The organism is Opitutus sp. sgz309028, assembly GCF_059821195.1.
Genome location: NZ_JCAMRR010000002.1, coordinates 688624 through 745281 on the forward strand (window position 1 = coordinate 688624; position 56658 = coordinate 745281).

At 65.2% G+C, this 56658-nt stretch carries 48 protein-coding genes (2 of these 48 cut by a window edge); 26 read left to right on the top strand and 22 right to left on the bottom strand.

Annotated features, from left to right (window positions below; translation table 11 throughout):
- Both AC6RV7_RS08650 and AC6RV7_RS08655 read left to right on the top strand, forming a co-directional pair.
- A protein-coding gene (locus AC6RV7_RS08650) for a spinster family MFS transporter (RefSeq protein WP_500093570.1) crosses the window boundary here: on the top strand, positions 1 to 834 show its 3' portion. Its footprint begins 405 nt before the window's first position; the window shows 834 of its 1239 coding nt (coding positions 406-1239); its start codon lies off the left edge, out of view; its stop codon occupies positions 832 to 834.
- A 48-nt stretch (positions 835 to 882) separates the two neighbouring features.
- A complete protein-coding gene (locus AC6RV7_RS08655) occupies positions 883 to 2706 on the top strand; it encodes a response regulator (protein WP_500093571.1) in 1824 nt (607 codons plus the stop codon).
- A 36-nt stretch (positions 2707 to 2742) separates the two neighbouring features.
- On the opposite strand, the gene alaS is transcribed toward AC6RV7_RS08655, so the two are convergent.
- Complete coding sequence (gene alaS / locus AC6RV7_RS08660; protein WP_500093572.1) at positions 2743 to 5472, bottom strand: alanine--tRNA ligase; 2730 nt, start codon at positions 5470 to 5472, stop codon at positions 2743 to 2745.
- Between the two features lie 306 nt (positions 5473 to 5778).
- Here alaS and AC6RV7_RS08665 point away from each other — a divergent pair, with 306 nt between their 5' ends.
- The gene (locus tag AC6RV7_RS08665; RefSeq protein WP_500093573.1) at positions 5779 to 7893 is read left to right on the top strand and encodes a hybrid sensor histidine kinase/response regulator; all 2115 of its coding nucleotides are present in this window, start codon (positions 5779 to 5781) and stop codon (positions 7891 to 7893) included.
- 49 nt (positions 7894 to 7942) lie between these two features.
- Here AC6RV7_RS08665 and leuB read toward each other — a convergent pair whose 3' ends face one another.
- Positions 7943 to 9043: a 3-isopropylmalate dehydrogenase gene (gene leuB, locus AC6RV7_RS08670; protein WP_500093574.1), complete on the bottom strand. Its 1101-nt coding sequence runs from the start codon at positions 9041 to 9043 to the stop codon at positions 7943 to 7945.
- A 229-nt stretch (positions 9044 to 9272) separates the two neighbouring features.
- On the opposite strand from leuB, the gene AC6RV7_RS08675 reads away from it, so the two are divergent.
- The 4 genes from AC6RV7_RS08675 (at position 9273) to rdgB (ending at position 12228) form a co-directional block, all read left to right on the top strand.
- Positions 9273 to 9674 (top strand): hypothetical protein, encoded by a 402-nt coding sequence (locus tag AC6RV7_RS08675; protein ID WP_500093575.1) that lies wholly within the window; start codon positions 9273 to 9275, stop codon positions 9672 to 9674.
- 51 nt (positions 9675 to 9725) lie between these two features.
- Complete coding sequence (locus tag AC6RV7_RS08680) at positions 9726 to 10361, top strand: MBL fold metallo-hydrolase (protein ID WP_500093576.1); 636 nt, start codon at positions 9726 to 9728, stop codon at positions 10359 to 10361.
- Positions 10362 to 10437: 76 nt separating this feature from the next.
- On the top strand, positions 10438 to 11601 hold the full coding sequence (ribD, locus tag AC6RV7_RS08685) for a bifunctional diaminohydroxyphosphoribosylaminopyrimidine deaminase/5-amino-6-(5-phosphoribosylamino)uracil reductase RibD (RefSeq protein WP_500093577.1): 1164 nt from the start codon (positions 10438 to 10440) through the stop codon (positions 11599 to 11601).
- Positions 11602 to 11622: 21 nt separating this feature from the next.
- Complete coding sequence (gene rdgB, locus AC6RV7_RS08690) at positions 11623 to 12228, top strand: RdgB/HAM1 family non-canonical purine NTP pyrophosphatase (protein WP_500093578.1); 606 nt, start codon at positions 11623 to 11625, stop codon at positions 12226 to 12228.
- 102 nt (positions 12229 to 12330) lie between these two features.
- On the opposite strand, the gene ispH is transcribed toward rdgB, so the two are convergent.
- Both ispH and AC6RV7_RS08700 read right to left on the bottom strand, forming a co-directional pair.
- Entirely contained in the window at positions 12331 to 13200 is an 870-nt protein-coding gene (gene ispH, locus AC6RV7_RS08695; protein ID WP_500093579.1) for a 4-hydroxy-3-methylbut-2-enyl diphosphate reductase, read from the bottom strand.
- A gap of 93 nt (positions 13201 to 13293) precedes the next feature.
- Positions 13294 to 14337, bottom strand: a complete 1044-nt coding sequence (locus tag AC6RV7_RS08700) for a sensor histidine kinase (protein WP_500093580.1) — start codon at positions 14335 to 14337, stop codon at positions 13294 to 13296.
- A 109-nt stretch (positions 14338 to 14446) separates the two neighbouring features.
- On the opposite strand from AC6RV7_RS08700, the gene metG reads away from it, so the two are divergent.
- The 4 genes from metG (at position 14447) to menD (ending at position 20082) form a co-directional block, all read left to right on the top strand.
- The gene (metG, locus tag AC6RV7_RS08705) at positions 14447 to 15982 is read left to right on the top strand and encodes a methionine--tRNA ligase (RefSeq protein ID WP_500093581.1); all 1536 of its coding nucleotides are present in this window, start codon (positions 14447 to 14449) and stop codon (positions 15980 to 15982) included.
- An 86-nt stretch (positions 15983 to 16068) separates the two neighbouring features.
- On the top strand, positions 16069 to 17514 hold the full coding sequence (locus tag AC6RV7_RS08710) for an isochorismate synthase (RefSeq protein ID WP_500093582.1): 1446 nt from the start codon (positions 16069 to 16071) through the stop codon (positions 17512 to 17514).
- Complete coding sequence (locus AC6RV7_RS08715; protein ID WP_500093583.1) at positions 17511 to 18266, top strand: DUF1573 domain-containing protein; 756 nt, start codon at positions 17511 to 17513, stop codon at positions 18264 to 18266. The genes AC6RV7_RS08710 and AC6RV7_RS08715 overlap by 4 nt, the downstream gene beginning before the upstream one ends.
- Before the next feature lie 70 nt (positions 18267 to 18336).
- A complete protein-coding gene (gene menD / locus AC6RV7_RS08720) occupies positions 18337 to 20082 on the top strand; it encodes a 2-succinyl-5-enolpyruvyl-6-hydroxy-3-cyclohexene-1-carboxylic-acid synthase (protein WP_500093584.1) in 1746 nt (581 codons plus the stop codon).
- 65 nt (positions 20083 to 20147) lie between these two features.
- On the opposite strand, the gene AC6RV7_RS08725 is transcribed toward menD, so the two are convergent.
- From AC6RV7_RS08725 to coaD, 4 genes are all read right to left on the bottom strand, one after another.
- Positions 20148 to 21356, bottom strand: coding sequence for an ABC transporter permease (locus AC6RV7_RS08725; RefSeq protein ID WP_500093585.1), 1209 nt, complete (start codon positions 21354 to 21356; stop codon positions 20148 to 20150).
- Between the two features lie 102 nt (positions 21357 to 21458).
- Positions 21459 to 22229 carry an ABC transporter ATP-binding protein gene (locus AC6RV7_RS08730; RefSeq protein ID WP_500093586.1) on the bottom strand — a complete coding sequence of 257 codons (771 nt, stop codon included), beginning with the start codon at positions 22227 to 22229 and terminating at the stop codon, positions 21459 to 21461.
- 19 nt (positions 22230 to 22248) lie between these two features.
- The gene (locus AC6RV7_RS08735) at positions 22249 to 23622 is read right to left on the bottom strand and encodes an efflux RND transporter periplasmic adaptor subunit (RefSeq protein ID WP_500093587.1); all 1374 of its coding nucleotides are present in this window, start codon (positions 23620 to 23622) and stop codon (positions 22249 to 22251) included.
- 129 nt (positions 23623 to 23751) lie between these two features.
- Positions 23752 to 24231, bottom strand: coding sequence for a pantetheine-phosphate adenylyltransferase (gene coaD, locus AC6RV7_RS08740; protein WP_500093588.1), 480 nt, complete (start codon positions 24229 to 24231; stop codon positions 23752 to 23754).
- Positions 24232 to 24379: 148 nt separating this feature from the next.
- On the opposite strand from coaD, the gene pgsA reads away from it, so the two are divergent.
- Both pgsA and AC6RV7_RS08750 read left to right on the top strand, forming a co-directional pair.
- Positions 24380 to 24976, top strand: a complete 597-nt coding sequence (gene pgsA / locus AC6RV7_RS08745) for a CDP-diacylglycerol--glycerol-3-phosphate 3-phosphatidyltransferase (RefSeq protein WP_500093589.1) — start codon at positions 24380 to 24382, stop codon at positions 24974 to 24976.
- A 3-nt stretch (positions 24977 to 24979) separates the two neighbouring features.
- A complete protein-coding gene (locus AC6RV7_RS08750) occupies positions 24980 to 25495 on the top strand; it encodes a phosphatidylglycerophosphatase A family protein (RefSeq protein WP_500093590.1) in 516 nt (171 codons plus the stop codon).
- Between the two features lie 39 nt (positions 25496 to 25534).
- Here AC6RV7_RS08750 and AC6RV7_RS08755 read toward each other — a convergent pair whose 3' ends face one another.
- The 7 genes from AC6RV7_RS08755 to AC6RV7_RS08785 all read right to left on the bottom strand — a co-directional run bounded on the left by AC6RV7_RS08755 (position 25535) and on the right by AC6RV7_RS08785 (position 31099).
- A complete protein-coding gene (locus tag AC6RV7_RS08755; RefSeq protein WP_500093591.1) occupies positions 25535 to 26464 on the bottom strand; it encodes a hypothetical protein in 930 nt (309 codons plus the stop codon).
- Between the two features lie 4 nt (positions 26465 to 26468).
- Complete coding sequence (gene nusG, locus AC6RV7_RS08760) at positions 26469 to 27011, bottom strand: transcription termination/antitermination protein NusG (RefSeq protein ID WP_500093592.1); 543 nt, start codon at positions 27009 to 27011, stop codon at positions 26469 to 26471.
- Entirely contained in the window at positions 27011 to 27439 is a 429-nt protein-coding gene (aroQ, locus tag AC6RV7_RS08765) for a type II 3-dehydroquinate dehydratase (protein WP_500093593.1), read from the bottom strand. Before aroQ ends, nusG begins: the two co-directional genes overlap by 1 nt.
- A gap of 80 nt (positions 27440 to 27519) precedes the next feature.
- Positions 27520 to 28275, bottom strand: coding sequence for a Nif3-like dinuclear metal center hexameric protein (locus AC6RV7_RS08770; RefSeq protein WP_500093594.1), 756 nt, complete (start codon positions 28273 to 28275; stop codon positions 27520 to 27522).
- Between the two features lie 59 nt (positions 28276 to 28334).
- The gene (locus AC6RV7_RS08775; protein WP_500093595.1) at positions 28335 to 29369 is read right to left on the bottom strand and encodes a type III polyketide synthase; all 1035 of its coding nucleotides are present in this window, start codon (positions 29367 to 29369) and stop codon (positions 28335 to 28337) included.
- Between the two features lie 66 nt (positions 29370 to 29435).
- Positions 29436 to 30458, bottom strand: coding sequence for an NAD(P)/FAD-dependent oxidoreductase (locus AC6RV7_RS08780; protein ID WP_500093596.1), 1023 nt, complete (start codon positions 30456 to 30458; stop codon positions 29436 to 29438).
- Positions 30455 to 31099, bottom strand: coding sequence for a class I SAM-dependent methyltransferase (locus AC6RV7_RS08785; RefSeq protein WP_500093597.1), 645 nt, complete (start codon positions 31097 to 31099; stop codon positions 30455 to 30457). The genes AC6RV7_RS08780 and AC6RV7_RS08785 overlap by 4 nt, the downstream gene beginning before the upstream one ends.
- Positions 31100 to 31154: 55 nt before the next feature.
- Here AC6RV7_RS08785 and AC6RV7_RS08790 point away from each other — a divergent pair, with 55 nt between their 5' ends.
- From AC6RV7_RS08790 to AC6RV7_RS08820, 7 genes are all read left to right on the top strand, one after another.
- Positions 31155 to 31628 (top strand): deoxycytidylate deaminase, encoded by a 474-nt coding sequence (locus AC6RV7_RS08790; RefSeq protein ID WP_500093598.1) that lies wholly within the window; start codon positions 31155 to 31157, stop codon positions 31626 to 31628.
- Between the two features lie 45 nt (positions 31629 to 31673).
- The gene (locus AC6RV7_RS08795; protein WP_500093599.1) at positions 31674 to 32228 is read left to right on the top strand and encodes a YqgE/AlgH family protein; all 555 of its coding nucleotides are present in this window, start codon (positions 31674 to 31676) and stop codon (positions 32226 to 32228) included.
- Between the two features lie 71 nt (positions 32229 to 32299).
- Positions 32300 to 32425, top strand: coding sequence for a type B 50S ribosomal protein L36 (ykgO, locus tag AC6RV7_RS08800; RefSeq protein WP_012376436.1), 126 nt, complete (start codon positions 32300 to 32302; stop codon positions 32423 to 32425).
- 20 nt (positions 32426 to 32445) lie between these two features.
- Positions 32446 to 32694, top strand: coding sequence for a type B 50S ribosomal protein L31 (locus AC6RV7_RS08805; protein ID WP_500093600.1), 249 nt, complete (start codon positions 32446 to 32448; stop codon positions 32692 to 32694).
- A 139-nt stretch (positions 32695 to 32833) separates the two neighbouring features.
- Positions 32834 to 34048 carry a DUF1015 domain-containing protein gene (locus AC6RV7_RS08810; protein ID WP_500093601.1) on the top strand — a complete coding sequence of 405 codons (1215 nt, stop codon included), beginning with the start codon at positions 32834 to 32836 and terminating at the stop codon, positions 34046 to 34048.
- Between the two features lie 135 nt (positions 34049 to 34183).
- Positions 34184 to 35722, top strand: coding sequence for a putative Na+/H+ antiporter (locus AC6RV7_RS08815; protein ID WP_500093602.1), 1539 nt, complete (start codon positions 34184 to 34186; stop codon positions 35720 to 35722).
- A gap of 178 nt (positions 35723 to 35900) precedes the next feature.
- Positions 35901 to 37232, top strand: a complete 1332-nt coding sequence (locus tag AC6RV7_RS08820) for a sodium:proton antiporter (protein WP_500093603.1) — start codon at positions 35901 to 35903, stop codon at positions 37230 to 37232.
- 123 nt (positions 37233 to 37355) lie between these two features.
- Here the strand turns inward: AC6RV7_RS08820 and AC6RV7_RS08825 are convergent, their stop codons facing one another.
- From AC6RV7_RS08825 to AC6RV7_RS08850, 6 genes are all read right to left on the bottom strand, one after another.
- A complete protein-coding gene (locus AC6RV7_RS08825; RefSeq protein ID WP_500093604.1) occupies positions 37356 to 38504 on the bottom strand; it encodes a glycoside hydrolase family 1 protein in 1149 nt (382 codons plus the stop codon).
- Between the two features lie 5 nt (positions 38505 to 38509).
- Entirely contained in the window at positions 38510 to 39805 is a 1296-nt protein-coding gene (locus tag AC6RV7_RS08830) for a family 1 glycosylhydrolase (RefSeq protein ID WP_500093605.1), read from the bottom strand.
- 68 nt (positions 39806 to 39873) lie between these two features.
- Complete coding sequence (locus tag AC6RV7_RS08835) at positions 39874 to 42708, bottom strand: glycoside hydrolase family 2 protein (RefSeq protein ID WP_500093606.1); 2835 nt, start codon at positions 42706 to 42708, stop codon at positions 39874 to 39876.
- A 123-nt stretch (positions 42709 to 42831) separates the two neighbouring features.
- A complete protein-coding gene (glf, locus tag AC6RV7_RS08840) occupies positions 42832 to 43950 on the bottom strand; it encodes a UDP-galactopyranose mutase (RefSeq protein ID WP_500093607.1) in 1119 nt (372 codons plus the stop codon).
- A complete protein-coding gene (locus tag AC6RV7_RS08845; protein ID WP_500093608.1) occupies positions 43943 to 45259 on the bottom strand; it encodes a glycosyltransferase in 1317 nt (438 codons plus the stop codon). Before AC6RV7_RS08845 ends, glf begins: the two co-directional genes overlap by 8 nt.
- Before the next feature lie 318 nt (positions 45260 to 45577).
- A complete protein-coding gene (locus AC6RV7_RS08850; RefSeq protein WP_500093609.1) occupies positions 45578 to 46852 on the bottom strand; it encodes a Glu/Leu/Phe/Val family dehydrogenase in 1275 nt (424 codons plus the stop codon).
- A gap of 93 nt (positions 46853 to 46945) precedes the next feature.
- On the opposite strand from AC6RV7_RS08850, the gene AC6RV7_RS08855 reads away from it, so the two are divergent.
- The 3 genes from AC6RV7_RS08855 (at position 46946) to AC6RV7_RS08865 (ending at position 50149) form a co-directional block, all read left to right on the top strand.
- Positions 46946 to 47575: a hypothetical protein gene (locus AC6RV7_RS08855; protein ID WP_500093610.1), complete on the top strand. Its 630-nt coding sequence runs from the start codon at positions 46946 to 46948 to the stop codon at positions 47573 to 47575.
- A 60-nt stretch (positions 47576 to 47635) separates the two neighbouring features.
- On the top strand, positions 47636 to 49666 hold the full coding sequence (uvrB, locus tag AC6RV7_RS08860) for an excinuclease ABC subunit UvrB (RefSeq protein ID WP_500093611.1): 2031 nt from the start codon (positions 47636 to 47638) through the stop codon (positions 49664 to 49666).
- Between the two features lie 99 nt (positions 49667 to 49765).
- On the top strand, positions 49766 to 50149 hold the full coding sequence (locus AC6RV7_RS08865) for a group III truncated hemoglobin (RefSeq protein ID WP_500093612.1): 384 nt from the start codon (positions 49766 to 49768) through the stop codon (positions 50147 to 50149).
- A 21-nt stretch (positions 50150 to 50170) separates the two neighbouring features.
- Here the strand turns inward: AC6RV7_RS08865 and hpt are convergent, their stop codons facing one another.
- Positions 50171 to 50755, bottom strand: a complete 585-nt coding sequence (hpt, locus tag AC6RV7_RS08870) for a hypoxanthine phosphoribosyltransferase (RefSeq protein WP_500093613.1) — start codon at positions 50753 to 50755, stop codon at positions 50171 to 50173.
- Between the two features lie 119 nt (positions 50756 to 50874).
- Between hpt and AC6RV7_RS08875 the strand changes: the two genes are divergently transcribed.
- The 3 genes from AC6RV7_RS08875 to lacZ form a co-directional block, all read left to right on the top strand.
- On the top strand, positions 50875 to 51945 hold the full coding sequence (locus AC6RV7_RS08875; protein WP_500093614.1) for an ABC transporter ATP-binding protein: 1071 nt from the start codon (positions 50875 to 50877) through the stop codon (positions 51943 to 51945).
- A gap of 26 nt (positions 51946 to 51971) precedes the next feature.
- Entirely contained in the window at positions 51972 to 53570 is a 1599-nt protein-coding gene (locus AC6RV7_RS08880; RefSeq protein ID WP_500093615.1) for an ABC transporter substrate-binding protein, read from the top strand.
- 152 nt (positions 53571 to 53722) lie between these two features.
- Positions 53723 to 56658, top strand: partial view of a beta-galactosidase, LacZ type gene (lacZ, locus tag AC6RV7_RS08885; protein WP_500093616.1) — the 5' portion only. It continues 286 nt past the right edge of the window; the window shows 2936 of its 3222 coding nt (coding positions 1-2936); its start codon is at positions 53723 to 53725; its stop codon lies off the right edge, out of view.

A 56658-nucleotide genomic window follows, 5' to 3' on the forward strand; every position in this document is an offset into this window, starting at 1 on the left:
GCGATCTCGATCTTCTATCTCGCGATTCCGGTCGGCTCCGCGCTCGGTTATATCGTCGGCAGCGCGCTCGCGGCGCGCTACGGCTGGCGGGCGGCGTTTTTGTGGGCGGGTTATCCCGGACTGCTGCTCGCGTTCGTGCTGTTCTGGTTGAAGGAGCCGCCGCGCGAGAAATCGGAGTCGGCGGAGGCTGTGGGCGACCAGGGCGAGGGCTGGCGCTCCTATCTGAAGCTGTTCCGCTCGCGGGCCTACGTGCTGGTCGTCGCCGGCTACATCGCGCAGACCTTCGCGATGGGCGGATTCGCGCAATGGGCGCCGACGTTCCTGTATCGCGTGCATGGCATGAACCTCGAGCAGGCGGGGCGCTTTTTTGGACTTTCGCTGGTGGTGACGGGGCTCGCGGCGACGCTGGGCGGCGGATTGGTCGCGACTGCCTGGCGGCGGCGGAGCGAGGCCGGTTATGCGTCGATGATGGCGCTGAGCTCGAGTCTCGCGGTGCCGGTCGCGTTCACGGCGTTCCTGTGGCCCGATCCGGCCATCGCACGGATGGCGCTGGCGGCGGCGATGTTTTTCTTGTTTCTGCCCACGGGGCCGATCAACACGCTCATTCTCGAAACGGTGCCGGCCCACCTGCGCGCGCGGGCCATGGCGGGATCGATTTTTCTGATTCATGCGCTCGGCGACCTCTGGTCTCCCTGGCTGGTCGGGCACTTCTCCGATCGTTGGGGCAGCCTGCAATCCGCGGTGTTGATCCTGCCGGGGGCGCTCGCGCTCGCCGCGGGTTGCTGGTTCTCGCTGGTCCTGTTCCAGCGGCGCGGCGGCGCCGCGATGCGCTGAGGAATGAACATCCCTTGCGTTTGAGGCTCCGTCCATTAGGACCGGGCTGTGCAGCCTCATTCCCCGCGGCGTCTGGTTCAGCAGACGGCGATGGTCGGCGCGACGTCGGTCGCGCCCGTCGCCAGCTTCGGCGCATCGCGTGAGCTTGGGCCGGTGTCGTGGTCCGGCACGGTCGAGGCGGACGTGTGGTGGTGGGTGGGGGCGCTCGGCGCCGTGGCGGCCGCGAGCCTCTGGCTGCTCTGGTGGCAGCGTCGCACGCTCGCCCGCGAACGCGACCGCCTGAATCAGGCGCAGGAACTCGAACGCCAGCGGCTCGCCGCCGAGCAGGCGCGGCAGGCGAAGGAGGCCGCCGATGCGGCGAATCGCGCGAAGGGCGAATTTCTCGCCACAATGAGCCACGAGATTCGGACGCCGCTCAACGGCGTCATCGGCTCGGCCGAGCTGATGCTGGAGACGCCGCTCACGGCACAACAACGTGAATACATGGCCACGGTGCGGACCTCGGCGGAAGCCTTGCTGGCCATCGTCAACGACATCCTCGATTTCTCGAAGATCGAGGAGGGCAGGCTCACGATCGAACAGGCAGTGTTCGATCTGCGGCAGCCGGTCGCCGACGTGGTGAAGATCGCGACGGCGCGCATCGAGGAACGCGACTTGGAACTCGTTCTCGATGTGGCGGCGGACGTGCCGGCGCGGGTCTATGGCGACGCGCCACGCGTCCGGCAGGTGCTGCTCAATCTCGTTTCCAACGCCATCAAGTTCACGCCCAAGGGGCATGTGCTCGTGCGCGTGTCGCGCGTGCCGGAGAAGTCCGGGGCCGGGCAGGCGTGGATCCGGTTTTCCGTGGTCGACACCGGCATCGGCATTCCGGCGGAGACGCGCGTGCGACTGTTTGAGAAATTCACGCAGGCGGATGCGTCCACCACGCGGCGTTTCGGCGGCACCGGTCTGGGTTTGGCGATCAGCAAGCGGCTCGTCGGGCTGATGGGCGGCGAGATCGGGCTGGAAAGCGATCCCGGTCACGGGTCGCTCTTCTGGTTCTCGCTGCCGTTGCAGATCGACGAATTGCAGCCGCCTCAGCCAACGGCGCCGGTGCAGCGCGTCTTGGTCGCCGACGATCTCCCCGCGGCAGCGGAAGCGATCGCGGGAATGTTGCGCGGTGTCGGCATGACCTGTGCGATCGCCGCCTCGGCGGATGAGACACTCGCCAAGATTCACGACGCGGTCGCGCAGGAGCATCCGTTCGAGGCGGTGCTGGTGGACGAATCGCTCGCGCGGGCGCAGGGCGGTCGGCTCGCGCGCGAATTGCAGGCATTGCCCGATTTGCAGGGCGTGCCGCTGGTTTTGCTGGCCGGTTCCAGGCCGCGCCCCGCGGAGGAGACCGCGACGTTTGCTATCTCGCTCAACAAGCCGGTCGTGCACCTCGACCAGCTGCTCGAGGTGCTGCACACGAACCGTCCGGATCACGCGGGCGCCGAAACCAGGTCCGACGCCGGCGTGCGCCTCAGCCGCGCGGGACTGCAGATGCTCGTGGCCGAGGACAACCCCGTGAATCGCGCGGTCATCGGCTCGATGCTGCGGAAACTGGGCTGCACGGTGGAGTTTGCGGAAAACGGCGCCGAAGCGGTCGCGAAGATGCGACTCGGCCGGTTCGATCTCATCTTCATGGATTGCCTCATGCCGGAGATGGACGGGTGGACGGCGACGCTCGAAATCCGCCGGATCGACGCGCGCACGCCCATCATCGCCACGACTGCAAATGCGACGAACGAAGATCGCAGCCGTTGCCTGAAGGTCGGAATGAACGACTACCTCAGCAAACCGCTGCGCCTGACCGATGTCGTGCGCGTGATCGAGCGGTGGCTCGGTTGACGAAGCCGGCGCGGTCGAACGGCGCCGGCCCGACCCTCACGGTTTCAGCACCTCGGCGAGTTTCGCCGGCTCCTTGCCGCCGCCCATCGCGAAGTCGGGTTTGCCGCCGCCCTTGCCGCCGACCTTCGCCGAAAGTTCGCCCACGATCTTGCCGGCCTGATGACCGGCCTTGATCGCGGCGGGGGAGCAGTAGACGACGAGACTTGCGCGATCGCCGAGCGCAGCACCGAGCGTCACGACGCCCTCGCCGAGCTTGTGCAGCACCTGCGAACCGAGCGAACGGAGCGATTCCTGGTCGGAAACCTCGACGACCGCGGTGACGAACTTGAGGTTGTCGCGCGGGGTGGCCTTGTCGGCGAGTTCGGCCGCGAGATGTGCGGCGGCGCGCTGCTCGTGGGCTTTCAGCTTCTTCTCTGTTTCCTTTTGGTGGGCGAGCAGGGATTCGAGTTTGGAAACGACGTCCTGCGCGCCGGCGTTGAGGTGAGCGCTGACAGCGCGAAGCGCGGCTTCGCGCGCTTCGATGAAATCGAGCGCGGCCTGGCCGGCGACGGCTTCGATGCGGCGCGTGCCGGCGGCAATCGCCATTTCCGCGACGATCTTCACGACGCCGATTTCGCCGGTGGTGGCAACGTGCGTGCCGCCGCAGAGCTCGCGGCTGTAGCCGCCGATGTCGACGACACGGACGATGCGCCCATATTTGTCGCCGAAGAATGCGAGCGTGCCTTCCGGTTTCTTGTCGAACTCGGTCTCGTAGGCGGAGACCGGCGCGTTATCGAGGACCTTCTCGTTGACCAGCCGCTCGACCTCGTGGAGTTGCGCGGCGGTCATCGCCTCGAAATGGGAGAAGTCGAAGCGCATCCGCTCCGGCGTCTTCGATGTGCCGGCCTGCCGGACGTGCGTGCCGAGGACCTTGCGCAGCGCCCAGTGGATCAAGTGCGCGGCGGAGTGGTGGCGCGAAATCGCGCGCCGGCGCAGGGCGTCGACCGCGAGCTCGGCGTTCGTGCCGACGGCGGATTTAAGATTTGAAATTTGAGATTTGAGATCCGCGTCGCTCGCGACGCGATGCAGGTGGCGGCCGGCCTTGTCCTTCACCGTATCCACAATCTGGATGAGGTGGCCGCCGATCAGCGCGGTGCCGGTGTCGCCGGCCTGTCCGCCCATTTCGGCGTAGAACGGCGTCTGGTCGAAAACGAGGAACGTGTCCTTGTCCGCGGTCACGACCTCGAGGAGCGTCGCCGGGCCGGCGGTGGTCGTGCGCGTCAGCGTGTAGCCGAGGAATGTCGTCGGCTTCAGGTCGGCGCCGGTTTCGCCCTCGGTGGCGGCCACGACGATCTCCTTCTTCTGGGCGGCGCGGGCGCGCTCGCGCTGCTGGTCCATCAGCTTTTCGAACTCCGCTGTGTCGACGCTGAGGCCGCGCTCGGTCGCGAGCAGCTGCGTCATGTCGAGCGGGAAACCGTAGGTGTCGTAGAGCTCGAACGCGGTGGCGCCGCTGACCTGGTTGGCGGCGGCGGCTTTGTTGAAGATCTGCAGGCCCTTTTCGAGCGTGCGGCCGAAGGACTCCTCCTCGCTGCGGATCACGCGGCGGATGATGTCCTGACGTTCCTTCAACTCGGGGAAGACGGCGCCGAGCGATTCGACCACGGGCGCGACGAGCTGCTCGAAGAAACCTGTGCCGAGGCTGAGTTTTTTTCCGTAGAGGATGCCGCGGCGGAGGATGCGGCGGATGACGTAATTGCGGCCTTCGTTGCCGGGGAGAATGTTGTCTGCGATCGCGGTCGAGACGCAGCGCGCGTGGTCGGCGAGCACGCGGAACGCGATGTCGATCTGCTCCTGTTCGCCGAGGTTTTCGCGGCTGCGCGGGACGGTGCCGTTGTAGGTTTTCTTCGAGAGCTCCGCGATCTTCGTGAAGAGCGGCGCGAAGACGTCGGCGTTGTAGTTCGACGGCTCACGGCTGAAGTCGGTGAACCCTTTCGATGTCGCGTAAATGCCGGCGACGCGTTCGAAGCCCATGCCAGTGTCGACGTGCTTGGCAGCGAGCGGCGAGAAGGTGCCGTCGGCGTTGGCGTTGAACTGGATGAAGACGTGATTCCAGATCTCGATGCAGCGCGGGCTGGACGCGTTGACGAGTTTGCGGCCCTCGGACTCGTCGTCGGACGGGAGCAGGTTGAAATGGATTTCCGAGCACGGGCCGCAGGGGCCGGTGTCGCCCATCATCCAAAAATTGTCCTTCTTGTTGCCGTTGACGATGTGGACGGCGGGATCGAGGCCTTCCTTCTTAAAGATGCCGGCCCAGATGTCGTAAGCTTCCTGATCGAAGTCGGACGGGTCGCCCTTGGACTTGTCGGGCGAATAGACGGTCGCGAACAGGCGCTTCGGCGGGATGCCCCAGATCTTGGTGATCAACTCCCAGCCCCAGGTGATCGACTCCTTCTTGAAGTAGTCGCCGAAGGACCAGTTGCCCAGCATCTCGAACATCGTGTGGTGGTAGGTATCGAAACCCACGTCCTCGAGGTCGTTGTGCTTGCCGCCGGCGCGGATGCATTTCTGCGTGTCCGCGGCGCGGGTGTCCTTCGCCGGCCGGACTCCGGCCCATTTCGAAACGTCGGGCGCGCGGTCGCCGAGGAAGATCGGCACGAACTGGTTCATGCCGGCGTTGGTGAAGAGCAGCCCGGGAGAATCGGGCAGGAGCGACGATGACGGGACGATCGTGTGGCCCTGCCGGGCGAAGAAATCGAGGAAGCTCTGGCGGATCTCGGCGGAGGTCATGGAAACAGATGCGAGCGGTCAGCAAAAGCGACGCGAGGTGCGCCGGAAAGGTTTTTATTGGCGGGTCGGCGGCGGATTCTGGCGGAGGGGAGCGCGCATTCCTTGTTGCGAGGCGGCTGCAGCTAAAGGTCAAAAAATGCGCAGAAGAGGACCAGCAATGGTTAGCTGCGCCGGCGGGCGGCAGATTACGGTTCAGGGCATCTTTTTTCAGATGGAACCCTCGTTCTCATTCTCGCGTATCGATCCGCAACGTCCGGCCCAGCCGGGCCGGCCGCGCATGCGGGCCTGAGGACGGGCGGAAGCATCATGCGCGAAGGCTCGGTCAACCGTTCCGCCTGGCGCATGGCGTCGGTGTATGTGGTGGTTGCGGGGGCGTGGGTCGCCCTGTCCGACGGGCTGCTGGCGATCGCGGTGAAGGACCCGGTGTGGCGGGAGTGGTGCTCGGTGGCGAAAGGGTGGGGCTTCGTCGCCGTGACCGGCGTCGTGCTCTACGCGATGCTCCGGCGCGCCGGGCGGCGGGCGGAGCGGGAGGCGGCGGAGCGGAAGCGGTGGGCGGACGCGTTCGAACATTGCACTCATGGCATCGCGCTCGGTTCGCCCGGCGACCAGCACATCGTCGTGTGCAATCCTGCCTACGCGCGCATGCATGGCTACGCCGCGGAGGAGGTGACGGGGCGCGCGGTGATGACGTTCTACGCCGAGGAGGAGCGACCGCGCGTGGCGGAGCTGCTCGCGGCCGCGAAGCGTCGCCGCGCCCCGCGCCTGCGCTACGAAGCACGACGTTGTCGCAAGGACGGCACGAGTTTCCCGGCCGAGATCGACGTCGTCACCGTGCGCGATGCCGCGGGGGCGGCGCTCTACAGCGTCGCCACGATTCAGGACATCGCCGATCGCGCCGCGGCGCAGGCGGCGCTGCGCGAAAGCGAGGAACGGTTCCGGGCGCTGGTCGAGTCGATCCGCGAGATCTTCTGGATGGTCGAGGTCGGACCGCCGCGCCGATTGCTGTATGTGAGTCCCAACTACGATTCCATCTGGGGCCAGCCGCGGAGCGAACTGGAGCGGGATCCGATGCACTGGCTCGGCGCCGTGCACGCGGAAGATCGGGACCGCGTCGAAGCTGCAGTGCGGGAAAAGCAGGGCCGCGGCGGGTATGATGAGGAGTATCGCATCGTCCATGGCGACGGCTCCATCCGCTGGATCCGCGAACAGAGCTTTCTGGTTCAGGGCGGCAGTGACGCTCCCGCGCGCATCGTCGGTGTGGCGGAGGACATCACGGACAGAAAATCGCTCGAGGCGCAGTTTCTGCGCGCGCAGCGGATGGAGGCGATCGGCACGCTCGCGGGCGGGATCGCCCACGACCTGAACAACATCCTCGCGCCGATGTTGATGGCCGCGGGCCTGTTGAAGGAAAACGTCACGGCCGCGCGCGACCGCGAGATGCTGGGGATGATGGAAGCGAGCGCGCGGCGCGGGGCCGAGATCATCCGCCAATTGCTGACCTTCAGTCGCGGACTTGGAGGCGAGCGCGGTCCGATCGACCTGCGCCATGTCCTGAAAGAGATGGGGGCGATGATCCGGGAGACGTTTCCGCGCGAGATCCAGCTCGTCGATCGCTTGGCGGAGCCGTTGCCCGTTGTCGGGGATGCGACCCAGCTCCACCAGGTCTTCGTCAATTTGTGTGTCAATGCCCGCGATGCGATGCCGGCGGGCGGCGTGCTCACGCTCTCGGCCCGGCAGATCGAAGTCACGGAGCAGATCCATCCGTCGGCGCAAAACGGACCGTATGTGATCGTGACGGTCGCGGACACCGGCAGCGGGATGTCGCCTGCCGTGATGGAGCGGATCTTCGATCCGTTTTTCACGACCAAGGAAGTGGGCAAGGGCACTGGCCTTGGTTTGTCCACGACGCTCGGCATCGTGCGGAGCCATGGCGGCTTTCTGCGCGTCGAGAGCACGCCCGGGAAAGGGAGTTCGTTTCACGTCTATCTGCCGGCGTCGGGCGCGCAAAAGCCAACCGGACACGTCGGCCTGAGCGCGATCTCAACACCGGGCAATGGCGAAACGATCCTCGTGGTCGATGACGAGGCGAGCATTCGCGACGCCTGCCGTCAGGTCCTGGAAAAACAAGGTTACCGCGTGCTGACCGCAAGCGACGGCCGCGAAGCCGTTACTCGTTTTCTCAAGGATCGAAAGGAGATCAAAGTTGTGCTCACCGACATGATGATGCCGGAAATGGGCGGCGCCGCGCTGGTGCGGGCGCTGCGTCTGATCGATCCAAATGTCCGGATCGTCGCGACCAGCGGGCTCGACCCCGATGGAAATCGCGACGAACTCGCGGTGCTGGGCGTCACGGAAGTACTGTCGAAGCCGTGCGGACCGAAGGATCTGATCGATGCGATCGGGCGCGCCTTGACGGCATGAAAAAGGCGGGCCCGGGAGAGGGCCCGCCAAAGAGCGAAAGCGTTTTCGCTTACAGGTTCGCGATGATGGCGTCGGCCATCGCGCGCGTGCCGACGGACGGGCGGCCGAAGGCGATGTCGCCGGTGCGGACACCGGAGGTGACGGTCTTGCGCACCGCCGCCTCGAGGCGATTGGCGACGTCGTTGAGGCCGAAGCTGTGGCGCAGCATGAGCGCGGCGGAGAGGATCTGCGCGCACGGATTGGCGATGCCCTTGCCCGCGATATCCGGAGCGGTGCCGCCCGCGGGCTCGTAGAGACCGAAGGGCAGGCCGAGGGAGTTCTTGCCGGTGCCGAGCGAGGCGGATGACAGCATGCCGAGCGAACCGCAGATCACGGCCATCTCGTCGGAAAGGATGTCGCCGAACATGTTTTCCGTCACGAACACGTCGAACTGGTTCGGGTTGCGCGCGAGCTGCATCGCGGCGTTGTCGACATACATGTGGGAAAGCTCGATGTCGGGCGCGTGCTTCGCGCAATACTCGGTGACGGTTTTGCGCCACAGCACGGAAGTCTCGAGGACGTTGGCCTTGTCGACGGAGCAAAGGCGGCGCTTGCGGGCGCGGGCCGTCGTGATCGCCGTCTGGAGGATGCGTTCGATCTCGCTCTTCCGGTAAACCATCGTGTCGACCGCCTGCACGTCGCCATCGGGCAGCGTGGTGGTTTCCTTCGGTTTCCCGAAATAGAGGCCGCCGGTGAGCTCGCGGATGCAGACGATGTCGATGCCTTCGGGGATGCGCTCCGTCTTGAGCGGCGAGGCGTCGGTGAGTTCCGGATACAGGAGGCCCGGCCGGATGTTCGCGAAGAGCGTGAAATGCTTGCGCAGCGGGAGGAGCGAGGCGCGCTCGGGCTGTTGCGCGGGCGGGAGCTTTTCCCATTTCGGGCCGCCGACGGAGCCGAAGAGGATCGCGTCGCGCGTGGAGCAGACGTCGAGCGTCGACTGCGGGAGCGCGCTGCCGTGCCGGTCGATCGCGGCGCCGCCGACGTCGGCCTCGGCATAATCGAGGCGAAGGTTTTCGCGCTGGGCGACGACCTGAAGCACGCGAAGCGCTTCGGACATGACTTCGGGGCCGATGTAGTCTCCGGCGAGGACGGCGAACTTGAGCGACTGCATAAGCGGCAATGAGTAGCGGGCGGGCCGCATCGCTGGCAAGGGAGGAGTTGCGGGGCGGCGTTTAGGCGGCGGTGGTTCGTCACCCTGCCCGGAGTGGAATTCCTCGTAGGCAGTTCCGGTGACATTCCCAATAGTCGCTCGGTTCGTAACACGATAGGTTTCGGCCGTGACCGACCTGAGCGAACGATTCCCTTTTCCTCCAGAAACCGCCGGCTCGGACTCGTTGCCGGTGCTGATCCTTCACGAGGATCGCGAAAGCTACATTCGCGCCCTCCGGATGTTGGCGAACACGTTTTACGGACAGCCAGAAGCTGCGACGCTCCGGCCGCTGCCGTGGCGGTTTGACGAGCTGACGTCCGAGTCCTGGGGGCGGCGCGCCCTCGCGGATGCGGAGCGCGCCCAAATCGTGATCGTGGCAGCCAGCGCGACGGGACCGCTGTCGGAAGACACGCGCCGCTGGATCGCTGAAGCGCTCGCGCTCCGTCGCGGCCAATCGACCGCGGTGGTGGCACTGGGCGAAGGCGATGACGCGGCGGACACTCCGTGCCGCTCGCATGTCCGCCAGATCGCGATCGCCGCCGGGTTGGATTTCATCGAGGGCGATTGGCCACTGCTGACCACGGGGCGTTGACCGGCGCAGTTTCGCGTTGCCCGGCGGAAGGAACGCCCTCCTGTGGGAAGCGTGAAACTTCATGTGCTGCCGGCCGGCCCGATCCAGACCAACGCCTACCTGCTCACCGCCGCCGCGCGGGGTGAGGCCGTGTTGATCGACGCACCCGGCGGCGTGTGGGCGGAGGTCGAACCGATCCTGCGCGCGGAAGGTTGCCGTCTGACGGAGCTCTGGCTCACCCACGGACATTGGGATCACATGCAGGGCGCCGCGGAGGTCGTGCGGGCCACGGGTGCGAGCGTGCTCGCGCATCGGGACGATCGGGCATTGATCGAGACGCCCGAGGTGATGGAGCGCTTCATGGGCGAGCGGCTGGGACTGGAGCCTGTGAAGGTGGATCGCTGGATCGGGGAGGGCGATCGCCTCCACGCGCTGGGCGCGGAGGTCGAGGTGCGGCACGTGCCGGGACACTGCCCGGGCAACGTGCTCTTTTATTTCCCGGCGGCGCACGCCGCGTTTGTCGGTGACGCGCTGTTTGCCAGCAGCATCGGCCGCACCGATCTGCCCGGCGGCGACTTCGACGTCCTGGAAAAGTCGATTCGCACCCGGATCTACACGCTGCCCGAGGAGACGGTCGTGTATCCAGGACATGGAGCCGACACGACGGTCGGTGCGGAAAAATCGACGAATCCTTATGTGAGCGGTTAAGTTTTCGTCATTCCGGTCGACCAGCAGAATGCAGTTGGACTCAGCGGCTCATTCGCGCTGAATTCGACGCACCAGCATGACGAACTCCGGTCAGCACGAAGTGTTTATGCGCCGGGCCCTCGAGCTCGCGCGCGGGGTCTGGGGCACGACGCATCCCAACCCCATGGTCGGGGCCGTGATCGTCGAGGACGGTCACATCGTCGCCGAAGGCGCGACGGCGCCGGACGGCGGTCCGCACGCGGAACGGCTGGCGTTGCTGGCCCGCGGCAAACCGCCGCGACCGGGCGCGGTGCTCTACGTGACGCTCGAACCGTGCTCGACGCATGGCCGCACGGGCGCGTGCACGGACGCGATCATCGCGTCGGGCATCAAGCACGTGGTCGTGGGCGCGACGGATCCGAACCCGGAGCACGCGGGCAAAGGGTTCGAGGTGTTGCGCGCCGCCGGCATCGAAGTCGTCACCGGCGTGCTCGAGCGCGAGTGCACGGACCTCAATCTGATCTTCAACCACTGGATCATCCGCAACACCCCGCTGATTGCCTCGAAACTCGCCGTCACGCTCGACGGTCGGATGGCTTGCCGCACGGGCGAATCGAAATGGATCACGGGCGAGGCCGCGCGCGCCGACACGCATCGCTGGCGGCGGTTGTTTCCCGCCATCGCCGTCGGAGCCGGGACGGTGCTGAAGGACAATCCGCAGCTCACCGCGCGGATTCCCGGGGCGGAAGACTGGTGCCCGATCCGGTTCGTTTTCGACGGCTTGCTGCGAACCGTGGTCGATCGCTTCCTGCCGGGAGTCTACACCGACCGGCATCACGAACGCACCATCGTCGTGACGACCCCACACGGCGGCATGGGCTACGTTCGCAAGCTGCAGAGCATGGGCGTGCGCGTGTGGGTGCTGCCCTCGCCGACGCAGCGCGTGCCGCTGGCGGAGTTTCGGAAAAAATGTTTCGAGGAGCGGATCTCGGGCGTGCTGTTCGAAGGCGGTCCGCGGCTGGTGAGCCATCTCCTGCAGGACCGGCAACTCGACTACCTTTTCGTCTATCGCGCGCCGTTGATCTTCGCCGACGATCGCGCCAAGCCGATGTTCCAGGGACTGCGCACCGAGCGGATCGCAAATGCCATCCGCCTCAGCGACGTCCGCAACGAGACTTATGGCGAGGACGTGCTGACGCGCGGCCGGATCGTGTATCCGGAAAAATTGTTCACCGACGAGACGACGTTCAGCCTCGGTTGAATCGGGAGGATTGGTTCACGGATGAAGCATGTGTATCTGGCCTCGGGCAACGCGCACAAGGCGGCCGAGTTGCAGCACCTCGCGTCCGCCGCGAATCTGCCCCTGCAGGTCATCTCCGCCCGCGAGATCGGTGGCATGCCGCACGTGACGGAGGACACGGGCACGTTCATCGGCAATGCGCGGAAGAAGGCGGAGGCGCTCCGGACCAGAGTGCCGGCGGGAGCTTGGGTGCTGGCCGACGATAGCGGCGTGTGCGTCGACGCGCTCGACGGCGGGCCGGGCGTCGATTCCGCCTACTACGCGGGTCCGCAAGCCGATCCCGACGCCAATCTACGCAAGCTGATCGACGTCATGCGCGACGTGCCGGAAGAGAGTCGCGGTGCGCATTTTCTTTGCGTGCTGCTCCTGCTCACGGAAACCGGCGAGGAAGTGTTCGAAGGCGTCTGCGGCGGGCGATTGCTTCGCGAGCCGCGCGGCCGCTGGGGATTCGGCTACGATCCGATTTTCGTGCCGGACGGCCACAGCGCCAGCTACGCCGAGCTGGGCGACGAAGTGAAAAATCGGATCAGCCACCGTGCGCAGGCCTGGGCGAAATTCGCCGCTTGGGCGAGGGAAAGTCTCGCCTGATCGCGAAACCATGTAGGGCGGGGTCTCCTGACTCCGCCGTTGCTGCGAGTCGATCGATCTTCACGCGGGGTCGGGAGATCCCGCCCTACAAATCGCCGCGGCTCACCACTGCTCGAGTTTCGCGCAGACCTCGCTGATGAGGAACTCGGGCGTCGAGGCGCCAGCGGTCACGCCGACGACCTGATACTTTTTCATTTCCTCGGGAGAAAGTTCGGCAGCGGTCTCGATGTGATAGGTGGGGAGATTCTGCAGGCGGGCGAGCGAGGCGAGTTTCACCGTATTCGCGGAGTGGTGACCGCCGATCACGACGATCGCCTCGGCGCCCTGCCGCGACAGCGCGACGACATCCGTCTGGCGGTCCTTGGTCGCCTGGCAAATCGTATCAAACACGAGCACCTCGCCGAAACGCTGCTTCGCGTAGGCCGAAAGTTCGGCGAACTCATGCATGAACATCGTCGATTGCGAAACCATGCAGACGCGGTCGAGCGCGGGGAGCGCGTCGATTTCCGCCTTGCTCGTGATGCAGTAGCCGCGGCCTTCGGTGTAACCCATCAGCCCGATTGCCTCGGGATGGTTCTTGTCGCCGAAAATGATCGTCGCGTAGCCCTTCTTCGCGTGCAGCCGGATCTTGCCGGCGATGATGCCGACGTCCGGACAGGTCGCGTCCTTGAACTCCATGCCGAGGTTCTTCAGATACGTGCGCCGGTCGGGCGAAATGCCGTGCGCGCGCACGACCATCACGGGGTTTTCGCCCGGCGCGGAGGTTTCCACATCGATGTTCGCGCGGCTCTGATAATCGCCGACTTCGCGGATTCCCTCCTCCGAAAGCCGCTCCATCATCTGCCGGTTGTGAATCAGCGGACCGTCCGTGTAGACGGGATTTCGGCCATTGCGGGCGTAATCGCGGGCGATGTCGATCGCTCGTTCCACTCCCCAGCAAAAACCGGCGCTCTTCGCGCGAAGCACTTTCATGATCCTGCACAATGGGGCCGCACCCAAGCGCGTCAAATCTGGACGCGGGCCGCCGTGGATACGGTCGCCGACGGCGAATCAATCGCCGACCGGTCAGGCGCTTGCGACCGCGGCGGGGAGCGACAACGCGACGCGCGTGCCGGTGCCCGGAGCGCTGGAAAGATGCAGTTCTCCCCCCAACTGCCGCGCGCGCGCACGCATGTTGTTCAGGCCATGGCCGCCGGTGGCGGTCTGGGCGGGAGCGAACCCCCGGCCGTTATCCTGCACAATGAATTCGACGGCGCTCGCGTTCGAGACGTTTTGAAGATGGATCGCCACGTGCGTCGCTCCGCCATGACGAACCGCGTTGCTGATCGCTTCGCGCGTGACTTGCACCAGTTCGCGGCTCTGCGGTGGAGCGAGCCGGGCGGCGGCCTCGTCGTCGATCCGCAACTCGAACTGCGTGTCGCCGGCGGCTTCGAATTCGGCGATCAGGATGTCCAGCGACTGCGTGAAACTGGCCTCAGCCGCCGACGGCGCCGCGAGTTCGGTGATGTGCGCGCGGATGTCGCGGATACAGCGGTTCAGACTTTCGAGGCAGCGTGCGAGCCGCCGGTCGGCCTCGCCCGGATCCGCTTTGGCCACAGCGCGCGCCGATTCGATCGTCAGCCCCGCGGCGTAAAGCGACTGGATGATGCCGTCATGCAGATCGCGACCGAGCCGGATCTTTTCCTCGAGCGAGCGGTTGAGCAGTTGTTCCTTCAACAGCGCATCCGCTTCCGCGCGCTGGCGGACGTCGCGCTCGTGCGCGAGCGCGACCGATTGGGCGTTTGAGGTCTCCGCGAGCTTCGCGAGCGTGCCGATTTCCGAGCGCGCGGTTTGGAACGGCGGACGCGATTCGCCCAATCGCGGTCGGCGCACGGCGAGACTCGCGACCAGCGCGAGCGTCAGCGCGGCGCCCGTCAACGCGAGTCCGAGCGCGATCCGCCGCGTCGCCTCCGCCACGCGCGCGGTGGAAACGGCGGCGCGGGCCGGCGCGATGGCGTTGTCTTTCGACGCAGCGGAGGCACTGCCCGGACGCTGCACCGCGAGCAAGGCCGCCAGCGCGACGAGCACGATCAGCAGGGCCAAGGCGAGGGCGCGCGGCAGCAGGTTCATGCGACGCGCGGATCGTGCGGGTCGTGCGCAGGAGCGTCAAAGGCTTTGATGCCGCCCTGCGCGGCTCTCGACATTTCCGCGACGCCGGCTTTGGTTAACCGACTTCCGCATGAAGTCATTCTACATCACGACCGCCATCGACTACGTGAACGGTTCGCCGCACCTCGGCCATGCTTATGAAAAGGTGCTGACGGACGTCGTTGCCCGATTCCGGCGGCAGATGGGTGACAAGGTCCATTTCCTCACCGGCACCGACGAGCACGGGCAGAAAGTCCAGGCCAGCGCGCGCAAACTCGGCATCGAGCCGCAGACGTTCGCCGACAACGTCAGCGCCGAATTTCGCGCGATGCTCACGCGTCTGAATATCTCGAACGACGACTTCATCCGCACCACCGAGCCGCGGCACAAGCAGGTCGTGCGCGCCATCCTGCAGCAGCTGTTCGACAAGGGCGAAATTTACCGCGCCGAATACCGCGGCTTCTACTCCACGCGCCAGGAACAGTTTCTCCAGGAAAAGGACCGCAATCCCGACGGCACCTGGCCCGAAATCTTCGGCGAAGTCACCGAGATCGTGGAGCCGAACTACTTCTTCAAGCTTCGTTCGTATCAGGACTGGCTGATCCAGTATCTCAACGATCACCCGGACTTCATCTTCCCGCGCTACCGCCAGAAGCAGGTGCTCGAGTTTCTCAAGGAACCGCTCAACGACCTTTGCATCTCGCGCCCGAAGGAACGCCTCGAGTGGGGCATCTCGCTACCGTTCGACGAGGATTACGTGACCTACGTGTGGTTCGACGCGCTGCTGAATTATTACTCCGCCGTCGCCGACAAAGGTCTCTGGCCCGCCGATTTCAACGTCATCGGCAAGGACATCCTCGTGCCGCCGCACGCGGTATACTGGCCGATCATGCTGCACGCCGCCGGACTCCCGCCGCCGAAAGGCCTGCTCGTCCACGGTTGGTGGATGCAACGCGGCGCGAAGATGTCGAAGAGCACGGGCAACGCGCTCAACCCGCTCGATCTCGTCGACGAGTTCGGCGCCGATGCCTTTCGCTATTTCCTGATCCGCGAGATGAACGTCGGTCAGGACAGCGACTTCACGCGCGAGCAGTTCCTCGTGCGCTACAACAGCGAACTCGCGAACAATCTCGGCAATCTCGTCAACCGCACGCTGAACATGACGACGCGTTTCGCCGGCGGCGTGCTGCCGGCCGCCGATGCCGCGGCGAGCGACGAAACCGAGCAGGAGTTGCGCGCGCTGTGGGAAAAGACCCGCGCCGAGCTGATCCCGCTCAACGAAGAGTTTCAGTTTCACACCGCGCTGGAGCGCGCCATGGCCTTCGTGACGGCGACCAATGCCTACATCGAAAAGCGCGCGCCGTGGAAACTCGGCAAGTCCGCCGAAGCGAAAGATCAGGCGTTGCTGCGCACCTCGCTCGCGACGATGGCCGAGGCGCTGCGCCTTGCGGTCGCCTCGATCCAGCACGTCGTGCCCGGCGCGGCGGAAAAGATCAACGCGGTCCTCGGCTACACGCCCGGTGCCGTATGGCGCGACGAACTTGCCTGGGGCAACCGGCTCGACGGCAAAAAAGTCGCGGAAGCGCTCGTGCTGTTCCCGCGTCCCGCGCCCGAGAAAAAAGCGTAGGCGCGCGTGTCCCCGCGTTTCCTGAGTTCGACGATCGCCGAACTCAGGAAACGCGGGGACCACCGGCTCGGTCTTTTGCTCGCACCATGACGATCCTGCCTCTCGACCCGACGGCCAACGCGACGCCGGAAGCGTTGCGGGTGTTTTTGCAACAATGTCGAGACGCAGCCCGTCGCGACGGGAATCCGAAACTCGTCAGTATCTCCATCGCCGTCGACGCCCTCGATCCGCTCGCCGTGCTCGAATCGATCTTCGAGCCGGCCGAACAGCATTTCTACGCCGAGCGGCCAGCGCTCGATAGCGCGATCGCCGGCGCCGAGGCGGTGTGCGCGATCGAGGCGGAAGGCCCGGAGCGTTTCGCGACCGTGCAGCGCTTCGTCGACGAAACGCTCGCGCATACGATCGCGGTCGGCGATGTGAACGCCCCGTTTGGCGGACCGCATTTTTTCGCGGCGTTCGCGTTTCGCGACACGAGCGAGCCGGGCGACGCGTTTCCCGCCGCGCGAGTCTTCGTGCCACGCTGGCAGGTCGCGCGCGCCGGCGAACGCACGACGGCGGTGGCGAATCTCGTGGTCACGCCAGACGCGCCGCTCGATCTGCTGACGGAAAAAGTCTGGCGCGCGCACGGGAAGTTTCGCGCCTTCGATTACGGCGCCGGACGCGTATCCGAATCCGCGATGCGCGCGGCCGCGGCGCGAGGCGACGACGCAACACCGTCCGATGAGGCGGCGTCGAAGACGGAGTATTGCGCGGCGGTGAACTCGGCGCTCGAGCGGATCGGACGCGGGGAGTTCAACAAGATCGTGCTCGCGCGGACCCGCACCGTGCGCGCCGGCGCGCCGTTGCATCCGCTGCAGATGCTGAACCAGCTGCGGCAGCGTTTTCCGGATTGTTATGCGTTTTCGGTGGCGAACGGGCGCGGGCAAAGCTTCATCGGCGCCACGCCGGAACGGCTCGCGCGCGCGAGCCGCGGCGTGCTGGAAACGGAAGCGCTCGCCGGCTCGGCACCACGCGGCGCCAGCGCGACCGAGGATGCGCGACTCGGCGGCGCGCTGCTGCGCAGCGAGAAGGACCGGCGCGAACACAATCTCGTTTTGGATTCGATTCGTCGCCGGCTCGCCCCGCTGGGATTGCAGCTGGAAACGCCGGTCGAGCCCACGCTGCGAAAGCTCGCGAATGTGCAGCACCTGCACACGCCGGTGCGCGCGGCGCTGCCCGAGACGGTGCGCCTGCTCGATGTGCTGGCGCGATTGCATCCTACGCCGGCGGTTGGCGGCTCGCCGCGGGAGGCGGCGGTGGCGCGGATTCGCGAGTTGGAGGGATTCTCGCGCGGGCTTTACGCCGGCGCGCTGGGCTGGCTGAACGCGCGGGGCGGTGGCGAGTTTTTTGTCGGGCTGCGCGCGGCCTTGATCGACGGTGCGAGCGCGCGGCTGTTTGCCGGTGCGGGCATCGTCGCAGGTTCCTCGCCGGAGCAGGAATTTTCGGAAACGGAATTGAAATTTCGCGCAATGGCGGACGCTTTGAAGTTATGAGGATCGCGCCCTGGATTGTTGGACTGACCGCGTGGTGCTGCAGCGTCGTTGGCTGGGCGGCGGTCGAGCCAACCAGCGGCGGGCTGGAGTGGCAGGACCTGGAGCTTTCCTACGACGCGCAGCCGGGCGAGGCGCAGACGGAGTTTGCGTTCAAATTCACGAACCGCGCCGCCGAACCAATCGAGATCAAGCAACTCTCGACCTCGTGCGGTTGCACGGCCGCCATCATGCCGCGGCAACCGTGGATCGTCGCGCCCGGCGAGTCCGACGCCGTGCGCGTGATCGTCGACCTGCGCAGCCGGCGCGGCGGTTTGAACAAGACGGTTTACGTCGACACCTCCGCGGGCGAGCAGTTGCTGCTGGTGCACGTGAAGGTGCCGCCGCCGCCCGCGGTTCAACGCGAAATGAACTTGATGCTCGCGCAGGCGGACCGGCAGGCGGTTTTTCGCGGCGATTGCGCGAAGTGCCATGTCGAGCCGACGATCGGCAAACGCGGCGGCGAGCTGTTTGAGGCTGCCTGCGTGATTTGCCACACCGATGACGTGCATCGTGCGACCATGGTGCCGGATCTGGCGAAACCGAAGATCGAGCGGACCGCGGCGTTTTGGGAGCAGTGGATCCGTCACGGCGTCGAAGGTTCGCTGATGCCCGCGTTTGCGAAAGCGCAGGGCGGTCCGCTCGACGACGAGCAGATCCGGTCGCTTGTCGAGTATGTGATGACGCATCTGCCGACGCAGCCGGTGACCCAGTGAGGCGCCGAGCTCGGCGATTCGGGCTGGCGGCGACCGAAAGGACATGATGGGTTGGCGGAGCATCCGCGTCATGGCCGAACCTGTGCTCGATTTTCGCAACACCAACGCCCTGTGGGGCAGCGTGCTCGTTGAGACGCTGGTGCGATGCGGACTGCGGCACGCGGTGGTTTCGCCGGGTTCACGTTCCACGCCGTTGACCTTCGCATTGGCGCGGCATCCGCAGATCGAGGCTACGCCGGTGCTCGACGAACGCTCTGCGGCGTTTTTCGCGCTTGGGCTCGCGAAGCGGACCCGGCGGCCGGTGGCGTTGCTGTGCACCAGCGGCACCGCCGGCGCGAATTATTTTCCGGCGGTGATTGAGGCGCAGGAAAGCGGTGTGCCGTTGCTCGTGATCACGGCCGATCGCCCGCCGGAAATGCGCGATTGCGCGTCGGGCCAAACTATCAACCAGCAGCGTTTGTTTGGCGACCACGTTAACTTTTTCCACGAGCTCGCCGTGCCGCAGCCGACCGAGCGGATGCTCGCCTATCTGCGGCAAACCGTGGCGCACGCGCTGGTTCGCACGCTGGGGCCGGAGCGCGGGCCGGTGCATCTCAACGCGCCTTTCCGCGATCCGTTGCCGCCCACGGCGGACGAGAGCGCGAGAAGTCTGGAAGACGCGATCGGCGAAACCTTCTTTCGTCACCTCGACGCGTCCGCACCGACAGCGAAAACCATCGTTCGTTGGACGCCTCCTCGCACCGCGCGCGGCCTGATTGTCGCCGGACCGGCGGCAGGGGAAAGTGTCATACATTATATGACACTCTGCCGGGAGTTGGCGGGGAAGTTGGGGTGGGCGGTGGTGGCGGATGCGTTGTCACCGGTGCGGATGGCGGCGCGCAGCGAAGATTCGGAGAGCGGGGTTCTGGTGGTGACGGCGTATGAGGCGATTTTGCGGAATGAGACGCTCGCGCGGGAGCTCACGCCGGACTTCGTGCTTTGCCTCGGCGGGTGGCCCACGAGCAAGGGGCTGCGCGCCTGGCTCGAACGTTCGGGCGCGGAAATTTTGCTCGTCGCCTCAACCGCGGCGAATCGCGACGCGCTGCATGGACGGACGCGTCAGGTGGCGGGGTCGCTGGAAGCGTTGGAGCTTGTCGGCGACATCGTGCCGGAGCGTGGGCTGGCGGAGCGCTGGTTGGCGGCCGAGCGGGCGGCGCGGGGCGCCCTCGACCGCGCGATGGAGACGGAGCACGGCCTTTTCGAAGGCAAGGCGGCGTGGCTGCTGGCGCGGCATTTGCCGGAAAGCACGCCGATGTTCGTCGCGAGCAGCATGCCGGTGCGCGACGTGGAGTATTTCTGGCCGGCGACGGGCCGCGGCATCGAAGTGTTTTTCAGCCGCGGGGCCAACGGCATCGACGGCACGGTGTCGACGGCGCTCGGCATCGCTCATGGCAACCGACCCACCGTGCTGTTGACCGGCGATCTGGCGCTGCTGCACGACGCGAACGGTTTTCTGCTGCGGCCGAAGCTGACGGGTTCGCTGACGATCGTGCTGATCAACAACCGCGGCGGCGGGATTTTCGAACATCTGCCGGTGGCGCAATTCGATCCGCCGTTCGAGGAGTTTTTCGCGACGCCGCAGGAAGTCGACTTCGGTCGCTTGTGCGCGGCACATGGCGTCGAGCACGTGGTGATCCGCGACTGGATTCATTTTGTGGATACGATCCGGGCGCTGCCCGAGACAGGGATGCGCGTGCTCGAGGTGCGCACGGATCGCAAGCGGGACGCGGCGATTCGGAAAGCCTGGCTGAACGCGGCGGGTGCGGCTTGCGGGTAAGCGGACCGGCGCTGAACCAACTCAGGACGGCTCGGAGAGCCGTCCCTACCTCCTCCCTCCTTTTTCTATTCGTAGCGGAGGGCGTCGATCGGATCGAGATGGGCGGCTTTGCGCGCGGGATAGAAGCCGAAGAACATGCCGATGGCGGCGCTGACCGCGAACGCGGTCACGACCGAAGTGGTGGAGACGAGAACCGGCCAGTCGTTGAGCTTCGACACGAGTTGCGAGGAGCCGATGCCGAGCGCAATGCCGATCAGGCCGCCGAGCGAACTGAGAATGATGGCCTCGATGAGGAACTGGAGCAGCACGTCGCGGCCGTGCGCGCCGACCGCGAGACGGATGCCGATCTCGCGCGTGCGCTCGGTGACGGACACGAGCATGATATTCATGATTCCGATACCGCCGACGACGAGCGAGATGCCGGCGGTGATGCCGAGGAACACCGTCATCGTGCGCGTGGTGGCGGTCGCGGTTTGCGCGAGTTCGACCTGGCTGCGGACGGTGAAGTCGGGTTCCTTGCCGTTGCGGCGCTGCGTGAGGAGATCGTTGATGTCCTGCTGCACGCGCTCGATGGCGTTGGGCGACGCGGCCTGCACGAGGATCGAGTTGACGTTGGTGCGGCGCGAGAGGCGCTTCATATGGCTCGTGTAGGGCACGATCACGATATCGTCCTGATCCTGGCCGAAAAGATTGAAGCCCTTCGGCTCGAGCTGGCCGACGACCTTGAAGGGAATGTTGCGGATGCGGATGCTTTGGCCGACGGCGGAACCGTCGGGGAAGAGCTGGTCGGCGACGGTTTTGCCGATGACGGCGACCTTCGCGACGCTGCGGACATCCTGTTCGGAGAACACATTGCCCTCGGCGATCTTCCAGCTGCGGATTTCGGGGTAGTCGGGCGATTCGCCGAGCACCTGAGTGTTCCAGTTGAGGCCGTTGGCGAGGATCTGATTGCGGTCGCGCACCTCGGGGCTGACGCCGACGACGTTCGGCACGTCGGCGGCGATGGCGAGGGCATCGTCGACGCTGAGGGTGGGCGCGCTGCCCCAGCCGCCGCGCATGCCGCCGCTGGTGAAGCTGCCGGAAAAAACGGTGACGACGTTCTGGCCGAGGCTGGCGACCTGGGCTTCGACCTGGGATTTGGCGCCGTTGCCGATGCTGACCATGGCGATGACGGCGCCGACGCCGATGATGATGCCGAGCGCCGTCAGGATCGAACGGAGCTTGTTGCGGCGGAGCGCGCGGAGCGCGATGACGATGGTGGACCGGAAGCGCACGGGGAGGCGGGAGAGTCAGTTAACCGCGAAGAAACGCGAAGCCGCGCAAACGACCAACACGGATGCCGCGATGTGAACAGGCGAGGACATTGACTTCGTGGCTCACTGCGATTCGCCGATGAGTTTGGCCTCGGCTTCGGCGGCGAGGAGTTTCTGCATTTCGACCTCGGCGTTGCTGCGGTGCGCCACGGCGTTGTCGCTCACGATGCGTCCATCGCGCATGGCGATGTTGCGCTTGCAGTAGTGGGCGATGTCGAACTCGTGCGTGACCATCACGATGGTGATGCCCTGGTCGTTGAGCTTTTGAAACACGCCCATGACCTCGACCGAGGTCTTGCTGTCGAGATTGCCCGTCGGTTCGTCGGCGAGGAGGACCTGCGGTTGGTTGACGAGCGCGCGCGCGATCGCCACGCGCTGCTGTTGTCCGCCGGACAACTGGCTGGGAAAATGGTCGGCGCGGTTCGAGAGACCGACGATGTCGAGCGCCTGGAGGGCGCGCTTGCGCATCTCGGAAGCGGAGATGCGGCCGCGGCCGTAGAGCATCGGCAACTCCACGTTTTCGAGAGCGGTGGTGCGGGCGAGGAGGTTGAAGCCTTGGAAGACGAAACCGAGCTTCTCGTTGCGGAGGTCGGCGAGCTGGTTGCGGTCGAGCTTCGAGATGTCGACGCCATCGAGCAGGTAGGTGCCGCTCGTCGGACGGTCGAGGCAGCCGAGCGTGTTCATCAGCGTCGATTTGCCGGAGCCGCTGGCGCCCATGATGGCCATGAACTCGCCGCGGTGGAGGTCGAGCGAAACGCCGCGCACGGCGTGGACCTTCACCTCGCCGGAGTTGTAGATCTTCTGGATGTCCCGGAGCTGGACGACGGGAGTCATGGCGCGTGGTGGCGAGCGTTTAGAAGCGACGCCGCGGGCCGAAGGGATTGTTGGATTGCGACGGGGCGGCGGCGGACGGCGCGGAGCTGCCGGTGATGACGAGATCGCCTTCGTTGAGACCTTCGAGGACCTCGGTCTGTGAGCCGTCGGAAATGCCGAGCTTCACGTTGACGGCCTCGGGGCGCGCGTTGGGACCCTGGCCGACGAGACGGTAGAGGGTGCGAACCGTCGGCGCGTTCGAGGCCGTTTCCCGCTCGCGACGGCCGGAGAACGCCGGCCACTCGTAGCCGTCTACTTTTGCCAGCTCGCGGGCGCGTTCGATCACCTCAGGCGTGGGGCGGCCGGAGCCCGGAGTGAAACCGGCTTTCGTCATGTAGCTGCGGCGGAGATCGTCCGGCATCGGCTTCAGGCCACTCGTCGCAGCGGCGGCTTCGCCGCCGGCGGATTTCGTCGCGGGGGCGGGGACGTCGGGGAGGCGCACGCGCAGCGCGTTGTTGGGGACGCGGAGGACGTTCGGATGGGCGGCAATGACGACGGAGATGTTGGCGGTCATGCCAGGGCGCAGCTTCTGGTCGTCGTTGCGCACCTCGATGATGGTTTCGTAGGTGACGACGTTTTGAACGGTGATCGGCGAGTTGCGGATGAGGGAAACGCGTCCGCGGAACTGGCGGTTGGGAAAGGCGTCGACGGTGAAGTTGACCAGCTGGCCGACCTCGACGTTGCCGATATCGGCTTCGGCGATCGCGCCGACGATCTGCATTTTGGTGAGGTCGTTGGCGATCTGGAACAAGACGGGCGTGTTGAAGCTGGCGGCGACGGTCTTGCCGACATCGACCTGGCGGGAGAGAACGATGCCATCGATTGGCGAGTAGATGGTGCAACGCGATAGATCGATCTTGGCGCTTTCGACGGATGCGGTGCGGGTCTGCACCTGGGCATCGGCTTGGGCGAGCTGCGCGAGCGCCTGGTCCAGATCGGATTGGGGAACGAGATCGTTCTCTCGAAGCTGGGTGAGTCGATCGCAGTTGAGCTGCGCGAGGCGCTGATTCGCTTTGGCGTTGGAGAGATCGGCCTCGGCGGAGCGCAGGCGCGATTCGTAGGTCGCGGCATCGATGTGAGCGACGACGTCGCCTGCCTTCACGATGGAGTTATAGTCGACGAGGACCTTGTCGATGATGCCGGAAATCTGGCTGCCGACATCGACGGTCGTCACCGGCTCGAGCGTCCCGGTGGCGGTCACCACCTGTGTGAGGTCGGCGCGGGTGACGGGCACCGTCGAGTATTCGACCTTCATCTCTTCGCGGTCGCGGACGAAATACCAAGTCGCGGCGCCGGCCGCGAGAATCAGGATGAGAAACAGCACCAAACGGCCGGAGCGGGAAGAGTTAGCCATGTGAGATGAAGCGAACGAAGGCGAATTGCTGGGGAGTGCGCGCTAAGACGCAGCAACGGGGGAAAGGTAACCGCGGATTTGCACGCGGCATGAACCGTCGGGTCGGATCGTCCGGGCGGAGGAGCGATGTCAGCGGTTGAATGCGGTGCGCAACGCCTCGGCGACGTTGTCGGGCACGAAGTGCTTCACGTCGCCGCCGAACTTGGCGACCTGTTTCACGAGGGAGGAACTCGTGTAGCTGAACTGTTCGTTGGGCATCACGAAGATCGTTTCGATGCGCGGCTCGAGATGCCGGTTCATCAGCGCCATGTTGAATTCGAACTCGAAATCCGAAAACGCGCGCAGTCCGCGAATGATGGCCACGGCCTGGTGGGCGACGGCGAATTCGACGAGGAGATTGTTGAAGGAGGTGACGCTGACGTTGGGAAAACGTGCAATGTTGGGCCGGATCATGTCGATCCGCTCGGTCGCGGTGAACAGCGGCCCTTTCCCGGGATTCTCGGCGATCGCCACGGTAACGCGATCGAAGAGCTTCGCCGCCCGTTCGAGCACATCGAGGTGCCCGTAGGTGATCGGATCGAACGTGCCAGGGTAGATGCAGTGACGCATGCGGGGGCAGGGAAAGGGATTCGTCGACGCGAGGCGATGCGGTTTTTGTCGATGGCGCCGGACGGTTTGGCACTGCAGCGACGCGCGATCGCCGATCTGCTATTGCGTTTGCAGGCGGCTCCGTGTGGGTTTGCCGGTCACGCTTCAGATGAACCTGCCCAATATTCTCACGTTCTCGCGACTGCCGGCGATGTTCGCGATCGTGGCCCTGATGTATTCGGATTTCCAGTGGGCGGCGACGCTGGCGTTCTGGTTGTTCATCCTCGCAGCGTTGACGGACTGGCTCGACGGCAAGATCGCGCGGGAGAGCGGCCAAGTCTCCACCTTCGGCCGGTTCATGGACGCAGTGATCGACAAGGTGATGGTGATTGGCGTGATGATCGCGCTGGTGAATGGCGATTATTTTCTCGGCCACCACATTCCCGCGATGATCGCGCTGCTCTGCATCCTCTGTCGCGAGTTCATGATTTCGGGATTGCGCATGGTGGCCGCGACCAAGGGCGTCGTGGTCGAGGCGGACGCGGGTGGAAAAGTGAAGACGTTCATTCAGCTCAACGCCATCGGCTGGCTGCTCGGCGCGCACATGTTTTCGCGGGACTTCGGCGAGCTCTTCAGCGGCGGCGAACGCTGGTGGGTGGTGAGCGTGAACTGGGTCGGCATCGGTTTGTTCGCGCTTTCGGTCGTGCTGACGATCACGTCGGGCTACACCTATTTCCGCCGTCACGGTCACGTGGTGATGAGTTGAGCGATGCGCCTGTCGCAACCTATCTGGCCGAGATTTCTGCCTTCCCGTTTCGTGCTGGCGTGCGCGACGCTCGGTCCGCTTGGCCGGCGGTTGCCGGCGCCGGGCACGTGGGGCTCCGTGGCGGGGCTGCTTTATTTCACGGTGTTCTTTTTTCCGCTCGGGATCTTCGGCACGCTGGTCTTCTCCGCTGCGGGCGCCTATCTGGCGGTGGCACTGTGTGGTGAGGCGGAATTCCGGCTGGGGCGTCGCGATCCGGGCGAGGTGATCCTCGACGAATTCGTGGCCATGCCGCTGTGCTTTCTCGGATGGCGAGAACTTGTCGGGCCGTTGCCCGGCTGGGCGGTGTTTTTGGTCGGTCTCGGGTTTTTCCGGCTGTTCGACATCCTGAAACCGTTCGGCATTCGCCGGCTTCAGTCGCTGCCTGCGGGCTGGGGCGTGGTAGTCGACGACCTGGTCGCCGCGCTCGCCGCCTGCGCGACGATGCACGCGTTGAAATACGCGTGGCTCGTTTGGCGGTAGCCAAACTTTGGAGACGGGCCGCTCCCGGCGAGCGGCTGCCTATTTGTCGGCGCGATTGCGACGGTAACGGAGATCGACGCGCACGGACGTCGTGACGCCCGTCTCGAAACCATCGGGTCCCCAGATCGTGCGACCCTCGAAGGTGGCGGTGGCGCGCGGCGTGCCGTCGGGGCGGCGCAACAGCGGAATGCCCACGCTCGGGCGGATGCCGAAGACATTGTCGGAACCGCCGCTCAGCGGCGCGGTGTTCGCGTCGAAGACCTTGAGAATCAGATTGAGGCCACGCCACTGCCGCGCGACGCCCAGCGTGAGAATCAGATTGTTCGAGTGGAGCTGGTTCTCGCGGTAGTTTTCCCGCAGCGACGTGTGGTCGATGAAGTCGGCACCGAGCGTCGCGAAACCGACAAGCCCGTAACGTGGCATCACGGTGCGGGTGAACGTCACATACGGCAGCGTATGCCGGACTCCGTCGGTAATCTCATACGGCGGCCGGCTGAGCGGGGTGACCCAATCGAGGCCGACCGTCCAGCCCGCGTCGGCCGACAGCGCCTGCTCGTATTTCATGCCCGTGCGGAACTGATAGAGGCCGTTGCCAACGGAGTCCTTGAGCCCGTGGGTGATGTAGGCGCCGAGCTCCGCGTTGAATTCGAAATTGTCGTTGAGCTTCAGCCGCGCGCCGACCGGCAGGCGGAAATAATCCTCGTGCAGCAGATCGCCAAAACGCGGGCGAAAAAACAGGCGGACCGAACCGGACGGATCGAAGGTGGGCAAACCGAGGTCTGGCAACTCCGGCAGGCGATCGAGAAACGACGAGAGCGCCGCGCGCGGCGCCTGCATCGCCTCGGCGGCCTTGGCGGGAATCGACTCGAGCGCCGAGGCGGCCCGCGTTTCCGCCGGAAGCCACGCGCATAGCAACAAGGCGACGACGGCCCGGAGCGGCTGCCGCGAAGATGGAAGAGAAGGGGACATCGAGCTAAGGAAGCACCTGCAGGTTCTCTGCGGGGAGTTTCACCAGCAAGCCTTGCTGGAGCACGTCAACCGACAGCACGACCCCGCGTGGGTTCGAGGGATCGTCGACGAAACCTTCGAGACCGTGGAGCGGGCCGCCGACGATTTTCACCCGGCGTCCGCGGGTGAGCAGCGGGCGCACGAGCAGTTCGTAACCCGACGCGACGATCGCACGCACGTCTTCCAGCTGTCGCAGGAATCTTGATTCGTCGTCGACGGGGATCACGCGCGCGAGGAGGTCCTGCTGGTAAATGCGGGTCTTTCGCTCGTCCGGCACGCACGCGAACACGTAACCCGGGAAAAGTGGCTTTGTGAAACGTTTGGTCTGCTGCCGGTATTTGCGGATGCTGGGCACGACCGGCAGATAATGCTCAAAATGCTCCGCCTTCATCAGCGCCTCGAATTTTTTTTCGCAGCGGGGACGCGTGTGGCAAACGAGCCAGGCGGCGTCGGCGCCCGCCGACTGAAACGGCGCGGCGGATACAAAGGCGGTGGCGGTGACCGACATCAGGCTTTCAGCAGGAAACGCACGGCGGCGTGATAGCCCTCCAGGCCCAAGCCGGTGATCACGGCGACGCAGACGGGCGCGGTGAGCGACGTGTGCCGGAATTCCTCGCGCTTGTAGATGTTCGAAATGTGAACCTCCACCGCGCGCAGGCCCGATCCGGCCAGCGCATCGCGCAACGCGACGCTCGTGTGCGTGAACGCCGCGCCGTTGATGACCACCCCGTCGAACTTCGCTTCCGCGAGCGCGGCGATCTTGTCGATCAGCGCGCCTTCGTGATTCGACTGGAAAAACTCCAGCTGCGCCGCGGCGCCGAACTCTGCGCGCAGCGCCTGTTCGAGATCGGCGAGGGTGGCGCGGCCATAGATCTCGGGCTCGCGTTTGCCCAGCCGGTCGAGATTGGGGCCGTTGAGGATGGCGATGCGTTTCATCGGAAAGCGATCACACGAAACACACGAAAATCAGTTGGGGGGGAAGACTGTTTTCGCGGGCCGAAGCCATTTCCCGGTCTCTACAACGGGTTGTCGGTGGCGACGAATTCCCACGGCAGGCGGAAGCGTGCGGCGAGCTCGGCGGCGAGCGCCTGCACCGCGTGGACCTCGGTCGCGTAGTGGCCGCAGAGATAAAGGTTCAACTTTTCCTCCTGCGCGCGGTTGAACCATTCCTCGCGCAACTCGCCGGTCACGAGCGTGTCGACGCCCGCCGCCGCAAGCGCGGGCACGGCGCTGTTGCCGCTGCCGCTGCAGAACGCGATCTCGCGCGGCTTCGGCGAGCCGTATTCGATCGCGATCACGCGCGGGTAAAGTTTCTCGAGCCTGGCGCGCAGCGCGGCGCGCGTGAGCGTCGGATTCCGGGCGATGCGACCGATGTCGCCGCCGCGATTCGGGAGAAATCCGCGCGTGGCTTTCAGCCCGAGCTGGCGGGCGAGGAGGGCGTTGTTGCCGATCTGCGGATGCGAATCGAGCGGGAGGTGATTCGAGTAGAGCGCGCAGTTGCCGTTGATGAGCGTCGCCACGCGGTCGTAAACCGGACCCGTGAGCGGGCGCGGCATGTCCCAATACATGCCGTGGTGCACGATGAGAAAGTCCACGTCCGCCGCGACGGCGCGCTGAAAGGGAATCACGCCGGCGTCGACCGCGGCGCCGATCTTGGTCACGAGGCCGCGATTGGCGACCTGGAGTCCGTTGCGCGCGCCGGGAGCATCCTCGAAGTCGGCGAGTCGGGTGCGTTTGTCGCAGTAGGCGACGAGATCGCTGAGTTTGGCCATGGGGAAAGTCGTTTCGACGCCCGTTCTCGCAGCGAAAACGACGCGGATCGAGAACGATCTCAGGCGTGACCGAGCCGGCAGGAATGCGCGCTGAAACCGGCGCCGAAACTCACGAGCCAGAAATCGCCGCTGCCGTTCGGCGGGCCGTCGCGCAGCGCCCGTTCCAGCGCGAACAACACCGAGGGGCTGCTCATGTTGCCGTAATCGCGCAACGTCTCGATGCTCGCCGCAAGCGAGTGGGGGGCCACGACGGGAGCGAGCGCCTCAAGCACGTCGCGGCCGCCGGTATGTGTGATCACGCGGGCGACGGCGCGATCGCCGCGCTTTTCCCAGAGTTGACGCACGGCGTTCGCGGCGAGATCGGGGACGGAGCGATCGAGAAGGTTGCGGAGCTTTCCCTGGCGTTGCTCGAAACGCAGTTTGTCGCGTTCCGCGGGGAGATGCAGCGTGTCGAACGCGAAGGCCTGCAAGCCGAGCCCACCGGTTTTTCCCCGCCAGATCGTGGCGGCGGCGCCGTCGCTGAACAGGCACGCGCTGATCAGCACGCCCGGATCGTCGTCGAGGTAAAAGGCCGCGGAGCAAATCTCCACGGCCACGCAGGCGACGACGGCGTCGGGTTGCGCGGCCACGATGTGGCTCGCGGCGCGCAGCGTGGGAATCGCCGCCCCGCAGCCGAGGCCGACGAGATCCTGCAGATAGGCGTCGGTCCGCAAGCCGAGTTGCTCGGCAACGTAGCTTGTCACGCCGGGGCAAAGATAGCCCGTGCAGGTGCAGATCAGCAGGGCGTCGATGTCCGTCGGTTCAAGCTGCGCCTGCGCGAGCGCCTGGCGCAGCGCGCGTCCGGCGAGGCTTGGGGCTTGATCGCGAAACGCGAGATTCAGCTCGTCGGGTCCGAGGTCGAACACGCGCTCGATCTGCGGCACCGCAAAGTGCCGCTGCGCGATGCCATGATCGCTGCGCAGGATCGCATGCAACGTCAGCATCGAACGCCGGCTCAACCGTTCGCGCACCGACGATTTTTGGGCGAGGTCCCAGCATTGTAGCGGCGTGAAATTCCGCGGCGGGACGGCGGTGGCGAGGGCGTGGAGAAACATCGCCAAAAGAGTCAGTTGAGCGGCGGGAAGGTTCGCCGAAATCGCCGGATGCCCCGTCGCGGAGGACTAGTGCAACGCGCGATAAAGCGTGCGCAGGGGAAGCAGGCGCGCGCGGGAGAGCAGCGAAAACCAGCGCTGTCGCTGCGGCTCGAGGAGAAACGGATGGAGCAGGTGCGCCGACGCCAGACGGACGCGAAACCGCCGCCGGAGGCAGGCTTTGATGAGGCGGCGCGTCTCCGGCCATTCGCGTTGGCCGCGCGCGTAGGCGATGAGCGGGTCGATCGCGCACGCGGCGCTTTCCAGGGCCATCGCCATGCCATGGCCGGTGAACGGCGGGATCGTCGCGCACGCATCGCCCAGCCGCACTTCGAAGGCCCGCGCGGCGCGCCGGTCGAATTCGAGCGCGGCAACGCCGGTGAACGACGCGACGTCGAGCGGGACTTGCGCGAGGCGCGCGGCGAGCGGTCCCAAGCCCGCCGCTTGAAGGTAACCGAGCAGCAGATCGGGACCCTTGGCGCAGAGCGCGCGACGGCGAAACAGGCCGCAGATATTGACGCGGCCGCCTTCGATCCGCGCGAGCCCGAGGTAGGCCTCGTCGCCGAGGTGCAGCTCGAGATCGCCGTGCAGCGGGAGCTGCAGCGCATGGATTTTCAATCCCAGCCATGGCGACACCGCACGGCGCCGGCCGGTCGCGAAAACGCGTCCAGCCGCGTCAGTCGTGTGCTTGACTCGCGCGTGCGTGCGCAAGTCGCCGCCGGCCTCGACGAACGCCTGTGCGAGGCGCGCGTCGAGCACGTGGCGGCTGAGTCCGGGAACGTCCTCCGGCAGCCGTTGCGACCGCAGGAATCGGCCGCGGGCGAACCACGCGACCTCGCGGTTCGTGGCCGCGCCTTCAAGAAACGCGTCGAGCCCGAGCCGCTTTCGTGCGGCGGGCGAAAGGCCGGTGATGAACTCGCCGCACACGCGATGGCGCGGATACGCACCGGCCTCGAACAACGTGACCGGCACGCCGGCGCGGCGGAGGTTAACGGCGAGCGCGAGGCCGGCGAGACCGCCGCCGATGATCTCGATGGGGCGGTCCGTATTCATTTTTCCCGGACTGCGATCAGGCGATAGGCGCCGAGCAGCGTGACGTCGACCCGCACGTTCCATTGCCGGGGATCCAAGCCGAGCTCGACGGCGAGCTCGTCGTCCTGAAAGCCGGCGGCGATGCTGACATGCGCGTCGTGGAGACTGACGCGATTGACGCCGAGTGCGGGGCCGAAGACGCCGTAGAGAAACTGGGAGAATCGCCGGCGCACGGGTTCGCAGGCGACAATGACGCGGACGGAGGAGCGCAGGCGCGTGCCGAGATCGGCGAGTTCCGGGGCGGTGAATTGATGAAAAATCAGATTGCCGACGATCGCATGGTAGTCGTCGAACGCATCGAAGGCGAGCAGGTCGGCTTGGTGCCAGCGTCGACCCGCGGGCCACTCGGTCGGGCGTGGCCAGAGATCGAGCCCGTCGACCTGCAGGCCGCGACGCGCGAGGCGCGCGCCGAGTTCGCCGGTACCGGCGCCGAGTTCGAGGGCGCGTTCGCCGGAGCGCAGGAGGGGCGGCAGCGCGCGTTCGAACCAGCGATGATTACCCATGACGCCGTTGGTGACGCGCAGGTCGCGGCGGTTGTGAAGGGCGTCGGGGTGCTGCGGGGGCAGGCTATCGAGCAGCTCGGGGCGAATCGTGCGCTGCATGACGAGACGAAGGTTGCCCGTTTCGGGGTGTTGTCCACAATGGCAGGCGTTTTCCATGAACGAGCTCCCGACTCCCGTCGACCTGATCGCCGAAGCTGCGGCCAAGTTTCCGCACCGTCCCTCGTGGGACGAATATTTCATGGCGACCGCGGTGCTGCTCTCGACCCGTTCGAACTGCGAGCGGCTGCACGTCGGCTGCGTGATCGTGACGGGCGGCGATCGGAAGAACCGCATCGTGGCCGCCGGCTACAACGGTTTCCTCCCAGGCACGCCGCACGTGTCACGGCTGCGCGACGGCCGCGAACAAGCGACGGTGCACGCGGAGCAGAACGCGATCGCCGACGCTGCGCGCCGGGGGAGCTCGGTCGAAGGCTGTGTCGCCTACGTGACGCATTATCCCTGCATCAACTGCGTCAAAATCCTCGCGGCCGCGGGGATCGCGGAGATCCGTTATCGGCACGACTACAACAACGACCCGCTCGTCGCGCCGATGATGGCGGATGCGGGGATCAAGATCTTGCAATTGTGAAACCCCGCGAGCGCGTTGGGGTCAACGCGCTCGCCCCTCCTGCTCATGCGCGAACGTCATCACGCCGGAAAGGAAAGCCTCACGGGCTCGTTGCTCCTCGCGCATCCGGGGCTGAAGGATCCGAATTTTCGCCGCACCGTCGTGCTGATGTCGGCTCACTCGACCGAAGGCGCGATGGGCGTGGTGTTGAACCGGCCGTTGGGAAAACGTTTGGGTGAATTGAACGGCGATTTCGCGCTCGGCGCGCTGGCGGGCGTGCCGTTGTTTCGCGGCGGACCGGTGCAAACGGAGCAGTTGCTGCTGGTGGCATGGCAGCCGCAGGCCGACGGGTTTCGGCTGCATTTTGGGATCGAGCCCGATCGCGCCGCGCAGCTGATCGCGGAGGAGGGCACGCAGTTGCGGGCGTTTCTCGGCTACTCCGGCTGGTCCGGCGGGCAGTTGGAGAGCGAGTTGAAGCAGCATACTTGGCTGGTCACCGACGTGCCGGCCGAACTGCTGAGTCAGCCGCCAGGCGACGGACTCTGGCGCACGATTCTCGGCGCGATGGGCGAGGAATGGCGGCTGCTGGCGGAGGAGCCTGAGGACACGAGCTTGAATTGAGCGCGACGCCGCTGCGCGCGCCAAAACGGAGGTTGACAGGGGAGGAGGCGCTCTCTGTTTTGGTCTCTTTTATGAAAGTTGTTTCCTCCATCAAATCGGCCAAGAAGCGTCACCCGGCCTGCCAGGTCGTCCGTCGCCGCGGCAAGATCTACGTCATCAACAAAGTCGAGCCGCGTTACAAAGCGCGCCAGGGCTGATTTAACCTAACTCCCGCGCCATGAAAGCCGAAGGCCATCCCACTCTCAACAACGTCTGCTTCCTCGACATCGGAACCGGGCGTCGCTTCCTGACCAAGTCGACGATGAAGTCGGCCCGCAAGGAGAACATCGACGGCGTCGAGTATTTCATCGTCGCGCGCGACGTGACCTCGGACTCGCACCCGGCCTACACCGGTGAGAAGCGCCTCGTCGACACGGCGGGCCGCGTCGAGAAGTTCACGACGAAGTTCAAGCGCGGTCGGAAGTAACCGGCCCGCCGAGCGAAACGACTTCTTTCCCAAAGCCCTCCGAACCGGAGGGCTTTTTTGTTTCACCACGAAAGACACGAAAAGAAAGGATTGTGCCTGATTTCGTGTGTTTCGTGTATTTCGTGGTTTCTCCTTTCCCATGCGCATTCGTGCTTTCCAAGGTCTGGTTCCTCAACCCGCGCTCGCGCCCGAAGTGGCGTGCGTGCCCTACGACGTCGTCAACACGGCCGAGGCCGCGGCGCTCGCCGCCGGCAAGCCCCGCAGCCTGCTGCATGTCGACCGCGCCGAGATCGACCTGCCGGCCGGCACCGATCCGCACGCGGATGTCGTTTACACGACGGCGGCGGAAAACTTTAAAAAATTGCAACGCGACGGCGTGTTCACGCGCGAGTCGGGGCCGTGTCTCTACGTTTACCAGCAGCAGATGGGCGAGCATCGCCAGCGCGGACTCGTGGCCGTGTGCAACGTCGAGGACTACGATGCGGAGCTGATCAAGAAGCACGAGAAGACCCGCAAGGATAAGGAAGACGACCGCACGCGGTTGATCGACACGCTCAGCGCCAACACCGGCCCCGTGTTTCTCACATATCGCGACGAAGCCGGCGTGACCGCGCTGGTGAACGCGAAGGTGCAGGAGGCGCCGTTGCACGATTTCACCGCGCCCGACGGCATTCGCCACACGGTGTGGCGCGTCGCGGGCGGAGCCGACTGGGTGAAGGCGTTCGAGCGCGTGCCGGTCACCTACATCGCCGACGGTCACCACCGCGCGGCGAGCGCGGCCCGCGTGGCGCGGCTCCGCCGCGAACGCAATCCGCAGCACACGGGCGGCGAGGACTACAACTGGTTCCTGTGCGTGCTGTTTCCCGCGAGCGAGCTGAAGATCCTGCCGTATAACCGGATCGTGTTCGACCTGAACGGCCGCACGCCCGAACAGTTTCTCGCGGAAGTGAAAGCGCGCTTCGGCCTGACGGAAAACGCGTCGCCGACGCCCGCGGCCGTGGGCGAAGTCAGCATGTATCTCGGCGGAAAATGGTATGGGCTGCGATGCACGGCCGACGCGAAGGCGGACCCGGTGGCGCGGCTCGACGTGAGCGTGTTGCAGGACAAGCTGCTCGCGCCGCTGCTCGGCATCGACGATCCGCGCACGAGCAAGCGGATTGATTTCGTGGGCGGCATTCGCGGCACGGGCGAATTGGTGAAGCGCGTGGACGCCGACGGCGGCGTGGCGTTTTCAATGTATCCGGTCACGATCGCGCAGCTGATGGATATCGCGGACGCCGGCCAGATCATGCCGCCAAAGAGCACGTGGTTCGAGCCGAAGCTCCGCTCGGGTTTGTTCGTCCACACGTTCTGATCTACAGCGACCGGCGGCCGGCGGCGTGGTTCGATCGCCACCGGTCCGCGGGTGGCGGGATGAGAGCGGAGCACAATCGTCCGGCTTCGGGACGGGCAGGCTTGCCAACGGATTCGGCGGGCGTTGCCTAGCCGCATGCGCTTCCACCGAACCAAGTTACTGCGGACTTTCGGCTCCATCGGATTCATGGCGGGATTTGCCGCGGTTGCCAGCGCGGCTTCGAACGCGGGCGGCGAACCCTTTCCGCTGCCGCTGGAAAGCTATGGCGAAGTCGCGGGCGGAGTGTGGGAAAATCTGCGCACGCGCGCGGCGGCCGAGCCTTTCAACGTCGTGGCGAGCGTCATTTTCCTGCTCGCGATCATCCACACCTTCCTGACCGCGAAGTTCCGGCACTGGGCGCATGAAGTCGAGGAGGCGCACCGCGCGCGGTTGAAGGATCGGGCGCCGCCGCCGAGCGATCGCGATGGCGACAACGTCCCGGACGAGGTGAGTTTCAAGGGCCAGATCCTTCATTTCCTCGGCGAAGTGGAGGCGGTTTTCGGCACGTGGGTGCTCGTGCTGATCGGCGCGATCGTGTGGTTCAAAGGCTGGCCGACGGTGATCGACTACATCGGCCACCGCGTGAACTTCACCGAGCCCATGTTCGTCGTCGTGATCATGGCGCTGGCGTCGACGCGACCGGTCCTCGTGTTTGCCGAACAATGCCTGCGCGCGGTCGCGTCGATCGGCCGCGGTTCGACGGCGGCGTGGTGGCTCTCGATTCTGATCATCGCCCCGGTGCTGGGATCTTTCATCACGGAGCCGGCGGCGATGACGATCGCGGCGCTGCTGCTCGCGCGGCAGTTCTATGCGCTGAAGCCGTCGCCAAAATTCTGTTACGCCACGATCGGGCTGCTGTTCGTCAACGTGTCGGTCGGCGGCACGTTCACGCATTTCGCGGCGCCGCCGGTGCTGATGGTCGCGGCGCCGTGGGGTTGGGACATGCCCTACATGTTCACGCATTTTGGCTGGAAAGCCCTGGTCGGGATCGTGGCGGCCACGGCATTTTATTTCTTTGTCTTCCGGAAGGAGTTTGCCCGGCTCGATGAGACTCGCGCCCGCGAAGCCGCCGCGGCGGGTGGGGCGGGCCGCTCCGAGCGTGGGCCGATCCCGGCGTGGATCACGCTCGTGCAAATCGGGTTCATGGCGTTCACCGTGATGGTGGCGCACTATCCGGCGCTGTTCATCGGCGGGTTCCTGTTCTTCCTGGCGTTCGCGCAGGCGACGGCGCACCACCAGAATCAAGTCGAGCTCAAGTCGCCGCTGCTGGTTGGCTTCTTTCTGGCGGGCCTCGTGGTGCACGGCGGCTTGCAGGGCTGGTGGATCGAGCCGGTGCTGAAAAGCCTCGGCGAGGTGCCGTTGTTTCTTGGCGCGACGGCGTTGACGGCGGTGAACGACAACGCGGCGATCACTTATCTGGCGACGCTGGTCCCCGGCTTCACCGAGGAGCTGAAATACGCCGTCGTGGCCGGCGCGGTGACGGGTGGCGGTCTCACGGTGATCGCCAACGCTCCGAATCCCGCGGGCCAGGCGATCCTCCAGCGCTACTTTCCAGAAGGCGTTTCGCCGCTCGGCTTGCTGGCCGGCGCGGTGTTGCCGACCGCTATCATGGGGGCGGCGTTTATGTTGTTGTGACGCTAGGGACGCACGGCCGCGCGGCGAACCACGGCTCGCGCGGTCGCGCACGGCACCCAGCTGTAACGTCGCCGCGAAATGAAGCGGGTTAATGGCCGGAGCAGAGGCGATTCAAACGGGGACCGCTGACGACCTTTGATTTGCCGCAGGGCGTCTGGACTGGTTGCGTCGGGCCGCCATGCTCGCCTCTCTCGTGTTCGCGTCTCTGACCGGCGTGGAGATTCCGCCGGCGCTGATCCTTCCCTTCGGGCTGCTCCTGCTGCTCATCGCGGTGATGCCGCTCACGCCACCGCGCGTGAAGCATTTCTGGGAACGTTACTATCCGCACGTGGCGATCGGCCTCGGGGCGATCGTGGTCGGTTATTATCTGTTGCGGATCGCGGGGGGCGGTGAAGTCGCGCGGCACACGGCGCACGAGTATTTCTCGTTCATCAGCCTGATCGGTTCGCTCTTCGTCGTGGCGGGGGGGATACACATCAAGGTCAAGGGCGAGGCTACGCCGGGGACGAATGTGGCGTTTCTCGCGATCGGCGGCCTGCTCGCGAATCTGGTCGGCACCACCGGCGCGTCGATGGTCATGATCCGGCCCTACATCCGGATGAACAAGATCCGGATCACGGCCTATCACATCGTCTTTTTCATCTTCGTCGTATCCAACATTGGCGGCGCGCTGACGCCGATCGGCGATCCGCCGCTCTTCCTCGGCTATCTGCGCGGCGTGCCGTTCTTCTGGCTGGTCGAGCACGTGATGGTGCAATGGCTGGCCACGCTCGGGGCGGTGCTCGCGATCTTCTACTTCATCGATCGCCGCTACTTCAAACGTCTGCCCACGCCCGTGCGGCGCGAGGTTGAGGCGCCGGACACCTGGCGCTTCGATGGCGCCGTCAACGTCGTGCTGCTGCTCGTGATCATCGGCGCGGTTTTCCTGCCGGAGAAATTTTTCCTGCGCGAGTTGGTGATGATCGGGGCGGCGGTGGCCTCATATTTTCTCACGCCGAAGCAGGTCCATCAGGAAAACGCCTTCAGCTTCGGTCCGATCAAGGAGGTGGCGTTTCTCTTCGTGGGCATCTTCGCGACGATGATGCCGGCCCTCGGCTATCTGGATCAGCACGGCCAGGAGTTCGGTTTCAAGAAGCCGATGCAGTATTATGTCGCCGCCGGCAGTTTGTCGTCGGTCCTGGACAACGCGCCGACGTATTTGAATTTCCTGCAGCTTGCGAAGGCCTCGGCGATCGCCGAGGCGCCGCAGGAGTTCGACGGCGCGGGCGAGGACGAGAAGGCGCAGGTGCAGGTCCTCCTCGCGTATTTCCCGAGTTACGTGGTCGCGGTGAGCCTCGGCGCGGTGTTTTTCGGCGCAATGACCTACATCGGCAACGGGCCGAACTTCATGGTCAAATCCATCGCCGAGAGCTCGGGCGTGAAGGTGCCCACGTTTTTCGGCTACGTTTTCAAATACAGCGTGCCGATCCTCCTGCCGATTCTGCTGCTGAGCGGGTGGCTGTTTCTCTAGCTCCCGCTGCGTGCCAAGAGGCGGAGCTCGACATCCCGGTCGGGCCGATTTGGGCGACTCGTCCCGTCAGCAATCGCGAACAGCCCGACGGGACGTCGGGAGCCACCTTCCGCTAGCGCGGCGTCAGGCGCAGAAGCGATCCGGGACTCCGGAGAGGTGCCGGACCTCGAGCCGGCGCGCGCGCTGCAGCGCCTCCCACATCGAGGCACAGAGCTCGCGCGGTCGCGTCGGATGATCGTCCCGCACATCCCACAGCCCCATGCGCACCCACTCGTCGCGGCAATGCCATTCTGGCATCCCGAGAATCGGATAAAGACACACGCCGCGCAGCGGCACGCCATCGTCGAGCAGCGTGTCGCACTCGGAGGCCACGTAGTCGATCCAGGCGGAGCGTTTTTCATGCACATGGGCCGTCTCGGTGATGAGCAGTTCCCCGCCGTAGCGTTTCCACACCCGCCGCACGAGGCGCGACAACGGCACGCGCCGGGGATCGTCGTCGGCGAGCGGCGACTCGTCCAGGCCGAGCTCCCACTGGTTTGTCCAATAATAGTTGATACCGACGATATCGAGGTGCTCGCGGCTGCCGCCGAGTTCGGGGTGAAGCCGGCCTGCAATCATGTCCCAACTTTCGAAGACGGAACCGAAATTGAAACCCTGGGCGTCGCCCAGCAGCTCGAAGCGATCGTGCGGCGGGACCACGTGGCAGAGCGGATCGACGTTGACGATGCGAGCGCCGGGCACGGCGGCGCGAATCGCGTCGATGCCCGCGATCGCCGCCCGGGCGAGCGCAAACTTCAGTTCCGGACCGCGACCGAAGCAGTGCGGGGCAAACCGGCCGACCTCGCCGGCGGCCCACGCGAAAAATGACGGCTCGTTCACCGGGGTGAAGTAACACGTGCCCGCCGTCGCGGCGCTGATGAAGCGGGCGGCCTCGTGACAGTAATCGGCGAAGCGCAGCACGAACGCGTCGGAAAAAATATCCAACCGCCGCGGATAACCGTAGTGGAACAGGTCCCAGATGACATCGACGGCGTGCAGCCGGCTGGCGGTGACGAACGGGTGAACCGAACTGAAATCGAATTTGCCGCCGCGGTCGACGAGTGGCCAGCGAATGGCCTCGCGCGCAGCGTAGATGCCCACGTCCGCGAGGCGGCGGTAATCTTCTCCGGCATGACGGTCGTGGTGGGTCGCCGCGATCTGGTCGATCCATTCGCCTTGCCGGTTGTAGCCGGTGGCGCCTTCAAAACCTGCGAGGAAAAAGCTGCGAAACATGGGGATCAAGGCGACAGGAGGGCGATGGCCGGCGAGCCGGTGCGGGGGCCGACCGACACCGAGCCGCCGGTGGCGAGCGCGCGAAACCGGGCGACGAGCGGCGTGCGGATGCGTTCATACGAGGAGTCGAGATCCCAGCAGCCCATCTGCCGGAAATAGTATTCCGCCGGCCGGCCGCCCTGGCGGTAGGCCCAGGTGACGAGCGCAAACAGCGGCCACCAGGTGTAGCCTACAACCGGATACCCGGCGGCGCGCGCCCGCCGGACGCCGGCGACCGAATCGTCGAGCCAGCGCGCCCGCCGCGCGACAGAGCCGACCGACGCGGTTTCGGAGATGAAGAGCGGCGCCTCGTAACGCGCCGCATACAAGCGCACGAGTTCGTCGATCAGCTCGCCGCTCGCGTAGTTCATCGCGATCCGGGTGCGACCCGCGGACGTGCGGGAGAGCGTCTTGCGCGTGAACATCGGGTAGAGGTTCAATCCAATGAACGGTAGCGGCACGGCGTGCTCCACGAACCAGGCGAGATCTGCCTCGCTCGCACCGTGGCGGAGGAGCCAGGGGTGAAGCGGATGGGCGGAATCGATGCGGCCTCCGATCAGGTCGAGCGCCAGAAACACGAGCTCCTGCCGGTGCGCCGCCTCGGCTTCGAGGTCAGGCTGCGCGGCGAGGTAGAGATCGGTGGCGTCGACATGCGTCAGCAGAATTTCGGAATCCACCGCGTGCAGGGCCTCGCAGGTGGCCACGATGCCGCGACACACGCCGAGCATGACGGCGACGAAGCCGCGCCAGCTGCGTTCGAACGGCGGCCACCAGCCGATGCGACCGCAATACCAGGCGGTGATCCGCGGTTCGTTCAGCGGCGTGTAGGCGTGGATCCGGCCCTTGAAGCGCTCCGCGACGCGCGTCGCATATTCCGCGACGAAGCTCGGGTAGTCAGAATGCAAATACGCGCGCTCGATCCAGGCGGGGAGGCCGTAGTGCACCAGATCGACGATGGGCGCGATGCCGAGCGTCAGCAGATGTTCGAGCGGTTCGTCGGCCCAGCGCCAGTCCCAGACGCCCGGTCGCGGGTTGATCCGGTGCCAGGGGATGCCGTAGCGCGCGGCATTGACGCCGAGCTCGCGCATCAAATTCAGATCCTCGCGCCAGCGTTCGTAGTGCTGCGTCAGTTCGTACTCGTCGAGGGTGCGGCCCGTTTTGGCGTGGGGGGCGGTGATGAAGGTGTCTTCAATCCCGGTGCACCACAGGAACCGATCGGCAGCGACGAACTTGGAGAACTCCGTTTGGCGCAAGTCCACCATGGCACCCGGGGAGACCTGCGGGACCGGCTCCGGTTGCAGTGCAGCGGGTGGGGAAAACCGCGAAGGCATCAGCCCTGTTCCCACTCGATAGCGATGGTGGGGGAAATCGGGTAGCGACCGCAGTCGAAATCGTAAACCGTCAAGCCCCCATGTGGTGCCACGGCCGCCGGGACCGAGCAGCGCAGGCGCAGCGTGCCGTTGCGGGCGGCCGTCGCCGCGACCTGTCGGAGGAGGGCGCCCTCCAGCGACGTGCGCATCAGGTAGCCGTAAGCCCCGCGACCGCCGCGTAGATAGCTGAGGGAGCCGCGCGCGTCGTGAGGGTGGTCGGGGAGCAAGGCCCGGTGGACCGGGAGCTCGTTGAGCAGGAGCTCGAAATAGGTTGGATAACGGTGGCTGTCGGTCTGCGGGGTGTCGTTGCGGCGCGCCGAGACTTCGCAAAAGAGACGCACGCGCTTCGCCCGATGCAGGATCGGCAACACCTCATCGATGAACTCCCATTCGAAAAACCCGTGGCCGTAGCCGTGGCAGCTGCCGGCTTGGGCGGCCTCGTCCCGGGTGCTGTGACCGCCGGTCCATTCCGCGTCGGTCCAGTCGGTGACGCCGCGCCGGAGGATGAGGGTGTTGCCCTGTTCGTCGCGTTCGGGGAGTGCGCCGTCGCGGACGAAATGCTGGATGTAATTTCCGGCTACGGTCTGGCCGTCCGGGAGGACGGCGGCGACCGACAAGGTGCAAAGCATCGGCTGGCTCGGTGCCACGATCGACAGTTGACGGGCGAGCTCGACGCGGTGGTGCGTGAACGGAATTCGTGCGCGGCCGCGCACGAGTTCCGGGTGGATCGTGCCGAGCGTGTCGATGCCCGAGTAGAGCCAATGCAGCGTCACGCCTTCGCAGCGGCGGCGGGAGAAGTGCGACGAAAGCACGTCGACCTCGAGCGCAGTGCCGGGCGCGATTTTCGCGATGGGCGCGGCGTTGATCGGCAGCACGTCGCCCTGATTGATGATGGTCGGCGGATAACCGAATTCCTTGGGCGTGCGATCGTAGTTGAGCAGCCCGTTGTATTCCCATTCGACGTCGGTCAGCTCGGTGAAAATGTAGGCCGACAGCTGTCCGTGGCGGCGGAGCTCATTGGTAAGGAACTTGAACGACCAGCTCACGTCGCGGTCGCCGTCGAGCGCGCCGACGCCGCCGTATTCGCTGTTGATCAACGGCGCATCGCGCTGCTGGTAGCCTTCGATGAAGTTGAAGGTCGAGCCGCGGTGCGTCTGGGCGATGACGTTCTCGATGTGGGTCTTGGCCCGGTCGTAGTCGTCGATGTAGAAATGCCACGAGTTGATGTCCGTGTCGACGTGACCGTAGGCGGCGAGGTGCTCCCAGGCGACGACGCTCATGTCCTCGATCAGGCGCGTCGGGTCGAGGGACTTCGCGAGTTTCCACATTTCGTGGACCCATTGGAAGGACGAGGTGTTGGCCAGCTTCTCGGCGGCTTTGCGCTTCTCCTCTTTCGAGGCGCGCGTCGCCGGCATGATGAGCTTCATCAACTCCGTCTGGCCGCCGAAACCCCAGGTCTCGTTGAAAATGCACCAGGCGACGATCGACGGGTGATTGAAATCCCGGTCGATGCCCGCGCGCATCATCGCTTCAAACCGCTGGCGACCGAGCGGCGTGTCGCCGCCTTCGCCGAAGTTGGGGAAATCCTGCATCAGCAGGATGCCGAGCGTATCCGCGTAGTAGAGCAGCAGCGGATCATCGAGCTTGATGTGGATGCGGAGAAAATCGAAGCCCGCCTCGCGCGCGAACGCGATGTCGTTGCGCAGTGTGCGGGCGTCGCCGGCGGTGTAGATGCCGTCGGGGTGATACGACTGGTAGAGCGCTCCGCGCAGATAGATCGGCTTATTGTTGAGCGACAGCATCGCGGGACTGTCGGTTGAGGCGGCCGGCACGGTGCCGATCTTGCGCATGCCGAAGTAGCTGCGCACGACGTCGATTTCGCGGTTGTCCTCGAGCAGGCGGAAGATCACCCGATAGAGCTTCGGATCGCCGGGATCCCAGAGTGAAACGGGATAGACTTCGGCGTCGCCGCGGGCGATCTCCCCACCGGTGCGATCGAGGGTGGCGCGATGCGGCTGGGCCTCGGGCGGAATGATGTCGGCGACCACGGCAATGTTGTCGGTCAAGCCGTGGCAGAAGAGTTCGAACGCCACGCGGCCCTGGTCGATGTCGGTGCGGATGCGGAAATGGTCGATGTAGATCGAAGGACGCGGCTCGAGAAACACCGTCTGCCAGATTCCGCTGGTGGGCGTATACCAGCCCCATTGCTTGCCGACGGGCTGCTCGCGATTGTCCATCGGATCCTCGACGCGCAGGACGATGGTGGCGCGCCGGCCGCCGTTGCCGTCCGGCTGCAGCGTGTCGGTGAGATCGAATTCGAGCGGCAGGTAGCCGCCCTCGCGCCGGCCGCACGCCACGCCATTGCTCCAGCAGTCGGTGGCGAAATCGGCGGCGCCGACCGTGAGGATCACGCGGCGATCCCGCCAGACCGCCGTATCCGGAATATGGACATGGCGGCGATACCAGCCGACCTCCTGGCGCTCGGCGATGCGGTGGTTTTCGCGGGTGACCTCGAGCGGGCGCAGGAAGACCCGCGTGGAATAGTAGTTGTCGTTGCCCGCGGCGTCGCCTTCGCCCCACGCGGCGAGCGATTCCCAGCAGAAAGGCACCATGATCTGCTCGCGCCAGTCGGGGCCGGCCGGATCGAACCAGCGCTCGTCATGGCCGCGGCGTTGCGGATCGAAGCGGAATTGCCAGGGGCCGTTGAGATTGAGCCAATCGACGCCTTCGGTGAGGCCGCGCTGCCGATCGGGGCGGGGATATTCGGGACGAGGGATGGCGGAGCACGGAAACATGACGGAGAGCGCGTGACGGTGGTCGGCCGGCGAAGGATTTTCGCGTGATTCGAAACGACGGAACGGAGAAATGCGGCGGCGCGGTCTCCTCCGACCGAGGGAGACCGCGCGACGGCAGCGGAATTAGGCCGAGGCGAGCGCTTCGGCGCGCGTGGTGTGGGTGAGTTTGGTAAACGTCGTCAGTGCCTGGCCGACGACTTGGTCCATGTTGTAGTAGCGGTAGGTGCCGAGCCGGCCGACGAAGTGCACGCCCGGCGTGGTTTGCGCGAGCGCCTGATAGCGCTTGTAAAGCGCGGCGTTGTCGGCCCGCGGAATCGGATAATACGGATCGCCCTCGGCGCGCGGAAATTCGTAAACGACGCTCGTCAGCGGATGTTCCTGCCCGGTGAGATATTTGAACTCCGTGACCCGCGTGTAGGCGTATTCGTTGGGATAGTTTACGACCGGTGCGGACTGGAACACCGGCCGGTGATGGGTCTCATGTTTGAATTCGAGACAGCGATAGGGCAGCGGGCCGAAACGGTAATCGAAATATTCGTCGATCGGCCCCGTGAAGATCAGCTGGTCGAACGCGACCTCGTCGCGGACCTCGCGGTAATCGGCGTTGAGCATGATCTTGATGTTGGGGTGATCCAACATGTTCTCGAACATGTGGGTGAAACCCCGCGCGGGCATCGCCTGGTAGGTGTCGGTGAAGTAGCGGTCGTCGCGATTGAATCGCACCGGCACGCGCGCGGTGACCTGCGCGTCGAGTTCGGAAGGGTCGAGGCCCCACTGCTTGCGCGTGTAGTTGCGGAAGAACTTTTCGTAGAGCTCGCGTCCGACGCCGTTCACCACGACATCTTCCGAGGTGAGGATTTGCTCCCGCTTTTCCGCGACGGACGCGAGGTAGGTTTTCATCCCTTCCGGCGTGAGCTGCAGACCGTAGAGCTCGTTGATCGTGTCGAGGTTGATCGGAATCGGCAGGAGCCGTCCGTCGACCATCGCGCGGACCCGGTGCTGGTATTGTCGCCACTCGGTGAAGCGGGAGAGATAGTTGAAGATCTCCGCGGAGTTGGTGTGGAAGATGTGCGGTCCGTATTTGTGAATCAGGATGCCGTGCTCGTTGTGACAATCGAAGGCGTTGCCGCCGATGTGCGGTCGCCGGTCGATCACGAGCACCTTCTTGTTGTCTGCGCGGGCGAGCCGCTCGGCCAGGACGCTGCCGGCGAAGCCTGCTCCGACGATGAGATAATCAAACATAGGCGGATTGATTGCCGACCAGGGTGATCATGGCGGGGGAAGCTTCGTCCGTCGCGAGGCTGCGGCGGGAAGCGAGCGCGTCGGCGACGTGCGCCTCCATTTTGGCGACGTTCGCCTCCCACGTGTTTTCGGCGGCGAGTTTCATGCCGCGCGCGACGCGGGTGCGGGAGGGCGATTCGACTTCGCGCTGACAAAGCCGGATGAAATCGTCGTGCGAGCGCGCGATGCGAGCGACGTTGCCGAAGTTCGATTTCACCTCGTCGAGCGCGGTGGAGACGACCGGCCGGCCGGCCGCCATGTATTCGAGGGCCTTGGTCGGGTTGATGTATTCCGTCGCCTCGTTGAGGGCGAACGGCATGAGGCACACGGAAAAACCCTTGGTGAGCGAAGGCAGCTGTGCATAGGGGCGCCCGCCGAGCCAGTGCAGGTTGCGTCGTTGCGGAAAGTCGGCGGGATCGACTTTCGCGAACGGACCGACCATGACCACGTGCCAACGCGGCTGGGCGTCGGCGAGTTTTGCGAGCAGGTCGTAGTCGATGCGCTCGTCGATGACGCCGAAGTAACCGAGCACAGGTCCGTCGAGTTCGGCGAGTTCGGGCGCGAGCGCAGTGGTGTCGCGAAGCGCCTGGCCGAAGTGAACGCAATCCACGCCGGTCCCGTAAAAATGGCAGTTGGCGTTATGGCGCAGGCGACGGTCGCGCATCTTGCGGCCGCCGCAGAACACCACATCGGCGACTTCGAGGAGTTCGCGTTCGCGTTCGAGCAGCGCGGGCGGCGCGCCTTTGAACTGCGAGAGTTCGTCCATGCAATCGTAGACGATGAGCGACTCGCCGAGATGGCCGGCGAAGGCCGTCACGGCCATCGGATCGTTGAACCACAGGATCGCGTCGTCGAACTGCCCGGGCAGCTCCTGCGCGAGCGTGCGCTGGAGTGCGCGACGGCGCTCGCGATCGATGAACTTGCCGTCGGCCCAGCGGCGCGCGGGCAGGTGCATGGCGCAAATCGTGACATTGGGATGTCCCTCGGCGGAACGCAGCGCGACCGTGGTCACGGGCGTATCGCTGCAATAGGTTTCGACGAAGAGGACGGGATGCGTGCGGGCGAGCCGCGAGAGATACTGCTGCGGTCGCTGCCAGACCCAGTCCCAACTTAAATGACAGAGCGCAATGATCGGGGCGGTGCGGGCGAGCGTGGCTTCGGACGAATCCGCCGTGGCGGCGCTCGCGGAGCGGTTCGCACGGGGAGCCGTCGGTTGCAGAAGGGAACTCAGCGTGGAAAGGGAAACGAGGTTGGAATGAGGCGATGACATAAGGGAAGGTGCTTTGACGGCACGCGCGGGACTCCTGTAGTCCGGCGAAACGCGAGTTGGTTCATGAGGGGGTTTGCAGGCGTGCGCATGCGCTCCTCCTTTAGCGAACCACGTGCCATGCGCCGCTCGTGCGTAAGTCGCGGCGAATCAGGCCCGGTTAATCCCGTGAGGGATTTTTCGGAAAAATTCTGAATGCAAAATGCCGCGTTGTCCGCGACAGATCGGGCAAAATGACAGAGCTGTCAGGAAGATCTCGCCTCGCGCGGCACGTCCGCGTGGTCGGTCGCGAGGCGAAAATCCAGAGCGTCTGCGCTCCGCTTACGGGAACAAGCCGCGCGCGGCCTTGGCTTCGGCGACGCGCTGGATGCCGAGCGTCTGCGCGGCGAGACGGCGGCTGAACTTGAACTTCCGCATCTGGTAATCGACCGAGTCCTTCGCGCGATCGAGGATCGCGAAGAGCTTCGTCATGACTTCGTCGCGCGTCCAATAGTAGTTCTGCAAGTTCTGCAACCACTCGAAATACGAGACGATCACGCCGCCGGAATTGCAGAGCACGTCGGGGATCACCTCGATGTCGTCGCGTTGCTCGATGATGCGATCGGCGCCGTTGGTGGTCGGGCCGTTCGCGCCCTCGGCGAGGACGCGGCACTGGAGCGACGCGGCGTTTTCGGAGGTGATGACGCGCTCGAGCGCGCACGGCGCGAGCACGGTGCATTTCAAGGCGAGCAACTGCTCGTTGGTGATCGCGTCGCCTTCGGGGAAATCGCGGAGCGTGCGCTCGGATCTGATGTAGGCGAGCGCCTTCTTCACGTCGACGCCGCGCTCGTTGTAGATGCCGCCGGTATAATCGGAAATCGCGATCACCTTCAGGCCGTGATTCTGGAACGCGAGGGCGGCCTCGCTGCCGACATTGCCGAAGCCCTGCACGACGACGGTGGCTTCGTGGAGCGGGATCTGCAGATCCTCGAGGTATCGCTTCGACAAATACGCCACGCCGGAGCCGGTGGCTTCGCGGCGGCCCTGCGATCCGCCCAGCGCGATCGGCTTGCCGGTGACGATCGCCGGTTCGTTGCGGCCGACGTGGTTGGAATAGGTGTCCATCATCCACGCCATCACCTGCTCGTTGGTGCCGACGTCGGGCGCCGGCACGTCGACGTGCGGCCCGAGGAAGTTCACCATCTCCTGCATGTAGCGGCGCGAGAGCCGTTCGAGCTCGGCTTCGGACAGCTGCCGCGGATCGACAATGACGCCGCCCTTGGCGCCGCCGTAGGGCAGCCCGACCAGCGAGCATTTCCAGCTCATCCACATCGCGAGCGCGGCGACCTCGCCGATGGTGACGTTTTGATGGAAGCGGATGCCGCCCTTCGACGGGCCGGTGGAGAGGTTGTGCTGGACGCGATAGCCTTCGAAGACCGTTACGCTGCCATCCTCCCGCAGGATCGGCAGCGCCACCGCGAGGCAGCGCCGCGGGTATTTCGTCCGGTCGCGGATCTTCTCCGGGAGATTGATGGCGTCGGCGGCTTTGTCGAACTGCCGGCAGGCCATTTTGAAAACATCCGAATCATAGAGCGACGAAACGATGACTTTGGACATGACGTGATCCTCGCAATCGCGAATTGAGGTTTCCGGGGAACATGGAAGAAAGGCAGCGGTTTAGCAATGGACCAGGAGCGGCTCCCCGATCACATGCAAGCGCTGCACAGACTCATCCGACGCGTCGCGGACAAGGCGATCCCCGTGGTGGCGATCGCGGCGCTGACGTTGGCGGCGCTCGGACTTTATTTTTTTATCAACGACGAGAGTGACCTCAATCGCGAGCCGCGGTTGCGCCGGGAACTCGCCCAACTGGACGCCGAGCTCGCAGCGGTGCAGCAGCGGATCGATCAGCTCGAGGTCGATCTCGTGCCGGCGAAGTCGCGTGTCGTGCAGGCGGACAAGGTCATCGCCCAGCGTGAACAGATCAAAAACACCTGGAGCTGGTTCACCGGCAACCGCGAACAACAGAAGGCCAACGAGGAGCAGCTCGAGCGGATGCAGGCGTTTCGCGCGGACGCGGCGGCGAAGCTCGCCGACGTACAGCAGGAACTACGACGCGTGCGCTGGGAGCGCGACGGCCGGCAGATCGAGCGGGACCGCGTCACCGATGCGCTCCGCGAGGAGGAGGCGCGCCAGGCGACGTTTTCCTATTATCTGCAGCGCGCCTGGCTGCGGTCGCGGAGCTGGATTTTTCTCGGGGCGGCGGCGTATCTTTTCGTGCCGGTGCTGCTGCCGGCGGCGTTCAAACGCTGGCGCGAGGGTCGAGCCGCGGCGGTTTGAGGCGCGGGCACCGCCGCGCAGTTGAAAACGCGGCCGAGTTGGAGTGAGTTGTGCGTTTTCATGCTCTTCAAACTCAACGCCGACTACCAGCCCACCGGCGACCAGCCGCAGGCGATCGAGAAACTCGTCCGTTCGATTCACGCAGGAAACCGTTACCAGACGCTGCTCGGTGTCACCGGCTCGGGAAAAACGTTCACGATGGCGAACGTCATCGCGCAATGCGAACGCCCGACCCTGATCATCTCGCATAACAAAACCCTCGCCGCGCAGCTCTACTCGGAGTTCAAGAATTTCTTCCCCGAAAACGCCGTCGAATACTTCGTCAGCTACTACGACTACTACCAACCCGAGGCCTACATCCCGTCGAGCGACACCTACATCGAGAAGGATTCGTCGATCAACGAGGAGATCGAGCGCCTGCGCATCTCGACGACGAGTTCGCTCGTGTCGCGCCGCGACGTGATCGTGATCGCCAGCGTGTCGTGCATCTACGGCCTGGGTTCGCCGGAAGATTTCACCGAGCTGCGCATTCCGATCCGTCGCGGCGAGCACCTCGGGCGCAACCGCTTCCTCGAGCGGCTGGTGGACAATATCTACGATCGCAACGACTACGACCTGAAGCGCGGGGCGTTTCGCGTGCGCGGCGACGTCGTGGACGTGATGCCGGCATATCTGGAGCACGGCCTGCGGGTGGAATTCTTCGGCGACGAAGTCGAGGCGATTACCGAGTTCGATCCCGTGAGCGGCAAGGTGCTGCGCACGCTCGACCAGTTCGACCTCTACCCGGCCAATCAATACGTGACGACCCGCGGCAAGCTGGATCCGGCGATCGGCGCGATCAAGGCCGAGCTCGAGGAGCGCGTCGCGTTCTTCGAACAGAGCGGTCAGTATCTCGAGGCCCAGCGCGTGCGCATGCGCACCAACTACGATCTCGAGATGCTGCAGGAGATGGGTTTCTGCAACGGCATCGAAAACTACTCGCGCCATCTCACGGGGCGGAAACCCGGCGAGCGTCCGTTCTGCCTCATCGACTTTTTCCCGAAGGATTTCCTGCTGATGATCGACGAGAGCCACGCGACCGTTCCGCAGATCGGCGGAATGTTCAACGGCGACCGCGCGCGCAAGCAGACGCTTGTGAACTTTGGCTTCCGGCTGCCGTCGGCGCTCGACAACCGTCCGCAGAGTTTCGAGGAGTTCGACCAGATCACCGGGCAGACGCTGTATGTTTCCGCGACGCCGGCGGAGTTCGAGCTGAAGCGTTCCGCCGTGGTGGCCGAGCAACTTGTGCGGCCCACCGGCCTGCTCGATCCGGAGATCGCGCTGCGGTCGACGAAGGGGCAGGTGGAAAATCTCATCGGCGAAATCCGCGCCGCCACCGCGGCCGGCGAGCGCGTGCTCGTGACCACGCTCACGAAGCGTCTCGCCGAGGATCTCACCAGTTATCTCCGAGAAGCGAAGATCCGCGTCGAGTATCTGCATTCGGATATCGATGCGATCGAGCGCGTCGAGATCCTGCGCAATCTGCGGCTGGGCAACTTCGACGTGCTGATCGGGATCAATTTGCTGCGCGAAGGTCTCGACCTGCCCGAAGTTGCGCTCGTTGCCATCCTCGATGCCGACAAGGAAGGCTTCCTGCGGAGCGAAACGAGTCTCGTGCAAACGGCGGGTCGCGCCGCGCGTCACGAAAAAGGCCGCGTGATTTTTTACGCGGACAACATCACCGAATCGATCCGCCGCACGATGGAGACAGTGGCGTATCGCCGCGAAAAGCAGCTCGCCTACAACCAGGAGCACGGCATCACGCCGCGCAGCGTGAAACGGGCCGCGCAGGCGAGCTTGCACGTTTACGACGGCAGCGGCGAACGCGAGGAGGCGACCGTCGCCGAAGCGGTGGACGATGTCGCCGCCGTCATCGCGGAACTCGAAGAAGAGATGCAGGCGGCGGCGAGCCGGCTGGAGTTCGAAAAGGCGGCGGTGTTGCGCGATCAAATCAATGCCTTGAAGTCCGGCGAGTATCGGAAAGCCGCCAAGCCCGCGAACTACGGCGGGCGGAAAAAGAACGCGGCGCCGGCGCGCGGACGCCGCCGATAGCCAAACGCGACGGGAACGCGGGCCACGAAGCCTTGATGTGCGTCAAGGATTCTGCGCCGCCGGCTTGCGTTGCATGGTCGCGTCCGTTGTGTCGCGGCCATGCGCGACATCACGACCGACGAGGATATCAAGCTGTTGGTGGACTCGTTCTACGACAAGGTGCAGAAGGACGAGCTGTTGAATCCGATTTTCAACGACGTCGCGCGCGTCGATTGGGCGCATCATCTGCCGAAGATGTATGCGTTTTGGGCGGGGATGATTCTCGGCAAACCAGGTTACGCCGGCGCGCCGTGGCCGGCGCATGCGGTGCTGCCGGTGAACGCGGAACATTTCTCGCGCTGGCTCGAACTGTTCAAGGCGACGGTCGACGAACTCTTCGAAGGCGAGGGCGCGACGCGGGCGAAGAACGCCGCCGCGAGCATCGCGCACACCTTTGCGATGCGGATGGGCCTGATCGATCCGATGGCCGGCCGGCTGCTGTGAGCGAAGCGGGGGCCGGCGCGACTACGCCGGCAGCTTTTGCAGTTCTTCCTTGAGCACGCCGATGCAGCGCAAGTTGCGATAGCGCTCGGCGAAATCGAGGCCGTAACCGACGACAAACTTGTTGGGGATCTCGAAGCCGACGAAGTCCGCCTCGAACTTGACCTCGCGGCGCGCTTTCTTGTCGAGCAGCACGCAGGCGCGCAGGCTGGCGGGCTTGAGCTTGCGCGCGAGATCGGAGACGAGCGCGAGCGTTTTGCCGGTATCGAGGATATCGTCGATCAGCAGCACGTCACGGTTCGCGATGTCGAGCGTCAGCGACGCGACGATCTGCGGCGTGCCCGCGGAACGCGTGGAGGAGCCGTAGCTCGAGACGCGGACGCAATCGAGCCGCACGGGATTGTCGATTTCGCGCATGAGATCGGCCGTGAACATCACGGCGCCGTTGATCAGCGAGACGATCGTGAACTCCTTGTCGCCATACACCTGCTTGATCTCGCGGGCGAGCTGGCGGATGCGGCGCTTGATCTGGTCCTCGGTGAAGAGGACGGACTCCAGCGCCGGATGGAGCTTGGCGGGTTTGCGGGCGCGGATTTTGGGAGCGGCCATCGAGGCGCCGAGCGAGACAAACTGCGGCGGCGCTGGCAAACCGTTCCGCGGTCAGCGGGGGTTTATTACTTTGACTTGAACACCGGTGAAATCTTGCCTCCGGCGCCGGTGACGCCCGCATGATTTCGATTCGAATTGAGAAACTGACGAAGCGCTTCGGAACGGTGACGGCGCTGCGCGGACTGGATTTGACCATCGAGCCGGGCGAACTGTTTTTCCTTCTCGGCCCCAGCGGTTGCGGCAAGACGACCCTGCTGCGGAGCCTGGCGGGTTTCTACATTCCGGAGGAAGGCAGCATCCGGTTCGGCGAGGAGGACGTGACGCGCCTCGCGCCGCACAAGCGGAACACGGGCATGATGTTTCAAAGCTACGCGCTGTGGCCGCACATGAGCGTCGCGGAAAACGTGGCGTTCGGGCTCGAGGAGCGGCGCGTGCCAAAAGAGGAAATCAAACGCCGCGTGGCCGAGGCGCTGGAATCGGTGCGGATGGGCGATTACGCCGGCCGGCGACCCAACCAGCTGTCAGGCGGTCAGCAACAACGCGTGGCGCTCGCGCGGGCGCTCGTGATCCGGCCGCGCTGCCTGCTGCTCGACGAACCGCTGTCGAATCTGGACGCGAAGTTGCGGCTGGAGATGCGCACGGAAATCCGCCGCGTCTGCAAGGAGTTCAACCTCACCACCGTTTACGTGACGCACGACCAGAAGGAGGCGCTCTCGATTTCGGATCGCATGGCCATCCTCGACGGCGGGCGTATCCTGCAAGTGGGGACGCCGCGCGAGGTGTATCGGCGACCGACCTGCAAGACGGTCGCGAACTTCATCGGCGAGACGGATTTCATCGGGGGCGAAGTCGTCGCCGTCGCGAACGATCGCGTGACGGTGAAAACCGAAATCGGCGTGTTCGAAGGCGTGCCGGGTGATCCGACCGGGCGGCCGGCGGTCAACGAGATCGTGACGATTTCGGTGCGGCCGGAGTGCTGGAGCCTCGGCCGCGAACGCCCGGCGCGCAACGGCGTGAAAGGCGTGATCGGCGAATCCGTTTACCTTGGCGAGGTCGCGCAATACGACTTCGTCGCCGGCGGCACGACCCTGAAGATCTTCGAGCTCAATCCGCGGTTTGTCGGCGCGGAATCGCGCGGCGAGCTCTACGCGAGCGCGGCGCCGGAAGACATCGTCGTGCTGCGGGATTGAGGCGCCGACGGGAAACGCGCGCGCCGATGAAACGCTGGGTCCTTCTAGTCGCACTCGCGGTGGTGGTGGCGCTGCCTTTCGTGCTGCGGCCGAAGCGGGCCGCGCTCGAACGGGCAGACGACACGCTCACGATCATCACCCCGCACAACGAGGCGATCCGGCACGAGTTTGGCGTGGGATTCCGCCGCTGGTATCGCGAACGGACCGGCCGCACGGTGGCGCTGGACTGGCGGGTGCTGGGCGGGACCAGCGAGATCGCGCGGTATCTGGAATCTGAATATGTGGCGGCGTTTCAGAACCACTGGACGCGCGAGCTCGGCCGCCCCTGGAGCAGCGAGGTGCAGGGCAGTTTCGCGAACGGCCGGCTGGCGGATGATGCGCCGGCGGTGGCGCGGGAGGCGCGCGCGGCGTTTCTCGCATCGAATGTCAGCTGCGGCATCGATCTGTTTTTTGGCGGGGGCCCCTACGATTTCGCGACCCAGGCGCGAGCCGGCCGGATCGTGCCGAGCCGCACGTTCGAGCGTCACCGCGACTGGCTGACCGACGACGTGATTCCGCGCACGTTTGCCGGGGAGACTTATTGGGACGACGAAGGCCGCTGGATCGGCAACGTGCTCAGCAGCTACGGAATTCTTTACAATCGCGATGCGCTGCGCCGGCTCGGGATCGCGCATCCGCCGGCGGAGTGGACCGATCTGACGGATCCGCGCTATCGGGGTGAAGTTGCCTTGGCGGATCCGACGAAGAGCAGCTCGATCGCGAAGGCGTTCGAGAATGTGGTGCAGCAGCAGATCCAGCGGAAGCTCGCAGGTGGCGTCGCGTCGGAGTCGGCGGTGCGCGCAGGCTGGGTGGAAGGCTTGCGGGTGCTGCAGCTGATCGGGGCGAATGCCCGCTACTTCACCGATTCGTCGCAGAAGCCGCCGATCGACGTGTCGCAGGGCGACTGTGCGGTCGGCATTTGCATCGATTTCTACGGACGATCGCAGGCGGAGGTCGCACAGCACCGCGCCAGCGGCGAGTCGCGTCTCGGTTTCGTGACGCCGCGCGGTGGCACGGTGAGCTCGGTGGATCCGATCGCGTTGCTGCGCGGCGCGCCGCATCGCGAGGTGGCGGAAGCATTCATCGAATTCACGCTGTCGCTCGACGGGCAGAAACTGTGGAATTTCAAACCCGGCACGCCGGGCGGGCCGGAGCGTTTTGCGTTGCGCCGGATTCCCGTGCGCAAGGACTTCTACGAACACGAGGAGTGGAAGCCGTTCCGCAGCGATCCGGAGGCGGAGCCGTATGCGGCGACGGAGCGGTTGATCTATCGCGAGGAGTTCACGGGGCGGCTTTTTCGCGAACTGGCGTTCATCATTCGCGTCATGACTTTGGATACGCATCGCGAGCTGGCGTCCGCGTGGGCGGCGATTGCGGAGGCGCCGGAGCCGCGGCGGGCGCTCGCCCTGGCGCAGTTGCAGGATCTATCGGCCGTCGATTACGAGCGCGCGGGCGGCGAGATCAAGCAGGCGCTGACGTCGAAGGATCGCGTGGACGAGGTGCGGATGGCACGCCGGCTCGGCGACTACTTTCGGCGCAATTATGCCGCGGCTGAAGCGTTGGCGCGGGGCGCCGGTGCGGATTGAGATCCGCGCCGGGTTTTGGCCAAGAATTGCGCAGCGTTTCGTTGTGCGTTTTGGCGGAAATCGCGCATCGTGTCGGCGGAAGTCGACACCCCATGAACGCTTTCATTTCGTTTTGCGGACCCCGATTCGTTTCTGCTCTGACGTTTCTCTGCATGCTTGCGACCCCGCTGATGTTCGCCGGAGAAAACCAGACGCCTGCCGACTGGCAGAATCCGCGCGCGTTGCACGCGGGGGTGGAGCCGCCGTTCGCCACGATGGCGGTTTTCCCGCAGCGCCAGGCGGCGCTCGGCGTCGACGCGAACAAGTCGGCGTGGCGGCAGACCCTGAACGGGAGGTGGCGTTACCGCTGGTCGGAGACGCCGGCGACTCGCGTCGCGGAGTTCTGGAAGCCGGAGTTTGACGATTCCGGATGGGACACGATTCGCGTCCCGTCGAATCCGGAAATCGAAGGTTACGGCATTCCGATCTATACGAACATCGCCTACCCGTGGTCGCCGGTGAAGCCACCGTTCGTGCCGGACCGGTTCAATCACGTCTCGGCGTATCGGCGGACGTTCGCCGTGCCGGACGCGTGGAAAAATCAGGAGGTGTTCCTGACGTTCGATGGCGTGAACTCGTTTTTCTACGTCTGGGTGAACGGGGTGAAGCTGGGGTTCAGCAAGGATAGTCGCACGCCGGCGACGTTTCGTCTCACGCCGCACCTGCGTCCGGGAGAAAACCTGCTCGCGGTCGAAGTGTTTCGTTGGTGCGACGGCTCGTATCTCGAGGATCAGGATTTCTGGCGGCTCAGCGGAATTTTCCGCGACGTCACGCTGTGGACGACGCCACCGGTGCACCTGCGCGATTTCACGGTGCGGACGCCGTTGGACGCGCACTATCGCGATGCGACACTTGAGCTGAAGGTCGGCGTGAAGCACTACTCCGGTCCCGCGCGAAACGTCGTAGTCGAAGCGCAACTCCTCGATCCGGCCGGAAACACGGTGTTCGAGCGATCGCTCGGTCCGGTGGGCGTCGGCGCGTCCGAAGAAACGCCGCTCAACTTGGAGACGACGGTGAAGAATCCGCTGAAGTGGTCGGCGGAAGCGCCGCACCTTTACACGCTGCTGCTGACGCTGCGCGAGGCGAACGGAACCGTGCTCGAAGTTGTGCCGTGGCGCGTCGGCTTCCGCTCGGTGGAGATCAAGGACGGGCAGTTCCTCGTGAACGGAATGCCGACGCTGTTCCGGGGCGTGAACCGGCATGAGCACGATCCCGATCTCGGACAGGTCGTGACGCGTGAGCGGATGATCGAGGACATCCGTTTGATGAAGCAGAACAACATCAACGCCGTCCGCACGTCCCATTATCCGAACGCGCCCGAATGGTATGCGCTCTGCGACGAATATGGCCTCTACGTGATCGATGAGGCGAACATCGAATCGCATGGGATGGGTTACGGGCCGGAATCGCTGGCGAAGGATCCTGAGTGGGGGCCGGCGCACCTCGATCGCACGGTGCGGATGTTCGAGCGCGACAAGAATCACGCCAGCATCGTTGCCTGGTCGCTCGGCAACGAGGCGGGGGCGGGCGAGAATTTCGTGCGCACCTACGAGTGGCTGAAGACGCGCGACAACTCGCGGCCGGTCCAGTATGAAGGCGATCGCAGTTCACAGGTGAGCGACGTGGTGTGTCCGATGTATCCGAACCCTGAACACGTCGCGGAGTATGCCGCGATGCCGCGGCCGAAGCCGTTCATCATGGTCGAGTATGCCCATGCGATGGGCAACAGCACGGGCGATCTCTGGGCGTATTGGCGTCCGATCTACGCGGGCGCGAAACACCTCCAGGGCGGCTATATCTGGGATTGGGTCGATCAGGGGATTCGCACGCCCGTGCCGGCGTCGCGAACGATCGAGCGCATCGACAATCCGAAGTCGCTCCCGCTGGATCCGAAGCTCGGAACCTTTTTTGCGTATGGCGGGACGTTCGGCCCGGCGGATGTCGCGTCGGATGGAAATTTTTGTGCCAACGGTTTGGTGGACGCCGACCGGCGGCCGCACCCGGGGCTGGCGGAGGTGAAGAAGGTTTACCAGCCGGTCCAGATGGTGGCGCGGGATCTCGCGAAGGCGGAAATCGAGCTGCAGAACTGGGCGGATTTCCTGCCGGCGGAAGCCTGGCTCGCGGCCGAGTGGCGGGTGACGGCCGACGGCGAAGAGATCCAGCGCGGCCGCATCGCCGACCTCGCGCTGGCCCCACGGGAGCGAAAGACGGTGACGCTGCCGGTGCAGGCGGTGACGCCGCGGCCGGGCGTCGAGTATTTCCTCGAGGTGAGTTTCAAGTTGCTCGCGACCACTCCCTGGGCGGAGGCCGGTCATGAGGTGGCGTGGGAGCAGTTCACGCTTCCGTGGAGCGCGCCGGCGGAGCGGGTCGCGTCGACCAATCTGCCACCGCTCGAGCTTCAGCGGGGCGCGGATGAAATCGCGGTGACGGGAGGAAATTTCGCGGCGCGGTTTTCCGCGAAGACGGGGCTGCTCGTCTCGCTGCGCACCGGCGAAACGGAGTTGTTGGAGAAACCGCTTGGACCGCATTACTGGCGGGCTCCCGTCGACAACGACCGCGGCAACCACATGCCGGACACGAAGCCGCCGGCGAACGGGTGGAGCGACGGTGGCTGGGGGCTCTGGCGCGATGCGCATGAGACGTGGACGATGAAATCCCTCGAGGTGAGGCAGAGCGGTCCGGGGCGAATCGAGATCGTGGCGGACGGTGTGATCGAGCGCTTCAATTCGAAGCAACGACTGACGTGGACGGTGGTGGGAAGCGGCGACATCGGCGTGGAAATGACCTTCTGGCCGGGCGAAGGGCGGATCCCGACGCTGCCGCGCTTCGGCATGCAGACAACGTTGCGCGAGGGTTTCGACCGCCTCGTCTGGCTCGGGAAGGGGCCGCAGGAGACGTATTGGGATCGGCAGGACGCACGCGTCGGCCTTTACCGCGGCATGGTGGCGGAGCAGTTTTTCTCGTATATCAAACCACAGGAGACGGGCAACAAGGAGGCGGTGCGGTGGGTGGCGTTGACGGATGCGCAGGGGCGCGGGTTGCTCGCCGT

What these genes read in the sequence shown, in the direction of transcription:
- ispH (WP_500093579.1), bottom strand. Translation starts at nt 13,200, where the DNA reads ATGAAAGTGCTTCGCGCGAAGAGCGCCGGTTTTTGCTGGGGAGTGGAA.
- AC6RV7_RS08735 (WP_500093587.1), bottom strand. Translation starts at nt 23,622, where the DNA reads ATGGCTAACTCTTCCCGCTCCGGCCGTTTGGTGCTGTTTCTCATCCTG.
- AC6RV7_RS08810 (WP_500093601.1), top strand. Translation starts at nt 32,834, where the DNA reads ATGCGCATTCGTGCTTTCCAAGGTCTGGTTCCTCAACCCGCGCTCGCG.
- rdgB (WP_500093578.1), top strand. Translation starts at nt 11,623, where the DNA reads ATGAAGCATGTGTATCTGGCCTCGGGCAACGCGCACAAGGCGGCCGAG.
- menD (WP_500093584.1), top strand. Translation starts at nt 18,337, where the DNA reads ATGGCCGAACCTGTGCTCGATTTTCGCAACACCAACGCCCTGTGGGGC.
- AC6RV7_RS08665 (WP_500093573.1), top strand. Translation starts at nt 5,779, where the DNA reads ATGCGCGAAGGCTCGGTCAACCGTTCCGCCTGGCGCATGGCGTCGGTG.
- AC6RV7_RS08750 (WP_500093590.1), top strand. Translation starts at nt 24,980, where the DNA reads ATGCGCCTGTCGCAACCTATCTGGCCGAGATTTCTGCCTTCCCGTTTC.
- AC6RV7_RS08875 (WP_500093614.1), top strand. Translation starts at nt 50,875, where the DNA reads ATGATTTCGATTCGAATTGAGAAACTGACGAAGCGCTTCGGAACGGTG.
- AC6RV7_RS08715 (WP_500093583.1), top strand. Translation starts at nt 17,511, where the DNA reads ATGAGGATCGCGCCCTGGATTGTTGGACTGACCGCGTGGTGCTGCAGC.
- AC6RV7_RS08790 (WP_500093598.1), top strand. Translation starts at nt 31,155, where the DNA reads ATGAACGAGCTCCCGACTCCCGTCGACCTGATCGCCGAAGCTGCGGCC.
- AC6RV7_RS08865 (WP_500093612.1), top strand. Translation starts at nt 49,766, where the DNA reads ATGCGCGACATCACGACCGACGAGGATATCAAGCTGTTGGTGGACTCG.
- AC6RV7_RS08850 (WP_500093609.1), bottom strand. Translation starts at nt 46,852, where the DNA reads ATGTCCAAAGTCATCGTTTCGTCGCTCTATGATTCGGATGTTTTCAAA.
- AC6RV7_RS08770 (WP_500093594.1), bottom strand. Translation starts at nt 28,275, where the DNA reads ATGGCCAAACTCAGCGATCTCGTCGCCTACTGCGACAAACGCACCCGA.
- alaS (WP_500093572.1), bottom strand. Translation starts at nt 5,472, where the DNA reads ATGACCTCCGCCGAGATCCGCCAGAGCTTCCTCGATTTCTTCGCCCGG.
- hpt (WP_500093613.1), bottom strand. Translation starts at nt 50,755, where the DNA reads ATGGCCGCTCCCAAAATCCGCGCCCGCAAACCCGCCAAGCTCCATCCG.
- AC6RV7_RS08830 (WP_500093605.1), bottom strand. Translation starts at nt 39,805, where the DNA reads ATGGTGGACTTGCGCCAAACGGAGTTCTCCAAGTTCGTCGCTGCCGAT.
- ribD (WP_500093577.1), top strand. Translation starts at nt 10,438, where the DNA reads ATGACGAACTCCGGTCAGCACGAAGTGTTTATGCGCCGGGCCCTCGAG.
- AC6RV7_RS08805 (WP_500093600.1), top strand. Translation starts at nt 32,446, where the DNA reads ATGAAAGCCGAAGGCCATCCCACTCTCAACAACGTCTGCTTCCTCGAC.
- aroQ (WP_500093593.1), bottom strand. Translation starts at nt 27,439, where the DNA reads ATGAAACGCATCGCCATCCTCAACGGCCCCAATCTCGACCGGCTGGGC.
- AC6RV7_RS08780 (WP_500093596.1), bottom strand. Translation starts at nt 30,458, where the DNA reads ATGAATACGGACCGCCCCATCGAGATCATCGGCGGCGGTCTCGCCGGC.
- AC6RV7_RS08855 (WP_500093610.1), top strand. Translation starts at nt 46,946, where the DNA reads ATGCAAGCGCTGCACAGACTCATCCGACGCGTCGCGGACAAGGCGATC.
- uvrB (WP_500093611.1), top strand. Translation starts at nt 47,636, where the DNA reads ATGCTCTTCAAACTCAACGCCGACTACCAGCCCACCGGCGACCAGCCG.
- glf (WP_500093607.1), bottom strand. Translation starts at nt 43,950, where the DNA reads ATGTTTGATTATCTCATCGTCGGAGCAGGCTTCGCCGGCAGCGTCCTG.
- AC6RV7_RS08880 (WP_500093615.1), top strand. Translation starts at nt 51,972, where the DNA reads ATGAAACGCTGGGTCCTTCTAGTCGCACTCGCGGTGGTGGTGGCGCTG.
- AC6RV7_RS08730 (WP_500093586.1), bottom strand. Translation starts at nt 22,229, where the DNA reads ATGACTCCCGTCGTCCAGCTCCGGGACATCCAGAAGATCTACAACTCC.
- metG (WP_500093581.1), top strand. Translation starts at nt 14,447, where the DNA reads ATGAAGTCATTCTACATCACGACCGCCATCGACTACGTGAACGGTTCG.
- AC6RV7_RS08825 (WP_500093604.1), bottom strand. Translation starts at nt 38,504, where the DNA reads ATGTTTCGCAGCTTTTTCCTCGCAGGTTTTGAAGGCGCCACCGGCTAC.
- ykgO (WP_012376436.1), top strand. Translation starts at nt 32,300, where the DNA reads ATGAAAGTTGTTTCCTCCATCAAATCGGCCAAGAAGCGTCACCCGGCC.
- AC6RV7_RS08710 (WP_500093582.1), top strand. Translation starts at nt 16,069, where the DNA reads ATGACGATCCTGCCTCTCGACCCGACGGCCAACGCGACGCCGGAAGCG.
- AC6RV7_RS08775 (WP_500093595.1), bottom strand. Translation starts at nt 29,369, where the DNA reads ATGTTTCTCCACGCCCTCGCCACCGCCGTCCCGCCGCGGAATTTCACG.
- AC6RV7_RS08795 (WP_500093599.1), top strand. Translation starts at nt 31,674, where the DNA reads ATGCGCGAACGTCATCACGCCGGAAAGGAAAGCCTCACGGGCTCGTTG.
- leuB (WP_500093574.1), bottom strand. Translation starts at nt 9,043, where the DNA reads ATGCAGTCGCTCAAGTTCGCCGTCCTCGCCGGAGACTACATCGGCCCC.
- AC6RV7_RS08820 (WP_500093603.1), top strand. Translation starts at nt 35,901, where the DNA reads ATGCTCGCCTCTCTCGTGTTCGCGTCTCTGACCGGCGTGGAGATTCCG.
- AC6RV7_RS08785 (WP_500093597.1), bottom strand. Translation starts at nt 31,099, where the DNA reads ATGCAGCGCACGATTCGCCCCGAGCTGCTCGATAGCCTGCCCCCGCAG.
- AC6RV7_RS08755 (WP_500093591.1), bottom strand. Translation starts at nt 26,464, where the DNA reads ATGTCCCCTTCTCTTCCATCTTCGCGGCAGCCGCTCCGGGCCGTCGTC.
- coaD (WP_500093588.1), bottom strand. Translation starts at nt 24,231, where the DNA reads ATGCGTCACTGCATCTACCCTGGCACGTTCGATCCGATCACCTACGGG.
- AC6RV7_RS08845 (WP_500093608.1), bottom strand. Translation starts at nt 45,259, where the DNA reads ATGTCATCGCCTCATTCCAACCTCGTTTCCCTTTCCACGCTGAGTTCC.
- pgsA (WP_500093589.1), top strand. Translation starts at nt 24,380, where the DNA reads ATGAACCTGCCCAATATTCTCACGTTCTCGCGACTGCCGGCGATGTTC.
- AC6RV7_RS08815 (WP_500093602.1), top strand. Translation starts at nt 34,184, where the DNA reads ATGCGCTTCCACCGAACCAAGTTACTGCGGACTTTCGGCTCCATCGGA.
- AC6RV7_RS08700 (WP_500093580.1), bottom strand. Translation starts at nt 14,337, where the DNA reads ATGAACCTGCTGCCGCGCGCCCTCGCCTTGGCCCTGCTGATCGTGCTC.
- nusG (WP_500093592.1), bottom strand. Translation starts at nt 27,011, where the DNA reads ATGTCGGTCACCGCCACCGCCTTTGTATCCGCCGCGCCGTTTCAGTCG.
- AC6RV7_RS08835 (WP_500093606.1), bottom strand. Translation starts at nt 42,708, where the DNA reads ATGTTTCCGTGCTCCGCCATCCCTCGTCCCGAATATCCCCGCCCCGAT.